Annotated in this window: 50 protein-coding genes and 6 pseudogenes (1 of these 56 running past the window's edge); 31 read left to right on the top strand and 25 right to left on the bottom strand. The window is 56.1% G+C overall.

The window, feature by feature from the left end:
• The 4 genes from AC07SU_RS10250 to AC07SU_RS10235 all read right to left on the bottom strand — a co-directional run.
• On the bottom strand, positions 1-1070 hold the 5' portion of the coding sequence (locus AC07SU_RS10250; protein ID WP_101270049.1) for an MFS transporter. 268 nt of this gene lie to the left of the window's left edge; the window shows 1070 of its 1338 coding nt (coding positions 1-1070); it begins with the start codon at positions 1068-1070; the stop codon falls past the left edge of the window.
• Positions 1071-1350: 280 nt separating this feature from the next.
• Positions 1351-2631: an ABC transporter substrate-binding protein gene (locus AC07SU_RS10245; RefSeq protein WP_041064242.1), complete on the bottom strand. Its 1281-nt coding sequence runs from the start codon at positions 2629-2631 to the stop codon at positions 1351-1353.
• Positions 2632-2689: 58 nt separating this feature from the next.
• Complete coding sequence (locus AC07SU_RS10240; protein ID WP_101270045.1) at positions 2690-3958, bottom strand: DUF1479 domain-containing protein; 1269 nt, start codon at positions 3956-3958, stop codon at positions 2690-2692.
• A gap of 148 nt (positions 3959-4106) precedes the next feature.
• Complete coding sequence (locus AC07SU_RS10235) at positions 4107-4979, bottom strand: helix-turn-helix domain-containing protein (protein ID WP_101270042.1); 873 nt, start codon at positions 4977-4979, stop codon at positions 4107-4109.
• Between the two features lie 1131 nt (positions 4980-6110).
• On the opposite strand from AC07SU_RS10235, the gene AC07SU_RS10230 reads away from it, so the two are divergent.
• The 8 genes and pseudogenes from AC07SU_RS10230 to AC07SU_RS10195 all read left to right on the top strand — a co-directional run bounded on the left by AC07SU_RS10230 (position 6111) and on the right by AC07SU_RS10195 (position 13375).
• Positions 6111-7100 carry an aldo/keto reductase gene (locus tag AC07SU_RS10230; RefSeq protein ID WP_101270036.1) on the top strand — a complete coding sequence of 330 codons (990 nt, stop codon included), beginning with the start codon at positions 6111-6113 and terminating at the stop codon, positions 7098-7100.
• Positions 7097-7687: a flavodoxin gene (locus AC07SU_RS10225; RefSeq protein ID WP_101270033.1), complete on the top strand. Its 591-nt coding sequence runs from the start codon at positions 7097-7099 to the stop codon at positions 7685-7687. Before AC07SU_RS10230 ends, AC07SU_RS10225 begins: the two co-directional genes overlap by 4 nt.
• 24 nt (positions 7688-7711) lie before the next feature.
• Entirely contained in the window at positions 7712-8704 is a 993-nt protein-coding gene (locus tag AC07SU_RS10220; RefSeq protein WP_101270030.1) for an aldo/keto reductase, read from the top strand.
• A 60-nt stretch (positions 8705-8764) separates the two neighbouring features.
• A complete protein-coding gene (locus tag AC07SU_RS10215; RefSeq protein ID WP_101270027.1) occupies positions 8765-9232 on the top strand; it encodes a (R)-mandelonitrile lyase in 468 nt (155 codons plus the stop codon).
• Between the two features lie 231 nt (positions 9233-9463).
• On the top strand, positions 9464-10237 hold the full coding sequence (locus AC07SU_RS10210) for a carboxymuconolactone decarboxylase family protein (protein ID WP_101273790.1): 774 nt from the start codon (positions 9464-9466) through the stop codon (positions 10235-10237).
• Between the two features lie 121 nt (positions 10238-10358).
• Positions 10359-11302, top strand: a pseudogene (locus AC07SU_RS10205) (alpha/beta hydrolase).
• 47 nt (positions 11303-11349) lie between these two features.
• A pseudogene (locus AC07SU_RS10200) lies at positions 11350-12400 on the top strand (alpha/beta hydrolase).
• Positions 12401-12481: 81 nt separating this feature from the next.
• Complete coding sequence (locus AC07SU_RS10195) at positions 12482-13375, top strand: LysR family transcriptional regulator (RefSeq protein ID WP_101270021.1); 894 nt, start codon at positions 12482-12484, stop codon at positions 13373-13375.
• A gap of 224 nt (positions 13376-13599) precedes the next feature.
• On the opposite strand, the gene AC07SU_RS10190 is transcribed toward AC07SU_RS10195, so the two are convergent.
• The 6 genes from AC07SU_RS10190 to AC07SU_RS10165 all read right to left on the bottom strand — a co-directional run bounded on the left by AC07SU_RS10190 (position 13600) and on the right by AC07SU_RS10165 (position 19103).
• On the bottom strand, positions 13600-14832 hold the full coding sequence (locus AC07SU_RS10190; protein ID WP_494996986.1) for an MFS transporter: 1233 nt from the start codon (positions 14830-14832) through the stop codon (positions 13600-13602).
• The gene (locus AC07SU_RS10185; protein WP_494996985.1) at positions 14829-15914 is read right to left on the bottom strand and encodes an alcohol dehydrogenase; all 1086 of its coding nucleotides are present in this window, start codon (positions 15912-15914) and stop codon (positions 14829-14831) included. Before AC07SU_RS10185 ends, AC07SU_RS10190 begins: the two co-directional genes overlap by 4 nt.
• A gap of 83 nt (positions 15915-15997) precedes the next feature.
• Positions 15998-17155: a flavin monoamine oxidase family protein gene (locus tag AC07SU_RS10180; RefSeq protein WP_494996984.1), complete on the bottom strand. Its 1158-nt coding sequence runs from the start codon at positions 17153-17155 to the stop codon at positions 15998-16000.
• A 2-nt stretch (positions 17156-17157) separates the two neighbouring features.
• Positions 17158-17826 (bottom strand): cupin domain-containing protein, encoded by a 669-nt coding sequence (locus AC07SU_RS10175; RefSeq protein ID WP_494996983.1) that lies wholly within the window; start codon positions 17824-17826, stop codon positions 17158-17160.
• A gap of 70 nt (positions 17827-17896) precedes the next feature.
• The gene (locus AC07SU_RS10170; protein ID WP_494997001.1) at positions 17897-18238 is read right to left on the bottom strand and encodes a carboxymuconolactone decarboxylase family protein; all 342 of its coding nucleotides are present in this window, start codon (positions 18236-18238) and stop codon (positions 17897-17899) included.
• Positions 18239-18329: 91 nt separating this feature from the next.
• The gene (locus AC07SU_RS10165; protein WP_494996982.1) at positions 18330-19103 is read right to left on the bottom strand and encodes an SDR family NAD(P)-dependent oxidoreductase; all 774 of its coding nucleotides are present in this window, start codon (positions 19101-19103) and stop codon (positions 18330-18332) included.
• A 197-nt stretch (positions 19104-19300) separates the two neighbouring features.
• Between AC07SU_RS10165 and gcvA the strand changes: the two genes are divergently transcribed.
• The 5 genes from gcvA to AC07SU_RS10140 all read left to right on the top strand — a co-directional run bounded on the left by gcvA (position 19301) and on the right by AC07SU_RS10140 (position 24179).
• Entirely contained in the window at positions 19301-20230 is a 930-nt protein-coding gene (gcvA, locus tag AC07SU_RS10160; RefSeq protein WP_494996981.1) for a transcriptional regulator GcvA, read from the top strand.
• A 178-nt stretch (positions 20231-20408) separates the two neighbouring features.
• Positions 20409-20930: a winged helix-turn-helix transcriptional regulator gene (locus tag AC07SU_RS10155; RefSeq protein WP_494996980.1), complete on the top strand. Its 522-nt coding sequence runs from the start codon at positions 20409-20411 to the stop codon at positions 20928-20930.
• A gap of 22 nt (positions 20931-20952) precedes the next feature.
• The gene (locus tag AC07SU_RS10150) at positions 20953-22062 is read left to right on the top strand and encodes an HlyD family secretion protein (protein WP_494996979.1); all 1110 of its coding nucleotides are present in this window, start codon (positions 20953-20955) and stop codon (positions 22060-22062) included.
• Positions 22059-23624 (top strand): DHA2 family efflux MFS transporter permease subunit, encoded by a 1566-nt coding sequence (locus AC07SU_RS10145; RefSeq protein ID WP_494996978.1) that lies wholly within the window; start codon positions 22059-22061, stop codon positions 23622-23624. The genes AC07SU_RS10150 and AC07SU_RS10145 overlap by 4 nt, the downstream gene beginning before the upstream one ends.
• A gap of 93 nt (positions 23625-23717) precedes the next feature.
• On the top strand, positions 23718-24179 hold the full coding sequence (locus AC07SU_RS10140) for a PaaI family thioesterase (RefSeq protein ID WP_259174492.1): 462 nt from the start codon (positions 23718-23720) through the stop codon (positions 24177-24179).
• An 89-nt stretch (positions 24180-24268) separates the two neighbouring features.
• Here AC07SU_RS10140 and AC07SU_RS10135 read toward each other — a convergent pair whose 3' ends face one another.
• On the bottom strand, positions 24269-25111 hold the full coding sequence (locus AC07SU_RS10135) for an SDR family oxidoreductase (RefSeq protein WP_494996977.1): 843 nt from the start codon (positions 25109-25111) through the stop codon (positions 24269-24271).
• A 124-nt stretch (positions 25112-25235) separates the two neighbouring features.
• On the opposite strand from AC07SU_RS10135, the gene AC07SU_RS10130 reads away from it, so the two are divergent.
• On the top strand, positions 25236-26192 hold the full coding sequence (locus AC07SU_RS10130) for an AraC family transcriptional regulator (protein ID WP_494996976.1): 957 nt from the start codon (positions 25236-25238) through the stop codon (positions 26190-26192).
• 54 nt (positions 26193-26246) lie between these two features.
• On the opposite strand, the gene AC07SU_RS10125 is transcribed toward AC07SU_RS10130, so the two are convergent.
• The 6 genes from AC07SU_RS10125 to AC07SU_RS10100 form a co-directional block, all read right to left on the bottom strand.
• Positions 26247-27902 (bottom strand): cation acetate symporter, encoded by a 1656-nt coding sequence (locus tag AC07SU_RS10125; protein WP_494996975.1) that lies wholly within the window; start codon positions 27900-27902, stop codon positions 26247-26249.
• Positions 27899-28261, bottom strand: coding sequence for a DUF485 domain-containing protein (locus AC07SU_RS10120; RefSeq protein ID WP_178903488.1), 363 nt, complete (start codon positions 28259-28261; stop codon positions 27899-27901). Before AC07SU_RS10120 ends, AC07SU_RS10125 begins: the two co-directional genes overlap by 4 nt.
• Positions 28262-28293: 32 nt before the next feature.
• Positions 28294-29514 carry an FAD binding domain-containing protein gene (locus AC07SU_RS10115; protein ID WP_494996974.1) on the bottom strand — a complete coding sequence of 407 codons (1221 nt, stop codon included), beginning with the start codon at positions 29512-29514 and terminating at the stop codon, positions 28294-28296.
• Positions 29511-29993, bottom strand: a complete 483-nt coding sequence (locus AC07SU_RS10110) for a VOC family protein (RefSeq protein WP_494996973.1) — start codon at positions 29991-29993, stop codon at positions 29511-29513. The genes AC07SU_RS10115 and AC07SU_RS10110 overlap by 4 nt, the downstream gene beginning before the upstream one ends.
• A gap of 283 nt (positions 29994-30276) precedes the next feature.
• On the bottom strand, positions 30277-30990 hold the full coding sequence (locus tag AC07SU_RS10105) for a TetR/AcrR family transcriptional regulator (RefSeq protein ID WP_178903485.1): 714 nt from the start codon (positions 30988-30990) through the stop codon (positions 30277-30279).
• Between the two features lie 104 nt (positions 30991-31094).
• A complete protein-coding gene (locus tag AC07SU_RS10100) occupies positions 31095-32213 on the bottom strand; it encodes an alkene reductase (RefSeq protein WP_494996972.1) in 1119 nt (372 codons plus the stop codon).
• A gap of 229 nt (positions 32214-32442) precedes the next feature.
• Here AC07SU_RS10100 and AC07SU_RS10095 point away from each other — a divergent pair, with 229 nt between their 5' ends.
• From AC07SU_RS10095 to AC07SU_RS10080, 4 genes and pseudogenes are all read left to right on the top strand, one after another.
• The gene (locus AC07SU_RS10095; RefSeq protein WP_178911825.1) at positions 32443-33336 is read left to right on the top strand and encodes a LysR family transcriptional regulator; all 894 of its coding nucleotides are present in this window, start codon (positions 32443-32445) and stop codon (positions 33334-33336) included.
• A 209-nt stretch (positions 33337-33545) separates the two neighbouring features.
• Positions 33546-34742 (top strand): alpha/beta hydrolase family protein, encoded by a 1197-nt coding sequence (locus AC07SU_RS10090; RefSeq protein ID WP_494996971.1) that lies wholly within the window; start codon positions 33546-33548, stop codon positions 34740-34742.
• 32 nt (positions 34743-34774) lie between these two features.
• A complete protein-coding gene (locus AC07SU_RS10085) occupies positions 34775-35980 on the top strand; it encodes an MFS transporter (protein ID WP_178903481.1) in 1206 nt (401 codons plus the stop codon).
• Between the two features lie 160 nt (positions 35981-36140).
• A pseudogene (locus tag AC07SU_RS10080) lies at positions 36141-36233 on the top strand (transposase); the annotation flags it as partial.
• On the opposite strand, the pseudogene AC07SU_RS10075 reads toward AC07SU_RS10080, so the two are convergent.
• Positions 36229-36396 (bottom strand): annotated as a pseudogene (locus tag AC07SU_RS10075) (IS3 family transposase); the annotation flags it as partial. The pseudogenes AC07SU_RS10080 and AC07SU_RS10075 overlap by 5 nt on opposite strands.
• 486 nt (positions 36397-36882) lie before the next feature.
• Here AC07SU_RS10075 and AC07SU_RS10070 point away from each other — a divergent pair.
• The 3 genes from AC07SU_RS10070 to AC07SU_RS10060 all read left to right on the top strand — a co-directional run bounded on the left by AC07SU_RS10070 (position 36883) and on the right by AC07SU_RS10060 (position 40399).
• Positions 36883-38514, top strand: a complete 1632-nt coding sequence (locus AC07SU_RS10070) for an AAA family ATPase (RefSeq protein ID WP_494996970.1) — start codon at positions 36883-36885, stop codon at positions 38512-38514.
• Positions 38507-39340, top strand: a complete 834-nt coding sequence (locus AC07SU_RS10065) for an HNH endonuclease (protein ID WP_494996969.1) — start codon at positions 38507-38509, stop codon at positions 39338-39340. The genes AC07SU_RS10070 and AC07SU_RS10065 overlap by 8 nt, the downstream gene beginning before the upstream one ends.
• Before the next feature lie 747 nt (positions 39341-40087).
• Positions 40088-40399, top strand: coding sequence for a hypothetical protein (locus tag AC07SU_RS10060; protein WP_494996968.1), 312 nt, complete (start codon positions 40088-40090; stop codon positions 40397-40399).
• A 106-nt stretch (positions 40400-40505) separates the two neighbouring features.
• Here AC07SU_RS10060 and AC07SU_RS10055 read toward each other — a convergent pair whose 3' ends face one another.
• Positions 40506-40868 (bottom strand): response regulator, encoded by a 363-nt coding sequence (locus AC07SU_RS10055; RefSeq protein ID WP_494996967.1) that lies wholly within the window; start codon positions 40866-40868, stop codon positions 40506-40508.
• Between the two features lie 23 nt (positions 40869-40891).
• On the bottom strand, positions 40892-42334 hold the full coding sequence (locus tag AC07SU_RS10050) for an ATPase domain-containing protein (protein ID WP_494997000.1): 1443 nt from the start codon (positions 42332-42334) through the stop codon (positions 40892-40894).
• A gap of 350 nt (positions 42335-42684) precedes the next feature.
• Here AC07SU_RS10050 and AC07SU_RS10045 point away from each other — a divergent pair, with 350 nt between their 5' ends.
• The 3 genes from AC07SU_RS10045 to AC07SU_RS10035 all read left to right on the top strand — a co-directional run bounded on the left by AC07SU_RS10045 (position 42685) and on the right by AC07SU_RS10035 (position 43751).
• Positions 42685-42900 carry a hypothetical protein gene (locus tag AC07SU_RS10045; RefSeq protein ID WP_494996966.1) on the top strand — a complete coding sequence of 72 codons (216 nt, stop codon included), beginning with the start codon at positions 42685-42687 and terminating at the stop codon, positions 42898-42900.
• Positions 42901-43101: 201 nt separating this feature from the next.
• Complete coding sequence (locus tag AC07SU_RS10040; RefSeq protein WP_449117174.1) at positions 43102-43392, top strand: type II toxin-antitoxin system ParD family antitoxin; 291 nt, start codon at positions 43102-43104, stop codon at positions 43390-43392.
• A gap of 2 nt (positions 43393-43394) precedes the next feature.
• Positions 43395-43751, top strand: coding sequence for a type II toxin-antitoxin system RelE/ParE family toxin (locus tag AC07SU_RS10035; RefSeq protein WP_339437124.1), 357 nt, complete (start codon positions 43395-43397; stop codon positions 43749-43751).
• A gap of 938 nt (positions 43752-44689) precedes the next feature.
• On the opposite strand, the gene AC07SU_RS10030 is transcribed toward AC07SU_RS10035, so the two are convergent.
• Positions 44690-46183 (bottom strand): DUF1254 domain-containing protein, encoded by a 1494-nt coding sequence (locus tag AC07SU_RS10030; RefSeq protein WP_494996965.1) that lies wholly within the window; start codon positions 46181-46183, stop codon positions 44690-44692.
• Between the two features lie 34 nt (positions 46184-46217).
• On the bottom strand, positions 46218-47672 hold the full coding sequence (locus tag AC07SU_RS10025; protein ID WP_494996964.1) for a DUF1254 domain-containing protein: 1455 nt from the start codon (positions 47670-47672) through the stop codon (positions 46218-46220).
• A gap of 359 nt (positions 47673-48031) precedes the next feature.
• Here AC07SU_RS10025 and AC07SU_RS10020 point away from each other — a divergent pair, with 359 nt between their 5' ends.
• From AC07SU_RS10020 to AC07SU_RS10010, 3 genes are all read left to right on the top strand, one after another.
• Entirely contained in the window at positions 48032-48367 is a 336-nt protein-coding gene (locus AC07SU_RS10020) for a GrlR family regulatory protein (RefSeq protein ID WP_494996963.1), read from the top strand.
• Between the two features lie 265 nt (positions 48368-48632).
• Positions 48633-50648: an AAA family ATPase gene (locus AC07SU_RS10015; protein ID WP_494996962.1), complete on the top strand. Its 2016-nt coding sequence runs from the start codon at positions 48633-48635 to the stop codon at positions 50646-50648.
• A gap of 263 nt (positions 50649-50911) precedes the next feature.
• Complete coding sequence (locus AC07SU_RS10010; RefSeq protein ID WP_494996961.1) at positions 50912-51064, top strand: hypothetical protein; 153 nt, start codon at positions 50912-50914, stop codon at positions 51062-51064.
• Positions 51065-52039: 975 nt separating this feature from the next.
• Here the strand turns inward: AC07SU_RS10010 and AC07SU_RS10005 are convergent.
• Together AC07SU_RS10005 and AC07SU_RS10000 are read right to left on the bottom strand one after the other, a co-directional pair.
• Entirely contained in the window at positions 52040-52531 is a 492-nt protein-coding gene (locus AC07SU_RS10005; protein ID WP_494996960.1) for a hypothetical protein, read from the bottom strand.
• 423 nt (positions 52532-52954) lie between these two features.
• Positions 52955-54171: pseudogene (locus AC07SU_RS10000) on the bottom strand (MFS transporter).
• Positions 54172-54269: 98 nt separating this feature from the next.
• Here AC07SU_RS10000 and AC07SU_RS09995 point away from each other — a divergent pair.
• The 4 genes from AC07SU_RS09995 (at position 54270) to AC07SU_RS09980 (ending at position 56854) form a co-directional block, all read left to right on the top strand.
• A complete protein-coding gene (locus AC07SU_RS09995) occupies positions 54270-55220 on the top strand; it encodes a LysR family transcriptional regulator (protein ID WP_494996959.1) in 951 nt (316 codons plus the stop codon).
• 95 nt (positions 55221-55315) lie between these two features.
• A complete protein-coding gene (locus tag AC07SU_RS09990) occupies positions 55316-55483 on the top strand; it encodes a hypothetical protein (protein ID WP_494996958.1) in 168 nt (55 codons plus the stop codon).
• A gap of 208 nt (positions 55484-55691) precedes the next feature.
• On the top strand, positions 55692-56438 hold the full coding sequence (locus AC07SU_RS09985) for a helix-turn-helix transcriptional regulator (protein ID WP_494996957.1): 747 nt from the start codon (positions 55692-55694) through the stop codon (positions 56436-56438).
• Positions 56439-56470: 32 nt separating this feature from the next.
• A complete protein-coding gene (locus AC07SU_RS09980) occupies positions 56471-56854 on the top strand; it encodes a VOC family protein (protein ID WP_178922591.1) in 384 nt (127 codons plus the stop codon).
• 82 nt (positions 56855-56936) lie between these two features.
• Here the strand turns inward: AC07SU_RS09980 and AC07SU_RS09975 are convergent.
• Positions 56937-57266: pseudogene (locus AC07SU_RS09975) on the bottom strand (aldehyde reductase); the annotation flags it as partial.

Genomic DNA, 57266 nt, shown 5'->3' with positions numbered 1-57266 from the left:
CAGAAACCTGCCGCCACCACGCCGAATGCCAGCAGGCCCGATTCAAGGCTGAAGGCGCCCAGCAGCAGAATGAAAGCGCCACCCAGAGCGTAAGACGTGGCAATCACCGCGTTCGGATTTCGCCGGTCCATCGCCCACCCAACCACGATGGCGCCGACAGTGCCGCCAATCTGGAACAGTCCGGTGATGGTCGCGGCCCGTTCGATGGACAGCCCACCTTCACGCAGCAGGGTCGGCATCCAGCCCATGGTTAGGTAGATCACCAGCAACCCCATGAAGTAAGTTGCCCACAAGGCGAGAGTGCCGAAACGATAGTGATCGGTGAAGAGCAAGCGCAGCGGTGCTTTTTGCTGAGTTTGCGGTTCGGCAATGACGAATTTCGTCGCTGCGCTGAACGTGCCCCCCAGCTTGTTCAGCACCTTGGCAATCTGGCTGGCGGGCGCGTTGCGTGCGGCGAGAAAACGCGCCGACTCAGGCAGCAACAGCCACATCAAGGGCAGCAGCAACATCGGCAGAATCCCGCCGGCGAGCAACACCGACTGCCAGCCGTGATGGGGAATCAACCACGCAGCGAGAAATCCGCCCAACCCCGACCCCATATTGAATCCGGTGAACATGATCGTGATGAACAGTGACCGATTGCGTTCCGGCAAATACTCGGAAAGCAGTGTGGTGGTGTTTGGCAATGCTGCGCCCAGCGCCACACCGGTCAGCAGACGCAAGGCAGCCAGCTCGTAGGGATTACGTGCAAAGGCGCATGCAAGGCTTAGCACGCTGAAGCCAGTCACCGCCGTCAGTAGTACTTTTTTGCGGCCGATTCGGTCGGCGTAAGGGCCAGCGGTCAGCGCACCGATCGCCAGCCCAATCATGCCCGCGCTCATCACCGGGCCAAACGCCGCTTTCGAAAGCCCCCACTCTTGAATCAGCGAGGGGGCAATAAACCCCATCACCGCGACGTCGAAGCCATCGAAAAGCACTATGAAAAAACATAAACCCATAATCAGCCACTGGTACGGCACCAGTTTTCGGTTGTCAATCCACGCTTTGATATCCACCGTTTCACTACTCATGCTCTCACCTTCTTATTTTTGTAGAAGTCCCGACGGACGAGGCCTGTAATTGGACCGTCCACGCTAAACGATGGAGGTGACTGTAAAGCCGCAGGTATACCGCCCGCCTCTGGGAAATTATTAACCGGGTATCGATTTTTCTTATCGGGGAATCAACAGAGATAGACAGAGCGTGGTAGAGCGGGGGTGATGATTGCGGCACGAGCAGCCGCTAGTAGGAGATGCATCGTCAATAGCTGCTCCGTATTCGGTATACGGAGCAGCTCAAAACTAAAGCAATTTATTGTGCGGCCTTGATCGCCGCCAGCAACTGCCTTCCAGCCTTACCAGCATCGGCGGACTTGTCATTCATGAAGTGGGTCACGACATCGAACACAGCGCCCTGCACCGCCTGAGAAGTCGACATGTTGAATGCCATGCTCGGAGCGAGTGAACCAGTCTTCTCGGCAGCAGCGAAATCCTTTGCAGAGGCTTGTGCACAGCTATCGAATCGACTCATGTCCAAACCCTTGATGACGGGTATTGACCCCTTGTTTTGATTGAAAACATATTGAAACGACGGCTCCAGCGCTACTTTGGCCAGGTCGTTGCGGGCTGCAATATTGCCAGGGGTGTCATTCTTCGAGGCAAGTTTGAACATCGCCAGTGAATCAATGGTATAGCTGTAAGCACCCTGCGAGCCGGGAAATGGCACACAAATGTAATCTGTATCGGCAAACTTGCCCGCCGCGCTCCACTCACTTTTCGCCCAGTCCCCCATGATTTGCATGCCTGCTTTGCCATTGATGACCTTGGCTGTTTCCAGATTCCAGTCTTGACCGTTGCCATCGGGATCCAGATAACTCTGTATTCTTCGCAGCGCATTGAATACTTCAATCATTTTCGGCCCGGTGAAAACACTGTCGTCGACATCAATAAAGGCCTTCTTGAAACCATCAACGCCCATCACGCTCAAAACGAGGTTTTCGAAGATTGTCGTGTCCTGCCAGGCCTGACCGCCATGTGCGATAGCTATGAACCCTGCCGCCTTGAGCTTATCCCCAGCAGCATAAAGTTCATCAAGAGTGGTCGGCACATCGGAGATGCCCGCCTGCTTCAGAACGACAGGGTTAAGCCAAAGCCAATTGATGCGATGAATATTCACCGGTACCGCAACGTAATGCCCCTCGTACTTCATTATTTGGGCGACGGACTCGGGAAGCAGGCTGTCCCAGTTATTCGCCTTGGCGACGTCGTCAATGCTGGCAAGAAGATCGAGGCGACCCCATTCCTGAATATCTGGCGCTTTTATCTGCGCGGCGGTGGGAGGATTGCCCGATACAGCACGGGTTTTCAGCACAGTCATGGCCGCACTGCCTCCGCCGCCAGCGACTGCACTGTCCTGCCAAGTGAATCCATCTTTCTCGATGATTTTCTTCAAAACTTCCACCGATTTGGCCTCGCCCCCGGAGGTCCAATAGTGAACGACTTCAACGTTTCCCTTGGTTTCAGCGGCCTGAATCACAAGAGGAAATAAAGCGGCAAGAGAAACCATGGCTGCAAGGCGGTTCATTGAGTTCATGTCAGTACCTTATTGTTTTTTTATCGAGGTAGTGGGCTATTCGCTCAGTCTCACGCAATCATTCGAGCCCCAGACCGGCACGTCCGAGCGCGTTCAGACGCTCCAAGGTGAAACGACCTTCCCAAGTTGTTTCATAGTCTTCCCGAGGAAAATCGTCGGGTGATGCACCCTGCGCGAATGCCCTGAACACATCCTTGGCGTAACGCAGGTTTTTTTGACACATAGGTGCAGCCGGAACGTACATAACATTGCCCCAGCCTTGTTGATTTGCCACGGGTGCGACACTGTGAATTACATCGCAATGCCACCACACCGAATCGCCCGCACGGACATCCGGAATCGGACTCAGCCCTTCGAACAGCAGTGGATGCCACTGTCGGGACACCGGAAGTACCTTGCCCGGCGCAACCCCGCACAGCTCATCCTCAGGTACATCGTCCAGCAGTGGCCGCAGCAGCATGTAAGCCATCGCCTTGGGGATCGGCAAGGTATGCAGTACCCCCTGATCGGCGTTCATATCCGATAACGCGGTCCAGCCTTGAAACGTGCGGAACGCAGAGCACTTGACCGTATCTTTGTAGGCGTACTCATCGACTTCAGTACGGAAGGCTGCGTCCCAAGGGTCGTAGGCGCTGAAATCGTTGCTGTAAATTTTGTCGAATACCTTCAGGTAGGCTGGGTGCAGCCATCGCTCCAAGGCGCCCGAGTCGGTGTGTGGCCCGAGACCTTTTGAATGTGTTCCCGGAGGTCGACGCCGTACTCGATCCGGGTATAGGGCATTGATATCAGGGTTGAACCATTGCCGCCCTTGAGAATGGATCCTCCAAAGACGATTCAGAAAAGATTGTGCGGCCCCCATGCGCTCATCCTGACGCAACTGCATCTGCGACTCCGACCAATAGATCGGAAAAATTTCTGGACGCGATGCCTCCAGGCTTCCGAAAAACTGGTCCGCTGGACCACGATAAATTGCATCGAAGTGATTGCGGTCAAGGTAATCCAAAAGCCTCTCGTCCCACCCCAAAACCTGCTCTCGAGGAAAATGGTTTCTGAGCACGACGCAACCACGCCGCTTGATTAGCGCCAACTGGTCCGCACTCACTTTCCCGACCGCGATATCCTCGAACTCAAGGATCGGCCAAGCCGAACCGGTGAGCGCCTCCTGCGCCTTGATTGAGTCGATTTCAGCAACGATGAATTCGCTAACTTGTTCAAACAAAGATTCAACGTCGCCGATCTGCGCGCGCAAGGCGCGCTTCATTTTGACGATGCTGTCTCGATAATCTTGCGGAAGCGTTTCGCTTTCGAAGGCACGGTATTTACTCATGGGAACTACCTGCTGTTTTTGTTATTCATGCAGATATGGAACCACTTTTAAATAAGCACACGGCAGCCTCATTTGAAGCGTCGACTAGTACGATAATGGCGTTTTGAGCCAATACGATCGGAGTATCCACCCACTAGATTTCTGACCTTCACTGAAAATGATGGCTGTGCGTTTGACGAAACGCGGAAGGTGTCAGCCCTTTCAACGCCTTGAACTGGCGGTTGAATAATGCCAGCGACGAGTAGCCCACCTCCTCCGCTATTATCGATACCGGCGAGTCGCCCTGCATCAGCAACGCACAGGCATGGCCGATGCGCAGTCGAACGATATAGTCCAAGGCGGTACAGCGTGTATGCCGGCGAAACATTCGATGGAAAGCAGACAGACTGACGCAGGCCAGCTCTGCTAACTCGGCAACATTGATTGCCCGGGCGTAGTTACCATGTAGGTAATGCAGAACTCGATGAATACGCGCGTCTTCGACAATCTGATCACCGGCCTGCCCGCCTGGCGTCGGCAGGATCCGAGTAGCATCAGCGTCTCTTGCCAGCCTGTCGAGCACCGTTAGCAATGCGATCAAGCGCTGAGGCGGCGTCTGATTGACCATTGCCTCGATGTAGGAGCGTACTTCACTGGAGGCCCTACCACTGAAACTCACCGCGTGTTGAGCTGCCGCCAGCAATGGGCGAACCGCAGCCATTTCCGGAAACAATGTCACAAGCGAGTCGGCCCAAGCAGCGGAAAACCAGATAACCAAGGCAACATGCGGCTGATCCTCATCAATACGCTCCGCTGAAGACCAGCTATGAGGAATATTCGGCCCTACAAGAATCAGGTCTCCATCGTCATAGCGCGCTACGTCATTACTGATGTAGCGATGGCCGCGACTATTGAGCGTGAGTGTCAACTCATATTCGGGATGATGATGCCACTCGAATGGAATCGCATCCGGCAAACGCCTGTTCAATAGCGTCCAAGAGGTTGCAGCCTCTGTGGGTACTTTCTCGAAGCTGGGTTTCATGACATCGACTCGGCCTAGCAAGGGACTTGTATCGCCATCATCGTAACACCCACTACTTCTGCAGTGAGCTGACGAGATCTCAACGCGTAAAATCGTCGGCCGCCTGATCATGACATTGACCTGCACGAGGGTTCCATTGAAAACCGGAGCGCGCCAGCACGCTTGGATTTTATCGCTGGTCGCTACCGTAATCCTCGCGTGGATGAAAGAATAGCGTTTGCGTCGCTTGAGGTACACGCAACCTGGTTTGGTAAGCAGCCAGGTATTCGTTGCGCACCTCGAGTGAAAAGCTGCCAGGCATCCATGCGACGAAAGGATGCTGCGTAATCGAACAAACGATGAAATTCGGGTCAGCCTCCCCCGCGCTGGCCAATTCATGGTTCTCCAGGCGCATACCAGCGGTTACTCGTGATGATCCGCAACTCAAATTGCATTTGAATGCGAGCACAGACCTCCTAGACGGCGATCAGGATACTTGATATTGCGGTGCGTCATTGCTATGGCCATGCCCTAGGGCTCACTGCCGAATTAATGCTGCCCGGAGAAGTCAGGGTGTATTGCAGCACACTGCGGCTATTTGAAGTTTCGGACTTGGTGAAGGCAACGCTGTTGTATACAACTTCACATGCGAACTGGCCCAAATGGTTTGCCCACGCCGGTTGACCGCAGACAGATTTGAAGATCGGGATGCGCTTTGATCAATCGGAACTCGCCATTGACGCGGCGCGGCGCAGTCAAAGCGTGGTGCTAACAAGTCCCTGGCTTGTCGAAGATGCCTTGGAGCAAAACCAACTTGCGCAGCTATTCGATACTTCCTTATCAGAGGGCGAAGACTATTACCTCGTTCATAGCGGGAATGCTCCGCATGGGTCCGCAGACTGACTGAGGCAATGGCTTCTGAAAGCCTCAAAGCTGTAGCAAGCGCATTACCGGCAACCGATGTGAGATCTCACACCTGAAGCAATTAAAGCGATGCGGAGATGGATGATACTCGCTGCGTACGACATGACAGCGCCATTCTCTTGTTTTGGGATTGATGAGCAAATTTCATGAACCCTTGCCGATTTAAGCGTCTAGTACCTATTCGGTAGCTCGCTTACTGTTCCCCAACGCCTTATTCGGGAGAACGAAATGCACAACCGCACACTCGGCAACAGCTCACTTGAAGTATCGGCACTCGGCTTTGGCTGCATGGGCCTGAGCCATGGCTACGGTCCAGCGACAGAAACGCAGCAGGCGATCTCGCTGATTCGCACGGCAGTTGATCGAGGCGTCACGTTCTTCGATACCGCCGAGTTCTACGGCCCCTATCTCAATGAGCAAGTAGTTGGCGAGGCGCTGTTCCCGGTTCGCGAACAGGTCGTGATCGCCACCAAATTCGGCTTCGCCGTCGGTGCCGACAACACAAAGCAGACTCTGGACAGCCGGCCCGAACGTATTCGGGTCGCCGTCGAAGGTTCGCTGCGCCGACTGAAAACCGATTACATCGATTTGCTTTACCAGCACCGCGTCGATCCGGACGTGCCGATCGAAGACGTCGCCGGGACGGTGAAAGACCTCATCGGCGAAGGCAAGGTCAAGCATTTCGGCCTGTCGGAGGCCGGAGCACAGACCATTCGCCGTGCGCACGCGGTGCAACCGGTCACGGCGCTACAGAGCGAATACTCGCTGTGGTGGCGCGAGCCCGAGCAGGAAATCCTGCCGACGCTGTGGGAACTGGGCATCGGCTTCGTGCCGTTCAGCCCTTTGGGCAAGGGTTTTCTCACCGGCACGGTGTCGGCGGAGGCCACTTACGGCAGCGACGATTTTCGTAGCATCGTGCCGCGCTTCAGCCAGTCGGCGCTGCAAGCCAATCAGGGGCTGGTGATATTGATTCGTCAGATCGCCGCGCAGAAACAAGCCACGCCGGCGCAGATCGCTTTGGCCTGGCTGCTGGCGCAGGCACCGTGGATCGTACCGATTCCGGGCACGACCAAGCTACATCGCCTGGAAGAAAACCTCGGTGGCGCGGACATCACGCTCGATGCAGCGGAGCTGAAGGCGATTGATGCTGCGCTGGCGCAGATCCGCATCGAAGGCGAGCGCTATCCCGAGGCCCTCAAGGCACGCGTCGGCCGATGAGCAAAGATCACGATCCGCTGCGGCGCACGGTCATCGCTGCACTGGCCAGCGCCCCGCTGCTGTCACTCGCCGACACGCAAAGCCCCCATGAAACCCCGCGTTCCGGTTCGCGGATTCTGGTCGCGTACTTCTCGCGCTCGGGCAATACCCGCGTAGTTGCCGGGCTGATCCAGCGTGGACTGGGTGCCGATCTGTTCGAGATTCGCCCGGCCCACGCCTACCCCGAGGACTATCTGGAAACCGTGGAACAGGCGCGTCAGGAGCGTGACAGCGGCTTCGAACCCGAGCTGCAAAACAAGGTTCACGCCCTCAGCGACTACGACACGATCTATCTGGGCTTTCCGATCTGGGGTGAAACCGCGCCGCCGATCGTGCGCGCCTTCCTCAGCGCCCACGACCTGACCGGCAAGACCCTCATCCCCTTCAACACCCACGGCGGTTATGGCTTGGGCAACAGTCGCAGCGTGCTCGTCAAGCACACGCCGAAGACTAAGGTTCTGGAAGGTTTTGTGATGAAGGGTGAGCAAGAGCGCAAGACCATGGAGCGCGTGAATGGCTGGCTGAGCGATCACCCCCTCACGCGTTAATCGAATTCTGTACGGAGTGACATCATGAAAATCCGCACGTTGGGCAATAGCCTGAAAGTGTCCGCACTGGGCCTTGGTTGCATGAGCATGACGTCGGCCTACGGGCCGGCTGCCGACCAAACCAGCATGATCAAGCTGATTCGTTCGGCCCACGAGCAAGGCGTCACCTTGTTCGACACCGCTGAAGCATATGGCCCGTTCGCCAATGAAGAACTGCTGGGCGAGGCCTTGCAGCCGATCCGCGAGCAAGTCGTTATCGCTACCAAATTCGGCTTCGATATCGACTTGGTCACCGGCGCACGCGGCGGCGGAACCAACAGCCGCCCGGCGCATATCCGCGCCGTGGCCGAGGCGTCGTTGAAGCGTCTGCGCACCGATTGCATCGACCTGTTTTATCAGCACCGCGTTGATCCGCAGGTACCCATCGAAGACGTCGCCGGCACGGTCAAGGAGCTGATCGCCGAGGGCAAGGTCAAGCATTTTGGCCTGTCTGAGGCGGGTGTGGAGACCATACGCCGGGCTCACGCGGTGCAACCGGTCACGGCGGTACAGAGCGAATATTCGCTGTTCTGGCGCGGCCCGGAGCTGGAACTGCTGTCGGTGTTGGAAGAACTGGGGATCGGTTTCGTTCCGTTCAGCCCGCTGGGTGCCGGTTTCCTCACCGGTCAGATCGACGAGCACACGCAGTTCGACGCGAGCGATTTCCGCAATTTCGTCCCGCGCTTTTCCCCTGAAGCGCGCAGGGCCAATCTGGCGTTGGTCGATGTGGTGAAAGCCGTCGCGCAACGCAAACACGCCACGCCGGCGCAAGTGGCCCTAGCCTGGTTGCTCGCACAGAAACCGTGGATCGTGCCGATCCCGGGTACGACGAAACCGCATCGTCTGGAAGAAAATCTGGGCGCGGTCGAGCTGCAATTGACCGGAGACGATCTGCGCGTGATCAACGAGCGGATGGCGCAAATTCAGGTGCACGGTGAACGCCTGCCGGAATCGGCACTGAAAATGACCGGACTTTGAGTCTACCCAACGCGGCGCTGCGTGGGGCGCCGCTTTCATTGCCTGACCGGAGTTGATCCGATGAACCGATTGATCGCGCCACTCGTGGCTTTCTCACTCATGACCGCAGAAGCCCAGGCTGCTAATGAAATCCGCATTACCCCGAACGGTACCCAGCCCTCGATCAAGGGCGCGGCGCAAAACTTTACCGGCGCGGTGCGCGTCGATGGATTATTCAAAGGTGACGCTCCCGCGCGCATCGGCGGCGGCACGGTGACCTTCGAACCTGGCGCACGCACGGCGTGGCACACCCATCCACTGGGGCAAACGCTGATCGTCACCGCTGGCGTTGGCTATGTGCAGCAAGAGGGCGGCCCGCGTCAGGAAATCCGTCCGGGCGACACTGTCTGGATTCCGCCGAACACCCGGCACTGGCACGGCGCCACGGCCAACAGTGGCATGACCCACATCGCCATCGCCGAAGCCGAGGACGGCCAGACAGTCACTTGGGCGGAGCAGGTCTCGGAGGCGCAATACGCCGGCCAATGAAGTTACGGAATGTGTCGAAGCTGTTCGCTCGACACTCTTGCGGCGAACCGTCATCTGACCTCCAGGCCCCGTAACAGCGGGTTCGCGCGAGGTTTTCAGCAGTTTTGGCAACGTCGACTCATGAGTTTTACTCAGGAGTCCATGCGCCTTTTCGGGGTTAATCGCCACAAACATCCTCCGTACGATCCAGCCACACCTCGCAGTGACCTGCAATGGACGGAGCCTTTCATGATGACCACTGAAGTACGCAACCGCACCGCCCTCCCCGCATTTATCGCGCTTTGTCTGGGCGTTGCGGCGATCTTCAGCGTTCCCATTCAAGCAGCCGAGGCATCGCAGACCATGACCAACACACTTGCCAGCGCAGCCAGCTTGTCGAGCCAGCAACAAGCCATTCCACTGATCGCGGCGTTCATGGCGACCAGCGACATGCCCAACCTCAACACGGCGCTCAACCAAGGGCTTGATGCCGGCCTGACCATTAGCGAAACCCGCGAAGTTCTCGTGCAGCTTTACGCCTACGTCGGCTTCCCACGCAGCCTCAACGCCTTGAATGAATTGATGACCGTGGTGCAGGCGCGCAAACAACGCGGCATCGAAGATGCGCCGGGGCGTGAGCCGAGCCGGGCGATTCCGGTCGGGGATGAGCTGCTGGCCGCGGGCACGGCGAATCAAACCAAGATTTCCGGCGCCCCGGTCAAAGGCCCGGTGTTCGAGTTCGCTCCGGTGATCAACCGCTTCCTGCAAACCCACCTGTTCGGCGACATCTTCGAGCGCGACAACCTCGACTGGCAAAGCCGTGAACTGGCAACTGTCGGGGCCCTGGCAGCAACGCCGGGGGTCGAGCCGCAGTTGCGCTCGCACATGGCAGCGAGCCTGCGCGTCGGGCTCAGTGCGGCACAGTTGCACCAAGTCACCGAGCTGCTGAAAAAGCATGGCGATGCACAGACCGCCGAGCGGGCCAACGCAGCGCTGGTCCAAGCCCTCACGGCTTCGAGGAAATGACATGAGAACTGCAAAACATTTGCTGAGCGTCACGCTGTTGAGCCTGTTGGCGGCCTGCGCGAACCACCCCGAAGGCCCGCTGCTGATCCAGAAACAAGGCAGCTTCGCCGCAGGCGGAACGATGACCACGGCACCGGGCACCTTCAACCCGCGCCAACCGATGACGCCCAACGGCCAGACCTACCACGGTGACCACGCCTACGCCTTCTATCAAATCCCGGTGGACGCGCGAAAACTGCCCATCGTCATGTGGCACGGCGCGGGTCAGTTTTCCAAACCTGGGAAACCACCGCCGATGGTCGTGAGGGTTTTCAGAACATCTTTCTGCGCCGCCACTACGGCGTCTATGTGATCGATCAGCCCCGGCGTGGTGATGCCGGGCGCAGCATGGTCGAGACCACCATCAAGCCTGTGCCGGACGAACAACTGTGGTTCAACCAGTTCCGCATCGGCCTTTGGCCCCGCTACTTCAACGGCGTGCAAGTGGCACAGGATGCCCAGACCCGCGAGCAGTTTTTCAGGGCAATGACGCCGAACACCGGGCCGTTTGACATGGGCGTGGTCTCCGATGGTGTGTCGGCGCTGTTCGACAAAATCGGCCCCGGCATCCTGTTTACGCATTCTCAGGGTGGCGGGCCGGGCTGGTTGACGGCTATCAAGAACGACAAGGTCAAAGCCATCGTGGCGTTCGAACCGGGCAGCAGTTTCGTGTTTGCTGACGGTGAGGTGCCGGCGCCGATCCCCAGTGCGTTCGACACGGTGCAAGGCGCAGAGGTGCCGATGGAGCAATTCATGGCACTGACGCGTATTCCGATTCTGATCCTGTACGGCGACAACATCCCGGAACAGGCAGTCGATCTGCCCGCTCAGGACAGTTGGCGCGCACGCCTGAAAATGGCCCGGCTCTGGCGTGACGCGGTCAATCGCCATGGCGGTGATGTGCGACTGATACACCTGCCGGAGATTGGCATTCACGGCAACACCCATTTCCCTATGTCGGATCTGAACAACGTGCAGATCGCTGACCTGGTCGCGCAGTTCCTCAAAGAAAAACAGCTGGACTGACCCAAATACTTTTGCAACTGCCGCCTTTTTTTGCTCAGGAGCTTCACGTGAAGAACATTCTCAAAGCCACGTTCATGTCGGCATTGGTCGGCCTCTCGGCAGGCGAAGCCTTGGCCGCCGACTACAAGAAGAACCCGTTCACCCTCGCCTACGACGGCGCGATCACCCGCAACGAACCGGGCAAGGTCAACATTCACCCGGTCAGCTATAAGCTCACCGGTCTGGACATCGCCGCCAACGTCTACACTCCTGCCAACTACGACGCGAAGAAGAACTACCCGACCGTGGTGGTTGCGCATCCGAATGGCGGCGTAAAAGAGCAAGTCGCCGGTCTGTATGCCCAGCGCCTCGCCGAACAGGGCTACATCACCATCACGGCCGATGCGGCCTATCAGGGCGCCAGCGGTGGTCAGCCGCGCAGCATCGATAAACCGGCGTATCGCATCGAAGACATTCACGGCATGGCCGATTTCATCAGCCAGTTCGCTGGTGTGGATGACAACCGCCTGGGCCTGCTCGGCATTTGTGGCGGCGGTGGTTATTCGTTGGCGGCGGCGCAAACCGACAAACGCTTCAAATCCCTGGCGACGGTGAGCATGTTCAACTCGGGTCGAGTACGCCGCAACGGCTACAACGACTCGCAAATGGACAGCATTCAGCAACGTTTGCAACAGGCATCAGTAGCGCGCGCTAGAGGCAGCGGGGGGCGCAGTGCTGTATTCGGGGGATGCCAACCTCACCGACGAGCAGATTGCCGAACTGCCTTTCGAACTGTATCGCCAAGGTTATGAGTACTACTGGAAAACCCACGCGCACCCGAACTCGACCTTCAAATACACCACCAGCAGCCTTATTGACCTTATGCGTTTCGACGCCACCGACCATATCGAGTTGATCAATCAACCCTTGCTGATGATCGCCGGCAGCAAGGCCGACAGCCTGTACATGACCCAGGATGCGTTCCCGAAAGCCATCGGCACCACTGACAAGGAAGTGTTCATCCTCGATGGCGCCACACACATCGAAACCTACTGGGTGCCGCGTTATGTCGATGCGGCGATCGGCAAACTGACGGATTTTTACGCACGCACCTTGTGATCAGCGCGCCAAGGGTCGCGCATCCGTGCGCGACCTGCTTTCATGGAATAATCACGCGCTCCTCATGAGAGGTACTCATCAATGTCCCGCCCCAATCTCAACGACCTGCAAGCCTTCGTGGTCATCACCCGCGAAGGCAGTTTTACCCGTGCTGCCGCGCAACTGGGCGTTTCGCAGTCGGCGCTGAGTCACACCATGCGCGCCCTAGAAACTCGGCTGGGCGTGCGCCTGTTGACGCGAACCACACGCAGCGTTTCGCCGACCGAGGCCGGCCAGCGCTTGTATCAGTCGATGGCGCCGCGCTTCGATGAGATCGAACTGGAACTGGCTGCTGTCAGTGAGTTTCGCGACACGCCGGCCGGCAACGTGCGGATCTCGGCGTCCGAACATGCAGCCAACAATATCCTCTGGCCGAAGCTGCTGAAGGTGTTGCCCGACTACCCGGACATCAAGGTCGAAATCACCGTCGACTACGCCCTCTCCGACATCGTCGCGCAGCGTTATGACGCAGGTGTGCGCCTGGGTGAACAGGTGGCCAAGGACATGATCGCCGTGCCGATCGGTCCATCCTTGCGTATTGCAGTTGTCGGCTCGCCTCAGTATTTCCGGCATCGGCCTTACCCGATGGAACCGGGAGATCTGGCGGCACACAACTGCATCAACCTGCGCCTGCCGACTCACGGCAGCCTGATGCAATGGGATTTCGAAAAGGATGGCCACGAACTCAAAGCTCGCGTCGAAGGCCAATGGACATTCAACAGCAGCGTGCCAATTCTGCGTGCGGCCGTGGCGGGATGTGGCTTGGCTTTCCTGCCAGAGGACATGGTGGCGAAGGAGCTTGGCGACGGTAGCCTTGTGCGGGTGTTGGAAGATTGGTGCCAACCCTTTGCCGGCTACCATCTCTACTACCCCAATCGCCGTGAACATTCGTCAGCGTTTGGCGTTGTAGTTGAGGCGTTACTCTACAAGCACTGAGTCATCGACCTTCAAGGCGCATGAGCTTCATCCGCCCCACAAACCCGTGAATGAGCTAATGCTTTTGATCGGTTGCAGCCGGAAGCGACCGGCTGCAATGGGGCGATTCAACCTGAATGTTTGTATCCGACGACGACAGCTATCCGTTGTTTCCACGCGCGTACCTCTTCTATGTTTGAGGCCGTCAATGCACTCGAGTGGCTAGCGCATCTTGCCCCTTCAGATCAAACCGAAAGACTCATGTACTTGGGGACAGTCAGTGCCAGCGCGACGGCAGCCAAAACAAGCGGTAAAAACGACACCCACAACACCGTGTTCCAGCCATAAGCCGACAGCAACCCGCCCGACGAAAAAGACCCTATCGCCATCACGCCGAACACGATGAAATCATTGAGCGATTGAACGCGTGCCTTCTCTTCGGGCCGATGGCATTCCAGCACCAATGCGGACGCGCCAAGGAAACCGAAATTCCAACCCAGCCCCAGCAGGATCAGCGACCCGTCAAAATGCATCACCTCGATCCCGCCAAGTCCGACTGCGGCAGACAGCCCGGTTAACGCCAGGCCGGCCACTGCAACGCCAACGGCGCCGAACCGTGTGATGAGGTGGCCGGTGAAGAAGCTGGGCGCGTACATTGCGATGACGTGCCATTGCAGCCCCAGGTTGGCCGAGGCCTGCGAATGCCCGAAGAGGTGCATGGCCAGCGGCGCTGCCGTCATCAGGAAATTCATCAGCATGTAGGACACTGCACCGCAGGTCGCCGCAGCGATGAAGCGCGGCTGCCGCGCAATCAGCCCGAGTGGGCGCCCTCCTCCAAGCTCTTCAGCCGTCGGCATCGGCAGCTTCACACCCAGCAGGATGAGTGCTGAGATCGCCGCGACGGCGGCTTGCACCATAAAGGTGGGGGCGAACGGGTACAGCGGCCAAATGTCCATCGTCCAGGTCACCAACTGGGGCCCCACCACCCCCGCGAGCACGCCCCCCGCCATGACAAGCGACAGAGCCCGTGCACGTCGTAATGGCTCGACACCGTCGGCGGCCGCGAAGCGGAACGACAACACAACTGCCGCGTAGCTCCCGCCCAAGAACGTCGCCAGGCAAAACAACCAGAATGAACCGACAATGACGGCGAGCATCGCCAATAACCCCGTGAGTACACCCGCGCCCGCGCCTGCCAGAAACGCAGCGCGCCGCCCATACCGGCGTGCCAGAGCGCCCATCGGGAAAATACACGCCGCCATGCCTACCACGAAGATGGAAATGGGCAACGTTGCCAGCGCAGGTGCAGGAGCGAGCGTGCTGCCCACAATCGCTCCCGTGGCGTAAATCACCACGGCATTCGCCCCCGCCAGCGCCTGAGCGATGGACAGTCGACCTATGTTCGAGCGTTGCACGCGCTCCGGCAGCAAAGAGGGTGGGCCGGCGGGTGGCGCTGTGTTGAGGTTGTGGTTCTTCATGGGTGTCGAGTGCCCATCTCACGGTCATCATCGCGCGTCGATGGACGCGCAATGGCGTGATCACCTGCGAGGGTCAATACCATGCGGAATTTGACGTCGCCGGATTTCATCCGTTGGTAGGCTTCATTGGCTTGTTCGAACGGTATCACTTCGATCCTTGAGCGCACACCGACCAGCACGCTGAAATCGAGGGTCTTTTCGTTTTCATAGGGTGAGCCGGTGATCGAGCCCAGCAGGCTGCGCTCACCCACGACCAGGTGGCCGGCAGACACCGGCAACGGGTCCTTGCCCGCGCCCAGCAGCACAAGACGGCCTTGTGGCGCGAGCCCTGCGATGAGCGTCGACACGGCGGCAGGGGCATTGATCGTGCTCACGATGGCCTGCACGCCCCCCATTTGCTTGAGTGTCGCCGCCGCGTCTTCCGTATGAGTGTCGATGTAGACATGGGCACCCAAGTTGAGTGCGTCCTCGGCGATATCACTGCCGCGCCCGATGGCAACCACGCGAAAGCCCATGCGGCGCGCGTACTGCAAGGCCATGTGCCCCAGACCGCCAATACCGAAGATGGCAACCGTATCGCCCGCCTGGGCGCCGCATTTCTTCAGTGCATTGAACGTGGCGAGACCGGCGCAGAGCAACGGCGCGGCTTCCTCGGCAAGGAGTTCGTCAGGAATCGACACTAGCCCTGAGGCTCGTGCCAGCATCATTTCGGCATAACCACCATCGCAGGTAGCGCCGACGAAGGGCTGGTGTTGGCACAACTGAAAGTGCCCCTGGCGGCATTGCACACATTCGCCGCAAGGCCCGCCCAGGCGACCCACGCCGACACGCTGACCGACCTTCCAAAGAGACGGAACATGCTTGCCTAGCGCCGCGATACGGCCGACCACCTCATGGCCTGGCACGCGCGGCGGCTGCAGAGCAGGGTCTGCCCCTTCGATGTCACCCACATCGGCGCCACAAATACCGCAGGCCTCCACCGCAATCAGTACCTGCCCAATACCAGGCACTGCTGTTGGACGGTTAACCAGCTCCAGAAAACCCGGTCGGGTGACTTGCATGGCACGGTATGTAGCGTTCATAGCCCTCACTCCTAAAAAGATGAAAAACGGCAACGCGTCGGTCCGAAGCAACGGCGAATGCGGCCTTGCCTTGCGATCTCAGGTCAACGCTTCGAAGAATTCAACGCAGGCGCAGCAGCACGTTCAACCAACGCCTTCACGCCCAGGCCAGCGGCCTCGACGGCCCCGGCCAAATAGCCCGAAAACTGCGGCGACCACTCGCTGGCGATACCTGTCAGGCCCCCCTGCCAAGGTCCCGAATTTGCCTTAGCTGAGGGCGCCCGGGCATGCTGGGCCGGCGCATTGACATCGACAGCAGTGGCCGTGAACGGGTCTTGCGCCCAGTCCTTGATGGCCTCGGCTTTAGGTGTAGCCGCCAGAGGGCCAAACATCCGGACGAGTTGCGCACGGCAATGTCTGCGCAATACCTCTTCGGAGACCGTGCTACGCGCGTGCGCCGGCACACCCAGGAAGCCAAACAGCGCCGCGCTGCCACCCGGCATGGAGGCGTCATGGATTTCCCCCATCGGCCCACGGGCACTGCGGCCTTCCCCGGACAAGCCCTGCTCGCGCCAGAACGGCGTGTCATAAATGGCGACATACTTGGCTTGGGGCGCCATCCACGTCGCCGTCTCACGCCATTCCCGGACCAGCGCTGCCGGCAAGGCCGGTTCAAAGACGATGGTGCTTTCCACCAAACGAGGCGGCAGCGCCAGCAAGACATGCTCGGCCTGCCAGGCACTGACATCGCCAGTGGCGTCTACGCTTTCGAGCTCGATGTGGCCGTCGTGCTTGCGAAGTCGGCGCACCGCGTGGCCCATGATGATATTTGCTGGGCTCAGTTTGTCGCGCAGTGCTTCGATCAAGCTCCCCATTCCACCGACCAGACGCATGGACGCGGGCGAGTTCACGTAGCCACGCATGCGCACAGGGGGCTCCTGGGGTGAACGCTCCACCACCATGTTGCCCTCCTCGAATTGCTCGAACCGCTCCAGGCCCAAGGCATCCACCAGCCGGTCAAGCTCCCGTTGGTAACCAGGCCAGAACCAGGTGGGGCCCAAGTCGAAGCGGTCGATTGCGTGGGTATTGGCGGCAGTGTGGGTGACGGCCTGGCCGGTGGCGTCGATAGACCCGATACGACCGCCGAGGACCTCCCTCCCCTCCAGCAACACATAATTCGTGATGCCCTGGCGCTCCAGCAGGTTCGCGGCGTACAGACCGCTCAAACCGCCGCCAATGACAGCGATGCGTACCGTGTACATGGTCATTCCCCTGTTGCTACATCGGGCAGGTGGCCCGTTTTGAGGTACACGGTGGCGCCTTTGTCGCCAGCGTGGAGACTCGCAGACTGGCCAGCGGGCAGGCGCAGCCAACTGCCGCGCTCGTAGATCTGCCCCTCCAGCGTCACGTGGCCTGTCAGCACCAGCAGTTCAGCGCCATCAGGCGGCGTCTTGAAAACCGCGTCATGCGGTGCCAGACGTTGCAGAGAGACCTGCTCCGTTTCATCACAGAACAATGCGCAAACCTCGCGCTGGCCCTCCCGACTCCACGCGGCAGGGTCACGGGTATCAATGCGCACAGGGCGCTGCTCGCTTCCCCGCATTTGTTGAAGCTTGACGAAAATGACGGCACCCTCGGCACTGGAGGGTTGGTGGCTGGAGCCGGGGGGATTGCGCAAATACCAGCCTTCCGGGTAGTCCCCACTCCCGTCGGAGAAGGTCCCCGACAACACGAGAATCTCCTCTCCCCCGGGATGGGGATGGCGAGGAAAACTGGAGTCAGAGGCATACCGCACAAGGCTGGTGGCGCGGGCTTTTTCCGCGCCCACGCGATCCAGCATCACGCGCTCGACGCCATCCTGGGGTGAAGCTACCCATTGGCACTGCTGGGACGCAACGATGGCGCAGCGCGTGAAATCGGCATTGATCAGCATGAGGGTTATCCAAATGAGACAAAGACACCGGCCACCCCGTCCGTGGGGGGGCGGTCCTTATCGATAGGGTTTACTGAGTGGGCAACTGTTGATAGGCCTCGACGACGCGTGCCGAGTACGTGAGTGCAGCACCCGCGTTAAGGGCAATCGCCACACCGAGGGCCTCGGTGATTTCTTCAAGCGTGGCACCGTGCTCGACCGCCTTCTTAGTGTGAACGGAAATACACCCGTCGCAGCGCGTGGTCACAGCCACCGCCAATGCGATCAGTTCGTGGATCTTCGGCTCCAGATGCCCCGTTTTGACAGCCGAGTTGTCGATCATCACCAGGCCACGCATTACGTCGGGGCTTTGTTTGGCGTAGTCACCCACACGCTCCATCAGGGAGTCACGGTAGCCATTCCAGTCTTGCATCATGGTCTTTCTCCAAAACAGATTGAAGCCAGGTGTGGGGTCACGCCTGGCAAGGAACTCAGTACGTCAGCAACGCTTGTAGCCGCGCAGGTCAGTTACGGCCGGCCATCACACCGCCATCGACGTCCCAGACCGCGCCAGTGACCCAACCCGCCTTGTCCGAGAGGAGGAAGGCAACCACTTCGGCCACGTCCTGAGGCGTGCCCACACGGCCAATCGGGTGGAAGCTATTAAAGCCTTGCAGCGCACTGTGCACTTCGGCTTTAGGAATGAAGCCTTCGTAGATAGGGGTCTGTACTACGGCAGGCGACACCGCGTTAACACGGATGTTCTTGCTGCCTAGTTCCATCGCCAAGTGTTGGGTCAGTGAGTGCAGGCCCGCCTTGGCCATCGAGTACGCCGACGACGGTGTGGCTGCGATCGCCTGTTTGCCCCACATAGAACCAATGTTCACGATCGCGCCCGGGCGGTTTTTGGCGACCAGGTTGGCGGCAACCTTTTGCGTGATGAAGAAGGTCGCTTTGTTGATCGACATGTACTGGGCGTAGTCAGCTTGCGAATGCTCCAGGAATGGCTTGGGGAAGAACACGCCTGCGGCGTTGACCAGCAGGTCGATATCCGAATGCTGCTCGTCCAGGGTTTTGATTAGCGAAGCGACGGCGGCGTCGTTGGACAGGTCGGCGGTCAGTGCCCACACCTGGCCCAGTTCAGCTAATTCCCTGCGGGCTTCTTCAGTTTTTTCCGGGCGGTTGCCCACGATGACCACGCTGCCGCCCTCGGCCAGTACGGTGCGCGCCGTCTGCAGGCCCATGCCGCTGGTGCCACCGACAACCAGCAGTTTCTTGCCCTTGAATTGATTGCTCATCTTGAAATTCTCTCTGTGCGCCCGCCGCCTGGCAGGACTTAAGTGGAAGAAAAACTATTGGTTTCAATGGTATTCACGAGCCTATGCCCTCACCCATCAAACAGATGATTAGCTGGCATGGAGTTGATTTTTCTCTTCTTCACGGCTGCAGACAAACGAGATAAAGTGTCAATCCCTGAAAGAAAAACTTTATCACCGTGAAATCACCGGTCCATCTGAACGCCCTGCGCGCCTTCGAGGCCAGCGCCCGCCATCAGAGCTTTTCTGCGGCGGCGGTCGAACTCAACGTCACACCCGCGGCGGTCGGTCAGTTGGTACGCACGCTGGAGGAATGGCTCGGTAGCCCACTGTTTGTGCGCGTCAACAGTGGCCGGGCAAGGCTTGTGCCTACGGAAGTGGCCGAGCGCGCGCTGCCCGACATCCGCGCAGGTTTCGACAGGCTGACGCTGGGGATGGAGCGACTGCGGGAAAGTTCGATCACCGGCGTATTGACCGTGGCCGTGAGCCCGGCGTTTGCCGCCAAATGGCTGCTGCCTCGCATCGAGCGCTTCCAGGCGGTTTGCCCCGAAACAGACGTGCGCCTGGATACCAACCTCAAACCGGTGGATTTCGTCGCGCAGCGGATCGATATCGGTGTGCGTTATGGCACGGGGCGGTGGCCAGGGTTGAGCGCCGAAAAACTGATGGATGAAGAGGTCTATCCGGTGTGCTCACCACAATTGCTGCGCGAGCACTCGCGTTTGCAAAAGCCCAATGACTTGGCGCAGGAGATGTTGATTCACGACCTCTCAATGGATAGCCATACCGGTTTTCCAAGCTGGGAAACCTGGATGCAGAAAGCCGGGGCGAAAGACACCCGCTCCATGCGGGGCATGCAAATCAACAATTCCGCCGCCGTGTTGCAGGCTGCGGTTGAGGGGCACGGCGTCGCACTTGCACGCAGCGTCATGGCCCACGACGACCTGGCAAGCGGACGGTTGGTGCGGTTGTTTCCAGACATCAGTGTTGCATCGGAGCTGGCCTACTACGTCGTTTATCGACCTGAGTGTGCGAGCTTGCCCAAGTTGGCGACATTTCGGGACTGGTTGTTGGCAGAGGCACAACAGACGGTAAATCACGAGCTTTGAAGATGATTTCCGGGGTCCGCGTGCCTTCCATACGGCACGACTTCGTTTCCTTTCGTTTTAGGGCCAAGCGCCCCTACCCAGCCCAACGTAACAAATAATTTCTAAAGTAGCTTTCATCATGAAAGTCACCATGCAATATTACGCATGTAATATTGCTCGACTGACGCAGGTGACCATGATGAAAAAAGCCAGCTTCCAGCCCATGTCCTGTCCGGTCGCCCGTGCTCTGGAGCACATTGGTGATGGCTGGAGCCTGTTGATCCTGAGGGATGCGTTCTACGGATTGCGCCGCTTCGATGAATTTCTTGCCAGCCTCGGCATCGCTTCAAACACCCTGACCCGCCGCTTGAACACGTTAGTGGCCAACGGGTTGCTGGAGCGGCACTCGTACCAGAACAACCCGCCGCGCCATGAGTACCACCTCACCGAATCCGGCAGGGACCTGCGGCAAGTCATCCTCACGCTGATGGCCTGGGGTACGCGGCATGCAGAGGGCTCGAACAAGGTGTTTCTCGCCGACGAAGCCACTGGGCGCCCCGTGGCACTGGGGTTAATGGACACCAACACTGGCAAACCCATCACCCGCGATGACCACCGAGTGCATGTTGCCGCCGATGCCGAGACGTTGACGCTATGGCGCGCGCGAACCGGCCGCGCCTATGCCGACAAAGATCAACTGGTCAGCCCCTTCCCCCACTAATTTTGAATGAGGTCATTTCGCCATGGACGCTCCAGTCAGCGCTGTGCCCGAACCCGCAAAACCATCCCGGCGCAAACAGGCAGTGCGGCTGGGTTTGCTGACCCTCGCTGTGGCAGGCGGCGTGTGGTACGCGAGCCACTGGTGGCTGGTCAGTCGATTTGTTGAAGACACCGACGATGCCTATGTGGGCGCGGATGTGACCGTGATCAGCGCCAAGGTGCCCGGCTATATCAGCGAAGTGACGGTGCTGGACAATCAGTTCGTGCATGCTGGCGACGTATTGGCGCGCATCGACGTGAGTGACTACCGCACCGCCCTGGCCAAGGCCGATGGCGCCGTGGCCGCGCAACAAGCCAGCCTGGCCAACCTGGATGCCACCGAACAACTGCAACTGGCGGTGATCAACCAGGCCAAGGCACAGATCGACGCCACCGACGCCGAGTCGCAACGGGCGGGCGATGATCAAACGCGGTACCAGAACCTGGTGCGCAGCCAGGCTGTGTCGGTCGAAAGCGCGCAAAAGGTCAACGCGGTGTGGAAAACCGCCCGTGCCGACCACTCCCGGGCGCAAGCCGGGTTGATGGCCGCACGCCGGCAAATCGACGTGATTGAAACCCAGCGCGGCCAGGCGCGCTCCGCGCTGCAACAGGCGCAAGCCGAACGCGACCAGGCCCAACTGAATATCGGCTACACCGAACTGCGAGCACCGGTGGACGGGTATGTGGGCAACCGCCGCGCCCGGGTCGGAGCCTACGCCGCGGCCGGCAGCCAACTGATCTCGGTGGTACCGGCAAAAGGGCTTTGGGTAGACGCCAACTTCAAGGAAGACCAGTTGGGGCGCCTGCAGATCGGGCAAAGCGTGAGTATCCGCGCCGACATCCTCCCCGGCCGTGAATTCCACGGGCACATCGAGAGCCTGGCCCCCGCCACCGGTGCACAGTTCAGCGTGTTGCCGCCGGAGAATGCCACCGGCAACTTCACCAAGATCGTGCAACGTGTGCCGGTACGTGTGCGCCTCGACAGCAGCGACGCCGACTTCGGCGCCCTGCGCCCGGGCTTGTCGGTGATGGCCAAGGTCAACACCCAGGAGGTGTTCGACGACCAGGCCAGCGCACTCAAGGCCCAGCTATGAGCAGCCCGTTGCCCACCCTCAGCACCGCGCAAAAGGTCGCGGCCTTCGCCACCATGTGTGTGGGCATGCTCATCGCCCTGATCGATATCCAGATCGTGTCCGCCTCGCTCAAGGACATCGGCGGCGGGTTGTCTGCCGGTGCGGACGATACGGCATGGGTGCAGACCGCCTACCTGATCGCCGAAATCATCGTGATCCCGATGTCGGGCTGGCTCTCACGGGTGATGAGCACACGCTGGCTGTTCGCGGCCTCGGCGGCGGGTTTTACCTTGACCAGCCTGCTCTGCGCGCTGGCCTGGAACATCCAGAGCATGATCGCGTTTCGCGCCTTGCAGGGGTTTCTGGGGGGCTCGATGATCCCGTTGGTGTTCACCACCGCGTTCATGTATTTCAACGGCAAGCAACGGGTGATCGCCGCGTCTACCATCGGCGCCATCGCGTCCCTCGCGCCCACGTTGGGCCCGGCTGTCGGCGGCTGGATCACCGACATTTCCTCCTGGCACTGGCTGTTCTACATCAACCTGCTGCCCGGCCTGTTTGTGACCTTTGCCGTGCCGATGCTGGTTAAGGTCGACCGCCCCAACCCGTCGTTGCTCAAGGGTGCCGACTACATCGGCATGGGCTTGATGGCGGTGTTTCTCGGCTGCCTGGAATACACCCTCGAAGAAGGCCCGCGCTGGAACTGGTTCAGTGACAGCACCATCGCCACCACTACCTGGATCACCGCCATCAGCGGCGGCCTGTTTATCTGGCGCTGCCTAGAAATCAAGGAGCCGATTGTCGACCTGCGCGCTCTGCGGGACCGAAACTTCGCCCTGGGCTGCCTGTTTTCGTTCATAACCGGCATCGGTATTTTCGCCACCATCTACCTCACGCCGCTGTTTCTTGGCCGAGTGCGTGGGTATGGCTCGCTGGATATCGGCCTTGCAGTGTTTTCCACGGGGGTGTTCCAGTTGCTGGCCATCCCGGTGTACGCAGTGCTGGCCAGCCGTTTCGACTTACGCTGGATCCTGATGTTCGGCTTATCGCTGTTCGCCCTGTCGATGTGGGACTTCTCCCCCATCACCCACGACTGGGGCGCCAAGGAGCTGCTGTTGCCGCAAGCCATACGCGGGTTCGCCCAACAAATAACCGTGCCACCCGTGGTGACCCTGACCCTCGGTGCACTGGCCCCCGACCGGCTGAAACTCGCCTCCGGACTATTCAACCTGATGCGTAACCTCGGCGGCGCCATCGGCATCGCCGCTTGCGCTACGGTGCTCAACGACCGCACCAACCTGCATTTCCTTCGCCTCGCCGAGCACCTGAACATCCAGAACGAATCCATGAATGTCTGGCTTGATCAGCTTTCGGGTAACGCTCAGTTGCTTGGGCAAAACAGCCTGGATGCGAGCCAGTTCGCACTGCATCAACTGTGGGCGCTGACATGGCGTGAGGCGCAGACGCTGACCTATGCCGACGCGTTCCTGATGATCATGGCGTGCTTTGTTGTCGCGGTGTTGCTGGTGCCGTTGATGCACAAGGTGCAGCCACCGAAGCAGCCGTCCGCGAATGCCCATTGAGTTTAAACGACAGGAGCCGCCACGCATCAGGCGCTCAGTAACGTTGCATCGTCCGGCCAGCGAGAACGCTGCGGCCCAACTGGAGAAATATCAGTGAATCTAGTCAATGAAGTTGCACCCGGCCTATCCGGACTTGAAACCCTCCAGGCTTTGATTTCAGCCGGGGGACGACCGCCGATTGGCGATTCGCTCGACTTCACGTTTGTCGAGGCAGGTGACGGGTGGGCGGTCTTTACAGGCACGCCCGGCCTGCATGCTTACAACCCGATCGGCACGGTCCACGGCGGGTATGCTGCAACGCTGCTCGACTCGGCATGCGGGTGCGCCGTTCACTCAACGCTTTCAGCCACCCAGGCCTACACAACCCTTGAACTGAAAGTTTCATACTTGCGCCCCATTACCACTGAGACAGGCCCACTGCGCGCAGAGGGCCGTGTCATCTCGGTCGGCCGGCGGGCGGCGTTTGCCGAGGCTACCTTGAAGGGCCCCGACGAGCGCATCTACGCAAGCGCTACCTCCACGTTGCTGGTGATGGATCGCCCACAAAAAGCATGATGATCGGGCACTGGTCGCGGTGGCGAATGCTGAAATTCATGATCGCAACCCTGATCGACATCCGGCTCCGCAAAGACGCTCCCGAAAAATCATGCGCTGGCCAGGACGTCCGTCGAAGCAGCGAGATCCTTCTGAGTCGCGACCGCCGCTAACCGATCAGTCAACGCCTTGAAGAGGATGCCCCAAGAGTCGGAGCCTAGAACAATCCGTTTCGGTGCAGGTTCGTGATCGACACTGTCGAGGATTATTTCCGCCATCTTCGTCGGGTCTCCGACAGGCTGGCGCGAGGTATCTTTGATCATCACATGCACCATCCCAGCCGGAGTGTCCTTGTAAGCAGCTAGAGGCTTACCGAGCTGTGCACCACCGAAACGGAAATTGGTGCGTGCGCTGCCGGGCTCAATAATCGTGACGCCGATCTTGAAAGGTGCAAGCTCAATGGACAAAGAATCCAGAAAACCCTCCAGACCCCATTTGCTCGCGTGATAAAGCGAGCCACCGGGCAGCACTGCCTGCCCGCCGAACGTCGAAAGGCCGATGATTCGGCCACCCCATTGCGCACGCAAGTGAGGCAAGGCCGCGCGAATCAACATGATTGGACCAATCAGGTTTGTCGACAGTTGATGGTTGACCTGTTCGTCACTCAGCTCTTCCGCTGCGCCAAATAAGCCATAGCCTGCATTGCTGACAATGACATCGATCTTGCCAAGCGCACCGAAAGCGTTGCTCACCACTTGTTGGATGCCGACGGTGTCCGTCATATCCAAGTGGGCGAGCCACAGTTGATCGCCATACTTGTCCTTGAGATCGCTCAGTGCTTCCATCTTGCGCGTGGTACCTGCCACCCGATCACCGCGGGCGAGCAATTGCTCTGTCATGACGCGGCCGAAACCGCTGTTGACGCCAGTAATAAACCAAGTGCGCTGTGTCATGGGTGCCCTTTTAGACGAGTAGTCGTTCAATGAGTAGGCCCACCGCAATCATCGCGAAGGGCGTGCTGTCCGGTGGCTCTCCCCCGGTACACCTGCAAGATAACGCTCTAACTCCAGATTATTAATGCTTGATCCTCTGCATTACTTGCGTCATCGTCTGAGCATGCACAGCGATCCCCTTTCAGAGTTCCTACATTTCGTGAACGCACGATCCGTCATGTCCGGCGGACTGGTGGCAGGCGGTGCCTGGGCGATAGCCATCCCAGCGCCGGACACGATCAAGTTCTGGGGGGTGGCTCGCGGCAGCTGCTGGCTCTCGTTCGATGACGAAGCGACGCCCATCCTGCTGGAGGAAGGTGATGTGTTTCTCTCTTCGAGGCCTCGCTCGCTCACCCTCGCCAGCGACCTTGGCGCACCGCGAGTGGACCTCGGCGATGTGATCAAGAATCGCGTAGGCGCAACGGTCCAGCTTGGCAGTGGTGATGACTGCTATGTGATCGTTGCAGGTGTGGAACTTAGCTCTGACTACGATCGGCTGTTTCTGGACGCCATCCCGGCAACCATTCACGTGCGGGGCACGTCGCGTCAAGCGCTAAAACTTTCCTGGTTGATGGATGACCTTATTCAGGAGCGCGAAGACAATTCACCGGGCTCTGGCGTTGCCTCTGCACAGCTTGCCCACCTGATGTTCATCCAGACTCTGCGCGCTCATTTTGTTACTGAAGCCCCCCTGAACCCGGGGTGGTTGAGGGCCGTGACCGACAAGCGCATTGCGCCGGCGCTTCGATTGATGCACGGCGATCCCGGCTATCCCTGGCAACTCGAAGCATTGGCGAAGGCAGCCGCCATGTCGCGAGCGACGTTCGCATTACACTTCAGAACGGTCGCCGGTGTCGCCCCAATGACCTACCTGACCCATTGGCGCATGCGACTCGCAGAGCGTGCACTGCGCGAGACGCGTGCCTCCATCGGGGACATTGGACGGTCTTTCGGATATACATCCGAGAGCGCCTTCAGCAGCGCCTTCAAGCGCGTTACCGGCCGGTACCCTCTGCATTTTCGACGATTGATGGCGCAATAACCGGCTTGACCTTGAGTCCTGGAGCAAGGCGTACGAGCAGGATTCTCATAATGCTCACTCAACCTTCAACTGCGCGCTCCACGTTGCAGGTGTCCCCAGTTCAGAATCTACCAATTGGTTTGCGTATCGGTCGCGCTCCCCCGCTGCGCCCGCAGAGCGGTCTGTGATGGAAAACAGGAAGATACCGATGAATGCTATCGACATGGAAAATAGAGCCGGGTACTCGTATGGGAACCAGGCTTGCGGATGGTGCAGTATCTTGACCCAAACGGTAGGGCTGAGAATGCACAAGGTGATTGCAGATACCAGTCCCAAGGAACCGCCCACCACTGCGCCGCGTGTTGTCAGGCCTTTCCAGTAAATGGACAGCAGCAGCACTGGAAAATTGGAGCTGGCAGCGATGGAGAACGTTAAGCTCACGATAAAAGCGATGTTCTGTTTTTCAAACGCGATGGCCAGAAGAATCGACAAAACGCCCAGCACAATAGTGGTCACACGTGACACCAGCATCTCTTCACGATCATTCGCCGCGCCGCGACGCAAGGCATGTGCATAGAGATCATGTGAAACAGCAGATGAGCCGGCAAGGGTCAGCCCCGCCACGACCGCTAATATCGTCGAAAACGATACCGCGCACATGAAGCCAAGAAACACCTCGCCGCCGACATGGTGTGCCAGATGAATCGCAACCATATTCACGCCGCCCAATATTCCGCCTGACTGATCGTGATAGTCGGGGTTGCCTGCAACCAATGCGATGGTGCCAAAACCAATGATCACAATTAGCGCATAGCCGATGCCGACTAAACCCGTCGCATAAAGAATGCTTTGGCGTGCTGCCTTCACGTTGCCTACGGTAAAGAAACGCATAAGGATATGCGGAAGGCCTGCCGTACCAAACACAAGTGCCAAGCCCAGTGAGATCGCGGACACAGGATCACTTATCAACCCACCGGGGCTCATGATTGCCACATGAGAGGGATGGACACGGATTGCTTGAGTAAACAGCTGATTCAAACTAAAGCCGAATTCGGCCAAGACCATGACCGCCATGAAAACGCAGCCGGTCAGCAGCAATACTGCTTTGATAATCTGAATCCAGGTAGTGGCCAACATCCCGCCAAAAAAAACGTAGATCACCATGAGCGTGCCTACAAGCAGCACGGCTGCCGTGTAATCAAAGCCGAACAACAGCTCCACCAGCTTCCCGGCGCCTACCAACTGAGACACCAGGTACAGAAGAACAATGACGATCGAGCTGGATGCCGAAAAAGCGCGTATAGGCCGTTGCTTCAACCGATAACTCAGCACATCCGCGAGCGTATAACGGCCCAAATTGCGCAAGGGCTCTGCAATCAAAAACAGGATGATTGGCCAGCTTGCAAGAAACCCAATTGAATAAACCAACCCATCAAAGCCGTTGGTAAACACCAGTGCTGATATACCAAGCAGCGAGGCGGCGGACATATAGTCCCCGGCGATGGCCCAACCATTCTGGAACCCGGTGATTTTTCCACCGGCAGCATAGTGATCTGCGACGCTGTTGTTTTTGCGTGCAGCCCATCGCGTAATAAATAGCGTGAATATAACGAACGCTAAAAACATACCAATGGCTAAATAACTATGTTGTTGTGCGGCGATGGAGGGCTCGGCTGCCTGTGCCACCACTGAAGTAACAACGGCTGTGGCTCCAATGAGTAGACGCTTCATGTGTGAAAGATCCTGATGATTTTTTTTATTTTCGGGTCATAACAGGTCGTAGTGCGCCATACATAGATGGCCACCAGCAGCGTGGTGAAGGCAAACATTCCAAAGCCGACAGGGATGCCCCAGGTAATGGGCTGCCCTTCAATAATCGGAGTGCCCAAACGTTCGGGCATAAAGGCCAGGGAAAGGATGAATCCAAAATAGACCGTCAACATGAGAAGGCTCATGCTCCACGAAAATCTGCGACGCTGTTTGACCAGCCCACGAAAGTCGGGGCTGTCGAGTATCGGACTCCTGATGGCGTTTTCCAACTGATTGGCAGACACGGCCGGGTCACCGTCTTGCGGATATAGAGCTTGCATAGGAATCTCCTGCAGAAGGGCTTACGACCGAATTAAAAGCTCACAGGCACGGCAGTTTCACGCATGACGGCTTCCGGAGTCCTATGCAACTCAGCCATTTCGCGCTCTTCTTCATTTTTCAGTTGCGCTTGCATATAGGCCCCCAAGTGCCGCGCATGCTGAACAATCGACGTCCCGAATTGGCAGCGCTGTTCGCTGAAGTCTGCCAATGCGAGCTCAACAGATGCATGACGCTCCAGTGCTTCCACAATGGCCAAAGCATCGCCGGCAGCCTTGGTAACACCCATGCCGCAGTGAGGACGCACTACAAACGCGGCGTCACCGATTAAAGCAATACGGCCGAAGTTCATCTTCGGAACTTCAAGATCGTAAATCGGCTGAAACAGCGGTTGAGACGCCTTTCTTACGACTTCGGCAAACTGGGGAGCCAGCAAGGTATCGGCTGCCTTGTACATAGCATCAAGCACGTCACCGCGTATCAGCCCGGGAGGAATTCCGCCTTCAAATTGTTTACCGCTTTCATCCCTCAATAAGTCGCGCAAGGCATCGTCGTCGCACGCGCGATACCACACAAAGTTGTAGCGACGCTGGCCTGCAGCCGTACTATTGGAATGCCCGGCTACGGGGTAGCCCAGAATTTGCTCTTGAGGCGGCAAACAAAATGCAAACTTGTCGAAAAGCGCCGTGTGAGTGGCGTCGCAGAGCGCACTTTCATCAACCAGTCCGCGCCAGGCAACATACCCGGCATATTGCAGGTGCACGTCTGGTAAAAAATGCTGGCGAATGGTCGAGCGAAATCCATCCGCGGCGATAATGAGATCGGCCTGGTGGGTTGTCCCGTCGGCCAACGTGACACTGGCGTGCGTCGGAGTACTTTCGACCGAGATGACATTGCCACCGCAGCGGTACTGAGGATCTGGAAAAGCCGCGCGAAGCACCTGGTACATCTTCCCCCACGCGGTCAAAGTCTGCGGGTGTGCCGTCTCAAGTACGACGCTACCGCCCTGCGCCAGGGTAACGCGTGAATGCACATCGATACCGATGGAAGTGTCGAGAGGAATACCCGCCACTGCCATCGCCTCGTACAACTCAGGGTGCGTCACGATGCCGGCGCCACGTCCGGCAAGCTCATCCGGCACGCGCTCGAAGACCTCTACATCCCAACCTTTGCGCAATAGCATATTCGCTGCAAACAGCCCTCCCAGAGAACCACCCACAACAATAGCCCGGCGCTTGTTCGAAGAATGAGTCATGACCGCTCTCCTCCCATGGCCGCCACATGGTCTGCATAAGAACCGACCGCTTGAATTTCCGATGCCGGAAAATTGAGCTCGATGGTCACGCCTGAAGGGTCTTCGATAAACACCTGATGAAGGCCAAGACTGGGAACGGTGCGGTCACGCCAAGCAACCCCTTCGGCTTTGAAAACGCTCCAGAAATCGACCAGGCCGGTGACCAGAAACGCAATATGGTCGACGGTACCGGTGCCGGTCTGCAGGATTTCTTTATCACCCAGGTATTGCTTGAGGCCTTCGGGGTTATTCGGATCAATCCCGATAATGTGAACCGTGCCGTAATCCTTCTCGTCGCCGCCCATGTACAGCCAGACGCCGGGAAAATCGAACGGCGGCCGGTAGCCGGGAGTAAACCCAAGCACTTTTTCATAAAATCGGCTCGATTTTTCCAGATCGAACGAGCGTATTGAATAGTGAGCGAGCTTCAAGACTTGCATGATGCCTCCAACGTTTTGTGTTTATTTATCACCTGATAAACAATAGAGCTTCACGAATTTGAAGTAAATAGGTTGGGGGGCATATTTTTGTGCGCGCAATGCTGCGTGCCGCCGATTCGGAAGGCTTATCAGGCGGGTATCAGGGAGTTTTCTTAGCGCGAAAGCGGGGGGCGCGCCATCCATCACCCTTTGCGCAAATCGCCAAGGAAAGTAATGACAGCCAGTAATGCAGACGTCTAAAAGCAGTGTTCAACGCCGCACAGGGGCGGCATCGCTGTTCAACTCAAGAGTGGATGTCGAGCGCGTCGCTATCCAGTTGTTGCAGGGTGTGAGGGCTGCCGTTGAGGAACGCGTCGACCATTTGCTTGATCAGCACGTCTATGTCCTCAGTCACGGGAAGATCGTAGATCCACTTTCGAACGCCCACGTAAAAAATACTGGCGTGCAAACTCCAGATCAGTTCGAGTTCGCTTTCACTGATCGTCGCACTCGCTGACGGCGCCAGACCATGCGCGTGGCGAATTTCCGCGATAACGGGAATGAAGACCCGCTCGCGCAATTTGGCCAGATAGCGATCATTGATACCTTCGCGAGTCAAACCGGCAAACACGAAGATACGAATCCATTCTCGTCGCAGGATCACCTGGGCATAAGCGGTATAGAAACGCACCAAGCGAGACTGAAGACCTTCCGAGCGGTCTTTTATGATGGACTCCCAAGCGTCATCCCACTGATAGACCTCATCGTATACGCGGTCAATCAGTGCTTCTTTGCTGGGGAAGTATCGGTAGAGCAGCGGTTGGGTGACGTCAAGTTGGCGCGCCAGTTCGCGCGTACTGCCCGAAAATCCGCACGTCGCAAAATGCTCTATCGCCTTCTGCACGATTTGCTGTTCTCTGACTTCGGGCGACAAACGCCGTGCGGTCGATTTGACCACAGCGGCTGTCTGCGCCACCTTGCCGGAGGCCTTGTTGTTGACCTTTTTTGAGTCTTGCATAACGCCTCGCTCGAGCTGATTGAGGCATCATACAAAACAAAAGAATGCACTGGCTATGAATGGCCAGGCTCTCTACCGATGGGGTTCAACGTTCACGCGCCAGTTCAGGCATGATCTGCCAGAGCGGGGTAATCGGTGTAACCCGTCGCATCGCCACCAAAGAACGTGGCGCCATCAGCCGGATTCAACTGCTGGTTTGCCTTGAAACGCGCTGGGAGATCGGGGTTGGCGAGGAAGTTACGCCCGAATGCAATGATGTCCCCTCGCCCACTTTCGAGTGCAGCCTCGGCAGTCTTTTGATCGTACCCACCGGCGAGCATCAGCACACCGCTGTAACTCTCACGAAGCTGCTTGATGATCGTGTCCCAGCGCGGATCGAAGTTTTCATCTCGCTCGATGCCCACAATGACCGGTTCGACCAGGTGCAGATAGGCCAGATTCATCGTGTTGAGCTGCGTCACCACATAACCGAATGTCGCTTCTGGTGTCGCATCTCCCATGCCCATGAAACGCCCCATGGGCGTCAGGCGTACCGCGACACGGTGAGCCCCCACTTCCTCAATCACTGCCTGAGTGACTTCGAGCAAAAGTCGAGCACGATTCTCAATACTCCCTCCGTAAATATCATCACGCTTATTGCTGTTGGAATCGATGAACTGGTCTAGCAGATACCCATTGCCAGAATGGATTTCTACGCCATCCATACCCGCCAGTACAGCATTACGCGCGGCAACACGGTAGTCCTGAATAATTGACTGGATACCCTCGATTGTCAGGGCCTGTGGTACTGGAACGTCACCCCAGACGCCATTGCCTTCTTCATCAATAATGAATGTCTTGCCGCCCTCTACACTCAAAGCACTCGGCCCGACCGGCAATCCACCGTTGGGTTGAAAACTGGGATGGGAGATACGACCCACGTGCCAAAGCTGCAAGAATATCGTACCGCCTTCGGCATGAACGGCATCGCTGACGGCCTTCCATCCAGCAACTTGCTCGGGCGTGTAGATACCTGGAGTCCAGGCGTAACCTTGACCCTGCTGTGAAATTTGAGAAGCCTCTGTGATGATTAGCGCGGCGCTTGCACGTTGACGGTAATACTCGACATTCAACTGCGTCGGCACGTTACCTGGTTGACCGGCACGCGAGCGCGTCAGAGGAGCCATCGCGATACGATGCTTGAGAGTGTGAGTGCCAATTGTAATGGGGTCGAAAAGTTTCATAGGCGTTCCTGTAGATAAGCGGGCTACGCCGCGCATGAATAGGTTTCAGGCGTGCAAGGTAGCGGCGCTGTCTCAACAGGAGAATCGGTGCGATCTGCAACACAATCTTGCGCAATGCGCAAAGCACCCTGCGGATCTCGACATGCGCGGTCAGAGAAGAATTTCTGATCGATTAAATGCCTCCTATCAACTGCACCAACAGACGCGCTGATACCGTTTAAGGAGTGTTATGGACAAGCTGCTGGCCCTGAAGATGTTCGTGCAGACCGTCGACTCCAAGGGCTTTTCATCTGCGGCCAGACAATTGGGCCTGGCAACCTCTTCGGTAACGCGAATGATCGATGGGCTGGAAGCCGAACTAGGCGCTGTATTGCTCAATCGCTCAACCCGTCAAGTCACCTTGTCTGACGCGGGCTCCGCATATTATTTGAAGGCTCGGGAAATTCTGAGTGCCATGGCTGACGCTGATGCGTCGGTCACGGATCGGGGTGATGCACCTACCGGGCAATTACGTATTTCAGTGCCTGTCGCGTTTGGACGACGATTGATCAGCCCTCATATCGGTGCATTTCTACAGCGCTATCCAGACCTTGAATTAGATATGACCTTGTCGGATGACATCGTCGATTTGCTCGGTGAGCGTATCGATCTTTCTATCAGACTGGGAACAGCAGCAACCATGGACGGAGTGGTCAGCCGCGCCATAGGTACGTTTCGCCGAAAAGTAGTCGCCAGCCCCGAATACCTGGACGTACGCGGCTTTCCAAAGCAGCCAACCGACCTGTTGCAACATGACTGTATGCGCTTCAGCTATGGCCCTCAGCAGCAGGTCTGGACCTTTCAGGAAGACAGTGGGGAGGTCCGCGTATCGGTTGATGGCCGGTTCAAAAGTAACAATGCCGAAGTCTTGCGCGAAGTCGCACTGGCAGGCGGTGGCGTGGCACTGTTGCCTGACTGGCTCGTCAGCGAAGATATCGAAAGCGGAAGGCTGACGTCCTTGTTTGAATCTTTTGTGGTCAACCCCAATAGCGCGAGCTCGGCCATCTCAGCGCTCTATCTGCCCAATTATCGAGGCTCTAGAAGAGTCAATGCGTTCATCGAATTTCTAAGCGAATTGCTTTGATCAGATGACGTGGCAAAGCGCGCCATTCCACTCGGGATGCCTTTAGTAAAGCCAAAATGATCGAAACCCTGTAATCGAGCCGGCACTCCCGAATGTACGTCTATGATTCAATCAAATACTCATCCGCTTTATTTATCGATCGAACATTAACGTTGCATTTGCTCCATCACTGAGAATACGATTCCATTTTCTGCGCCGGGGTGTCTGCAATGAAATTCCTTTTCAAAAATGAGTCTTTTTCTTTCGAAACCCTCAGAACCGCCGGTTTTGCTGGCTACAGCGGTGCTGATTTGGGCGAAGTACTTATGACAGCTAAAGCCATTCCAGAAGGAAACGAAGAAGCATGGCTACGGGAGTGGGAAGCCACCGCGGACCGTGTTGCGAGATTGGCAGAGCATTCTCTGGCGCGTGGCCACCGAGTCAGCGCCCGTGAAGCTTTTTTCAGAGCGGCTAATTACTACAGGACGGCCGAGTTTTTCAAACGCGCCAACCCTGAAACGGATAAAGACGTTGCGCGAATCAGTAACGCCTCGCGTGAGGCATTCATTTCGGCAGCACAGCTTCTGGATACCCCCTTCGAAATAGTATCCATCCCTTATGAGGGAACGACCCTTCCGGGGTACCTTTTCCTGGCTGATCATTCGGGCAGTCCCAAACCCACAATCATCTATAACAACGGCTTTGACTCCACTCAGGAAGAGTCCTATTACGCAATCGCCGCAGCGGCGCTGTTACGTGGGTATAACGTGTTGGCGTTTGACGGCCCAGGCCAGGGATCGGTTATTCGCGATCAGCGAATTCCCTTTCGGCACGACTGGGAGGCGGTGATTACGACTGTCATCGATTTTGCATTGACGCGTGCGGAAGTGCTCGCCGACAAGATCGCATTGTTCGGATACAGCCTTGGCGGCTACCTGGTCGCGCGTGCTGCAGCGTATGAGCATCGCGTCGCTGCAATCATCCTGGATGACGGGCTTTATGATTTTAATTTTGCGTTTAGAAACGCACTCCCTTCTTTCCTGACCACATGGATCTCGAACAAGCAGGACAGCCTCGCGGAACCGTTGCTGAACCTGGCCAGACGCCTGAACACGGGCAAGCGATGGGCACTTGATAACGGCAAATGGACGTTTGGCGTTACCTCCGGCGCCGAGTTTATCCGCATGACCAGACAGTACACGCTGAAAGACTGCGCTCACTTGATCAAGGCTGCCACCTTGGTATTGGACGCCGAAAACGATCAGTTTTTAAAAGGGCAACCCGAGCAGGTGTATGCGGTATTAACCTGCCCAAAACATCTGGCTCTACTGCTGACCTCCGAAGGTGCCGGGGAGCATTGCCATATGGGGGCGATGAGTCGCGTTCATCAGACTATTTTTGATTGGCTCGACGAAACATTTGCATGAGGGTTGAACGCGCAAAGAGTGATGAATGATTGATGAGTAAAGCACCCACCACAGCACTGAACCCTGTCATCTGGCTGCTTGCATTGGGCACCTTCGCCATAGGAACAGACGTCTTTGTAGTCTCCGGCGTATTGTCACTCATGGCACAAGACCTGAGCACCAGCCTCGAGTCAGCGGGCCTTACAGTCACCGCATACGCCCTCACTTACGCCTTGGCCGCGCCATTGATAGTGCCAATGACTGCAACACTGAACCAACGGCGTGTGTGTATCTCAGCACTGGCCATGTTCGCTGTCGGCAATTTCCTTTGTGCCCTGGCTCAATCCTATGAACTGCTGATGGTCGCCCGTGCCATTGCAGGCATCGCAGCAGCGCTGTACACCTCAACCGCCTATGCCCTGGCCACCGCTCTTGCGCCAGCCAATCGCAAGGGTGCGGCCCTGTCCGCCGTTGCATTGGGATTGACTGCGGCCGCGGTTTTTGGCGTTCCAATCGGCGCGGCCATTGGCCACGCGATTGGCTGGAGAGCTACATTCTGGCTCGTGGCGACCCTCTCGGGGGGGGCTGTATTTGCACTTTCATGTCGTACGTTTGCAAACCAATCACACCTGAATACGAGTCGGCTGACTTACGCAGCACGATTTGCGCCCCTTATACGGCCAACGGTTCTGCTGGCCTTGCTGCCCAGCTTGCTTTGGAACACCGCAAACCTGACTAGCTACACGTATTTGGGCGCCATGCTTGCAGAGCGTCATGATCCTCAGACAGTGATTTTTTTGTTCTTCGTATACGGTGTCGGAGGGCTGATCGGTAGCCAGTTGGGCGGTCGTCTTCTCGACCGTTTTGGCGTAACAACACCTCTCGCATTTTGCTTGGCTATCGCAGCCATCAATCAAGCCATGATGCAGATAAGTGCGACTTCTACGTTAACTACCGCATGTGCATTAGCCATATGGTCGATCACCGGTTGGGCGACCTTCGCTCCTCAACAGGCACGCTTGATCAACCTGGCGCCGCAAAATAGCGCCCTTCTAATTGCACTGAATCATTCCGTCATTTACATCGGCTTTGCGACTGGAGCAGCCATCGGCGGTGCCGCTATCGCGCGTGGAATTGATGTTTCACAACTGCACTGGATCACTAGCGTACTTCTGCTGGCTGCGTTGCTGATATTTTTGCTCGGAATAAAGCGGGAAATAGCTGAACCAAGGTTGTTGAGTGGAAGGAGCAGAAGCTGATTAAAATTAAGAAAATCGGGAGAGAGAGGATGGCTCTGCAAAACAGTTATCTAGCTTCTCTTAGCTACGGGCCTAGAAAATCAGGTGTGGGCTCATTGTAGTGGTCTAATGAAACCGGACACCCATTTAGGCGAGAATGCTCGCCATAGAGAGGTGTCCGATGACCAAGCAACGTCGTTCCTTTACGCCCGAGTTCAAGCGCGAAGCTGCAAGTCTGGTGCTCGACCAGGGCTACAGCCATATCGAAGCTGCCCCTCCGCCTGCATCAAGCGCCCGACTCGATTTCGCCCGCATGCCTTTCCCAGTTCACGTAGGTCATCGTGAATTTTGCGGTAGCCGTATACACCTCCGCTTTCTAGCCAAGCGTGTTTGATCAAGCCAAGCAGACGTTGATCTTCTTTTGCTCGGGTAGTTTGGCCGACGCTCTGGAAAGTCAAGTAATGCGATGCCCTACCTCACGCCTTCGGCTAATCACCTGGCTAGCTGAATGCATCAAAAGTGCTCCGGAGATCGCACAGGCCGAGCGGAATCTACCCAGCCTGCCCGAAACGTTGATATCGGCATACGCAACGTGGATTCACCAAAGTGGCGAGAGCTAGTCAGGCACAACGATCGCCTGGTGCCGAGCCACAGGCCGCTTTGTCTCGCTATCTAACCCGCAAGAGCCTCCCGGATTAGATTAACCAATTAGCCGCATCCGGCATCGACTTTGGAATGGTTCAACTCCATTACATCCACCTCCTCACGCTGAGCCGGTGATCGATCAGTAACGATTGGCCTGAGCTATCTGTGCAGTAGAGGCATCAATTGTCGTGATATCATTTCGCCACAGCATAACTAAGCCCTGCTAATAGATAGCGGCGTCTCCAAAACACTCTATTGCCCGAATGATACCCAATTCAATGAAGACAAAAAAGGCATCTCCGACGGAACCCGTCACAGTTTGTTTCTACCATGACCCTTATCCCAACTTTAACAAAAACTCACACGATATCGTCATCACACCTAAGCTGAGCAATCGAAAAGACACAAAGTTTGGAATGGGGTGCGCAATCTACTTCAGGACATATGACGGCGCATACGAGAGTTTCAATGGGCACTGCGCCATCCAAGGAAACAACAACCTGAATGAGTTTTTCAACAGCGTATTACAAAGTCATGAGCCTATTGATGCCCGCTCGCTCAAAGTACCGTTCAGAACTTTACTTTCCGACAGCAAATCTTACAATCTTCTGCACAACATCTTCGGAGCCAAGCGGGCACGAGAGCTATTAACAGCCGCTCAAGACATCGCTGTGGCGACTGGGTTCCATGTATCCTGGCGCGGTTTCACCTCTTCTTCCGAATTTTCTTTGGGCTTTATCAGATCAAGCGAAGCTTATTTCGCCTTCCGTCGGGCAAAGAGAATTATCCAAGGATTGAGCATCAAAGTAGCGGATGCCCGCCAGACCTTCAGCGCCGCTTTAATAGGAAAAGGGCCGAACGTTACGTTCAACTTTCTATTCGACAAGTCAAACTTCTTCAGAGGACGAATTTCAGTCATAATCGGCCAAAACGGATCAGGTAAAACTGCATCGCTTGCAAAGCTGGCGCGCGGCTTGGCGGATACAAAAAATAAGAGCGTAGAGATCACCAATCGCCCAGATCTTAATCAGGTTCTGGCCTTCATTCACACCTCATCACGCCGCCAGTTTACACCTGCTTCAGAAGCAGGCATGGGTAGAGCCCGGATATTCACGTTTAACCCCGCTACGCCCAAAAAATATGACTCAGTGCCTATGACACAACTGCTGGTCGATGTCGCCCGCAGTCTTGGCCCCATGTATAAATCATTGGACATTTTTCGAGAAGTCCTCGCCGCTGAATTCCCAAATCTTCAGCTATACATTCCGATCGACCACCCGAACAATAACGAGCCCAACTCTAACAAACGAGACGGTCACGCCAATTTTGAAGATTGGATGAGGGGTGGAGAATTCAGCCAGCTGAAACAGATCGCACAGATTGATCACTCCCGTCCAATTAAGTTTGTCGACGAGCGAGGCAGCGAACGACCCCTGAGTTTGGGACAGCAGTCATTCATTAATTTTTGCCTGATAGCGCTTGCAAACGCTGGCCCTTCTTCCGCGTTTATCATTGATGAGCCTGAAAACTTCTTGCATCCGAACCTTATTTCAAGGTTCATGCGAACGCTCAATAAAATCCTAGAAGCAACACAGTCCATAGCAATTATAGCGACCCATTCACCATTCGTAGTTCGCGAAGTCCAAAGCGCTCAGGTGCATGTCATGTGGGAGTCAGAGGGGTTAATAAAGGTGAGCCACCCTCGCCTCCAAACCCTGGGGGCAAACGTTGCGTCCATTTCTAATGAAGTGTTTGGCGACGATCTTCCCATGCACCTTTATGAGGAGCTCGTCGTTCATGCCAAAAATCAGAGCAGCACATTTACCGAGGCCTTGCAAAAGTATTCGGGTGAGCTAAGTACTGAAGCGTTGATGCTGCTTCATAAAAAAATGGATAGCGAAAATGCGTAAGATCCCGCTACCCGTCGTAGATGACATTGAAAACTTGCAGCTTCTTGAAGCTTCAAAATCCGATAATGCGCAAGCCATCGTGGCGCACATGCCAGCTATGAGAGAGCGGTTTGCGGAATACGATCGAGGCTGTGGTAATCCGTGGCTGGTTGATGTTGATCAGCAATTTGAGGATAAGAAAGCCCATTTGCAACATCTCTACACAAGCCCACCCTTGGCGTTGGGTTTTATAGAGCAATTAAGATATTCGCTGGCGGGCGCCTGTCCGGTGTGCGGAGGGCGAGGTGTTGGCACCCTCGATCATTACCTGCCAAAAAGCTTTTATGCGGAGTTTTCTTTCTACTCAAAGAATCTGGTGCCTGCTTGCTTCAACTGCAACACGAAGAGAGGCAACCTCACCAAAGGTGCGCTTGACGGCGAACGCCCTATTCACCCTTATTTCGATGCCTTTGCAGAGCGCAGAATCATGCTCATCGTGATCTCACCTCCTTGGAAGGCACCAGAGGTCAATGCTATCCCTTATGATGTCACGGGCGCTGAGCTGGTAACTGCAAAGTGGCACATCGACAACATTATCGTGCCAGCAGGTTTTCACAGAGAAATCCGCGACCTATGGGGTTCAATACTTCTCGACCCTTACGCTTATTTTGATGACCCGACCGACATCAATGCTGTGATCAGGGTCCTGCAGCGCTGGCAGAGGGTTGAGGAGGCATCCGACCGCTCCCTCAACGGATGGCGATCCTGTTTCATACTCGGTCTGAGCATGAATTTGGAAGCCCTGCAATACATAGCAGCACTTCCTCCCGCAATTCCCCGTCCTTGACGTCCGTGACACAGCGGGAGCATCTCCCGCTGCGATGATTTGCGAACGTCCAACACCAGCTTATCTGCCCCAGGGTTTTCAGCAAGCCTATTTTCTGCCCTTGCGAGCTCCCGGATAGGGTCACGAAAAAGCCCTAAAAATGACAGGCTGACCGGCTTCATTTAAGTCGTCGCTGCGACGGGTTCAACAGACGCCACTTGAAAAACAAACCTAACGGAAACCAAAGAAATCAGCCACTTTCCGTGATTCACATCACAATTCTGTATGATTTCCGAATGTCAACCCTATAAAACAAAAAATAAAACGGAGTTGTTATATTTGAGGGACAAAGAAAAAGCGGGATCTCCTTACCATCCATTTTCTCAGATTTTTTCTCCTATCTGTGCCACACGCTTTTCGTAAGCATCCGGCAAACTCACCTTCCGAACTCCAGCATTAAGGGCTTAGCCTCTGGACTGGGACCGTCACAGGCCGGGCGACGGGGCTAAGGATGGCGGGGAAAACTAGGTCCGTGAACATTCATCGATGAACAGTCGCGCTAATTTCGAGATCACTGATTCAGTAAAATCGGGCCCGTGAACTGCTTATGAACATCTGACATCGCCCATAAGTTAAAAAGGCCCCCGCACCTTCACCAGGTGCGGGGGGCTTTTTTATCCTGGTGGCGTCCAGCCCCCTAGACTGGCATACCGACACTCCCTATTCTGGTTTCAAAGTCCCTTACATACGTTCGCAAAAGGTCGTTCCATGCCTCCCAATACCGCAAACCCCGGCGGTCCTCAGTATGGCTCAGGTCGTCGCGACGATTCCTCCAGCGGTATTACGCTGCCTACAGATTTCTTGAGAGCTGCGTGGAACAGCGAACTGGCCCGTATTGGCCAAGACCTCACCCTTCCGAAGATTCCCCACCGCGCTGAGCGGGCGCGAGGGTTTGCGTGGGGCCTGCGAGCTGCCGACCTGATCAACGAAGACATGCATAAAGCGATGGAAGAAGCGATCGCCGCTGCCGAAAAGGCTGCCTACGTGCATCTAGAACAAGGTCAGCAGGAGAGCAAGTGACCGCAAGTTTGCGCACTCGGCTGATCGCTATCGTTGCTTCAAAAAGAAAGAGCAGTGACGAGACATGATGCAGAGGTTACAAACGCCGCAGCCACGGACACGCCCGCTATTCGGAGGCTAGAAGTTTTCTAACCTCGGTGATGATCACATCGATATCGAATGGTTTTGGCAATACAACATCAAATAAATCTGATCGTTGCATACCGATATGTGCCTGGGCTCCGCTCATCAAAATAATCGGCAAATGATTGGTGGAAGGAAGTGCGCGGACGGCTGTGGCGAATTCTAAGCCGTCCATGACTGGCATCATAAAGTCGGTGATAATCAAGGCTGGTCTTTCTCTTTCCAGCACATCCAGTCCTTTTCGACCATTGCTGGCCGTTACCACCATGAATCCTTCATCCTCCAGCGCGAAGCTGAGAATGTCAGCGATCAAATACTCGTCGTCGACGACCAGGATGGTGGTCATTTTAGTTTAACCCACTCAAAAGCTTAAGAATTTGAACCAGGAGATGACTCAGTGGGGACTGATGGTTCATGTCTTGAAGCCTTTTTCAGTAAAAGATCTTGGGCATGGATGACGACCTCAAAGCGCGAGGGGTCGTAAGCGCTATCACGTACTTTAAGAATCGAAAGCGTCCTGCTTAGTTCAGAGTGATTCTCTGAGAACCGCATTAGCATGAGGTTGTCGACGATGCTTGATAGGTCGGAGTTTGGCGCGCTGACCTCGGAGCCAAATAGATCGCGCATTTCCCAAGATGCAAATACCGTGACCCCCCGGGATCGCAGTTCGTTCATCAGCGCACTGAAAAAGTCGGTAATCCTCGCTGGATTCGTCGAAATCCGTGTCATACCGCTAAGGCTATCGAGAAACAGGCGTTTGATACCCTTTTCTTCAACGATACTCAGTAATCGTGCGCCCAGACCATCCAATAGACCTTCAGTAGTGGGTTGCCAGGCGATGCTTAGGGCACCGCTGTCCTCCATACCTTTGATGTCGATTCCTAGAGATTGGCCCTTGAGTCGCAGCCGTTGTGGGCTTTCGTAGAAGCCAAAATGCAACCCTGGAGCTTCCTTCGTCGACTCGGCCAAAAATTTCAGACCCAGAGTCGTTTTACCAATTCCGGATGGGCCTATCACCAAAGACACGCTGGAACTATAAAGGCCTCCACCCAATATCGCGTCCAGCGAGCCAACACCACTGCCGATACGCGTCATGTCAGCGCTGTCTGGAGCGGACGGATGGCTGTAAAGGCTTTCCAAACGAGGGTAAACCACCAATCCGTTGTCGGTAATCTCACACTCATGTAGGCCTGTCAGTGCGCCACTGCCCCGAGTTTTGCGCAATTGAATACGACGGACCGAGCGGGAGCCAAACAGCTCTTCGCCCATTTCAATTACGCCGTCAACCATGGTGTGTTCAGGGCTACCGTCGTCCAGGCGTGAGCTGGTGAGAAATAGCACGGTGCAACCCGCAAAAGCGGCGTGCCCTTGTAATTCTGAAATGAATTTCTTGGTATCGATGTGCGAATCGGCCTTTGAGCGCGCATTGAGCAAGCCGTCCACCACCATCACTGTGGCTTTTTGGCGGCTTATCTCACGACGAAGCAGCTTCACCACCTCATCCAGGCCTTCGTTTTCTAAAGTATCAAATGCGCTGACAAACTGAATTTCTGCGCCGACTTTTGAGGAATCGAAAAAGCTCAGCGTTGAAAGAAACTGAAAAAGACGGTCATGTGACTCGGCCAGCAGCGTGGCGACCAGCACACGACCTCCATTATTCGCATGATGGAATCCCAGCTGGTTCGCTAGAATCGTTTTACCGGACCCCGGGCGTCCCTGGATGATGTATGAAGCACCTGCGACCAGCCCTCCCTTAAGGAGAGCGTCCAGCCCTTCTATTCCACTTTGGAGGCGTTTGAGCTTTTCCACGATGCGACCCTGATCTGAAAAACAGGCTATTTAAGCCGAGTGAGGCGGGATGCTAACGCCATTTTCGCTATGGGGCCATTCTCGGCTGAATCATAGTTGGCCAAGAGAGGTATTTGCACTATCACCGTCTTCTGAGCCGGACTGTGTTTCTCAGATACTGAGTGACCGTTTTTGGCCGAAAGCAAGCGATCGTGAGCGTCTGCTATTGGCCGTCTGCTGCCTGTCACCAAGGCAGCTTTTGACGAATGCCGACCCCACCCCAAAACCGTTGCATTCACTTAATTTGCGGGTGGCTCAAGACATCCACTTCCCCCCGCAGCTACGCTTTCGACTCACTCATTGGAGTCGGAACAATGCCCACTGAATACTCACTAGGTGATGTCCTTGAGCGCCTTTACCAGAACCAGCTTGCCTTAGAGGCGGCCGTAATGGAGCTGACCTTAAGGGCTGAATGCCAGGGTGCGACAGACACCGGCGAAAATATCCGCGGTGCGCTACAAACGATCGGCGAGAACGCCGGACACATGAAGCAAGGTCTGGCCAAACTAAAGTCCCAAGATCCACACTAATCAAGCTGCCGACGACATCCCTGGAGCGGCCTTTTTTTCGACTTTAAGTGCGTGCCGTCGGGTCAGCACGCGGTTAGTCGCAAAAATGACCCGTATGAAATAGGTCCGTCCGATTAAAATCCCAAACCATGTGTTCGCAAGCAAAATGGCATAATATGCCAATGACCGAAAGAAAATGTTTAACGAAAGCTGGAGCTCAATATGGCAACGAGAAACGTTGTGCTCACCCCTCATCAGGAACAGGTTATACATGACCTGGTGCAGTCCGGCCGTTATCAGAATGCCAGCGAAGTGATGCGAGAGGGTTTGCGTTTACTGGAGCAGCGCGTCGCCGAAGACACCGCCAAAATTGAGGCACTGCGTCAGGCGACCTCGATCGGCATCATGGATCTTGAGCACGGGCGCTTTACTCAGGTGAACGAAGGGAATCTGGAGCACTACCTCGAGGGCTTAAGCCTGGAGGCGACCCTCCCCGCGAGAGAGAAACATTAAGCATGCCGCAGTATCGGATTTCCAACGCGGCGCGCGCCGACATTGTCGACATACTCAGGCTCTCCCAGACGCAATTCGGCGATCAAGCACGCCAACGCTACCAGACGCTGATCCTAACGGCGCTGCAAGCGCTTGCCAGCAAGCCTTATTGCATTGGCAGCCACGACCGCGATGAGCTTGCACCGGGCCTTCGCAGCTACCATCTCACCTATTCACGCCAGCAGGCCAAGCATCCCAGCGGGGCGGTCAAAAGCCCACGCCACATCGTCTTCTATCGCATGGTTAACGACGATCTGATCGAGGTTGTCCGACTCCTTCACGACGCCATGGAAGTGCAGTTGCACTTGCCGAACGACTGATCAGCGACCGGGCCCAATAGTTTAACCGGCCATGAACAGCAAAGGTAGGCGCTCCCTCTACATCGCAACCTGAGCCCCTCCCCCGCTACCAGCCGATTCGGCGGCCAATTGAAGCACGATGCTCTGGCCCCGACCGGACTATCGAGATCCACGACAAGAAACACGATGTTCAATTTTGCCCACCGCTTTCAATGCTGAACAACCGCTTCATAGGCGTTTTCCGTGCCTAGGCGCCTCGCATTACGCTGCAACTGCCAATGGACACGCGGATCAATGCCCCTAGCATCCAGAGGCCTGGCAACATCACGCAGAGCACGAGCGTCTCTGGAGTCAATTTCAGGATAGGTGCATAGAGAAAGACCCGACAACACCACTTAAGGATATCGACTCATTACCCATATCCTCTTCCGGACGAGCAAGGGTTCGCCAGATACGGGTTGCTAATCCAGTATACGGAGGCGCACTGAATACCAGCCACAGCCACCCAAGCCTGCGTCAGAAATCGCCATTCGCGATCGCTCGAACACTACGCGCAATTGGGGGCATAACTGGGGGCATAATTAGTTTTTTTCAGGCTGTAACTTCCGTCCTAGAGCCTAGTCAAAATGTTTTTTGGCGCCCCTGAGAGTCTTTAGATGTCTTAGAATAGACCGTTTATCTGATTACTTCTGCATTTCCACAAGCCATGGAGCTCCATTCTCTTCCAGTGGATTGCTACAGTGGGGGCACATCTGAGGGCACGCTTTGGATGGTTTGAAAAGGATGCCCCCAACCTGAGACTTAACAGCACACGGATCACGATTTCTCCCTAGTAAATACAGCTGATAACACTCAACTCTACGCTGACAATTACAGGCCACTGATTGATTTAATTTCTACTCAGACCGCCGAGTTGCTCGCGGTACCCTCGTTGCTAGCAGGGCAAGGCGAACATGTATCTATTGTTTGATCAAGTCGCCTGGCTTCCAGCTCTGATCAAAGAAGGCCTGCTTTGGCCCATAGAGCCGCACGATCACCAGAAAGCCTTTCTCCGGTACGGTCTTGATCCAGTTCTTGCCTTCACCTGGCGATTTCGGCCCGAAGTAGATGTCAGTGGAGCCGTCGCTGTTCTGCGCCGGTTTATCCATCTGATTGAGGGACGGGAACGGCTGGCCATTGTCCAGACCTGACGCAGTCAGGTTGTCGTAAGCGGTGACCGACCAGAACAACGCCGCCGGGACATTGGCCGGAAGATTGAGCTTGTAGGTCTGGGCGCCATCCAGAAATTTGCCCTCGGCGTCGCGGGTAGTAGCAGGATACTTGGCGCCGGCACCGATCATGTTCATAACCATGCCAGGGCTGTCCGAATAGGCTGAGGTGAAGAACGCCACTCGCTGCTCAAGATTGGTGAAGCTACCGCTGGATTGGAACTCGGTGTTCTCCCCGGCGAAAGTGTTCACGTACTGGCGATCCTTGTAGTACAGACCGCCCGGCTCTTTGTACAACAAGTGGCTGGTCACCACCTTGCTCATCTTGAACGCGGTTCGCGCGGCGTCATCCAGCAGCTTGCGTCGTTCGGCATCCGGGGCGAAGGGTTTGCCCTTCTCGATGCCCAGGGTGTGCAGGAACCCGCGCATGTCCATGTCCGCCGGGTCGACGGCTTCGGCGTCGATGAAGCGCGAGAGCATGTCGAAGTAACGACCGTCCTCGGGGAACAACATGTTGATCGGTGCGCCGGTGGCGTCGGGGAATTGCATAGGCAGGGCCGAATCCTTCTTGCCCAGCGGATAGATCTTCGTGCGCTCGACCTCGGCCACCGGCACACTGAGGTCTTTCGGGTCCTTGAAGAAGGTGCGCCAGAACAGGAACACGTTGTTGGTGCGCGAACGGTAGACGAATCCCTCGGTCGGCTCCGGCCCCTTGTAATCAGGCGGGAGCAGCACATAGGTACCGCCCTTGCCCTTGTCGGGGCCGGCAAGGCCGACGTCACCGCGCCAGGTTTTGCCATCGATAGTTGGTCCGACAATCGGACGCTGGAAGAAATCATCGAACATCCCCTGAACACCGGGCGGTGCTTCGACCACCAGCGGGCCGTACTTTGCCAGATCCAGATAGCTCATGGCGTAGACCAAATCGGAGTTCGGTGTCGTCACCAGCGTCTTGGCATTGATTCGCTTTTTCCAGATCGGCAAGATGTTGTAGCCCGCGCCAAACTGCTTCTCCGACGCTTCCTTCATCGACCAAATGTTGATCGCCGGCAAGGCCCACAGATACGACTGCACAGCACGCTGAAACACCAGTTCATCGATCAGGCTGCGTGCAGTCGCTTCGGTCGGGAAGCCCTTTTCAAACGGTTGATTGGCGAGCTCTTCATAGCGCGACGCAGCGTCGGCCAGGCCGCTTAGAGAAAGGCTTACGGCCAAGGCCGTGAGTGTGGTGCGCAAACGGTTCATGGGCTGTCCTTATGAACGCAGTTGGGAAATCGGTTCAGTTGACCTTGACCACCGCCGGCGGAGTCCACTGGCCATTCATCGCGGCCGCTTCCGGCCAGTAGGCGCGAACGTAGAGCGAGAAATCAGCGCCCTTCGGCGCCGGGAGCCAGTTGCTTTCCTTGTCCGCACCCGGTGAATCGCTCTGCACGTAGAGCGTCAGCGAGCCATCGGTATTGGTCTTGAGCGACTTGTTCTTGGTACCGAGGGAATAGCGCCCCAACGAGTTTTCGGCAAAGAAGTGCTGCTGGTTGTACAGCGTCAGCGACCAAAAACCCTTAACCGGCGGCAGCGCGCCTTTGGAGAAGGTCACGCTGTAGCGCTGGGTACCATTGAGCCGCATACCGGACTCGTCCAGATCTTGATAGAAGTACTTGGTCTCGATCTGCTTGTTGACGAAGATGTTCGAGCGGGCAACCGCCGTGCGCAGGAAGTAATCGGTGCCAAACGCCGCGCCGTTGCTGATGGTGCTCCAGTGGTGCGGCAACTGCTGGCCGTAATTGCGGAACTGCAGCAGCGGCTTGACCACTTCGCTGTCGGCCTTTTGCGCTTCGTCGATCATGGCTTTTTTCAGCTCGGGATCGCGCTGAGCGATTTGTGCCAGTACCGACAACTGCGCATAGCGCGCCTCTTCTCCCGGCAGCGGTTTGGCGTCCTTGAGAATCGCTGGCAGCTCATCGAAGAACTTTTCCGGGAGCACCCAACGCGTTTCCTCGTCACCCGACGCCTCAGCGGGGAATTTCGGCGACTGGCTCCAATCACGCTGCTTGAGTTTGCCGTCGTATTTGGACAGCGGGTACATGTCGATCCCCGACAGATAGCGCTGGATAGCTTTGCGATCTTCGGCTGTATCGTCCTGGAACACCCGCGGAATCACGAAACCGGTATTGGTCTTTGCACGAAACACCTGGGTGATGCCTTCCGGTACTTTGCCGTTCCAGTCCGGCCCCACCAACAGATAGAAACCAGGCTTGGTGCCGTACATCTTCCCCAGTTCGGCAAAGCTGTCGGAGCGAAGGTCTACTAGTTGGTACACCCAGAAGCGGTCGCCGAAGTCCGGTACCTGAATCACCACCGGTTCGATATCCAGCGCAATGCTGCCCGCACCGTAAACCACATCCTGGTTCGGACAGGCCACCAGCCGCTCCCCAGGGGAAATGTAATCGGTAAGCATCGACAGATGATTGATCGGCGCTACGGGTACGATGCCACCCATCAGGCCTGGCTCTGGGAGATCTTTGAACTTCTGCCGACGATTGAAGATGTTGGCCATCGGCCAACCCCAAAAATACGCCTCTCGCGCCATCATCCGAACGTAAGTCTCCGTCACCTTCACATCGGCTTCCGGGCCTGAAACTTGCGCCACCGGAGAGGTCTCTGCCTGCACGGCCATTGCGCCGAGCAATGCTACAGACGCGAGCAGGCCGCTAACGAATAAAGGCGTATTGTTCATACCGAAGCTTCCTTGCATGGGCGTTTTTCGGGGAGAGAATCTTGTGAGGCAGACTGATCGTTAGAAAAACTAGCAGAGGAAACTGGATCATCCAGAAAAAGGCATGAAAAATTACAATTATATTTCCCTTCCTGATAACTGTTTCTTAGTAGGAATTAAGTTTTGAAGGCTATTTTTTTGCGTCCTGAATGGCAGCAACTGGCCGATCGTGGCCCTTCGCGACAGGCCGCGATCGGCCAGAAGCAGTTAGTTGAATGTGCTCAGCAAAGGAATGACGATTTACGTTGTTACAAAATGCCCTCCTGTCATTTTTCACGGTACGACTACGCTCAGTGATCCTAAACCGCTGAGATTTCGTTATGACAAATGGCATTTTTCACGTTGATTTTCGTGCAAGCACCGGAGACTACGGTGAGGGGTTAGTAGTTGTAAAAGATGGAACAGTAAACGGAGGTGACCCTCACTATCTTTATCAAGGGCAAGTGCCTACCGAATCGGGCTCGTTTGAAACTCAATTCGTTGTCAGAAAATGGCGCGATGGCAATACAAATGTGGTGGGAGTTGATAACTACACCCTAAAGGCGAAGGGACACGTCAACTATGAAAATGGAACCCTTGAACTGCAGGGTAGCGTGGTCGGTGCCCCTCACCTGACCATTCAACTGAAAGGGCAAAAAATTCAGGGCACTGTTTAAGTTGGTTGGACAGACCAATTGAGACTGTCGCTATTTATAGCGACAGTTTCTCCAGCGCTCTGATCGGCCGAGGCAGGACTGTATCGTTCGACAGCGCTAGGCCAAACGCCGTCGCCTAAAGCAGGAAAAATGAATTTTCTTCTTTTTCGGTGCAGCCTGTCCGCAGCGTTGGATCTGAATCTGCTTGTGAGCAGCCCTGATTTTCCATAGTGTGATGGCTATTGAATATCGCTGACTTTTTTTTTGGGGGGGGGGGTGGAGTAAAATGAGTATCAAGAAAGAAATCGCAATGGAAAACCAGCTTACATTTGAAAGTGTTTTTAAGTCCATTACGAACTTCGAATTGAGCAAACTTCCAGGCCTTGTCGTTCTAACTGGAGTAAATGGTTCAGGAAAGACGCATCTGCTTTCCGCAATCAAAGGAGGCAACGTTAAGTCTAGCCTAGTAAGTGACTACACTAATGATGTTAAACTTTTCGACTCAACCAATATCGTGCCTGCGGACACTGGCGTTTTTGATCCACATCAGCTTCAAGCTCAGAGATCAAACCATTTTCAAGCGATGAGACATCATCGGGACGGAGTGTTTCCAGGCTTGCGAAACATCGCTTTAAATTTAGGTGTTCCGGCAAGTTACTGCTCCTCATTAGAAAAACTTAAAGCCGTTAATAAGAACGTATTCGAAGACACTCTTAAAGATAAGGTGTTGGCAGAGGAGCGGTGGGAGGCGTTTCAAGCTAGTGTCAAACAGCATTCCGAAAGCGTCCTGGCTAACTTTTTAGCTCAAAATGGTGACGAGGAGTGGCGAAAAAAAATGCGAAAGGTAGGCATTGACAATCCTGGAGCCTATCTTTATTCCTCGCCAGATGAGTTCTATCGACATCCAACTTTGCTATGGAGTGATGTTGATCCTTTCCAACAAGCCTTTGGCCAAGTCTTTGTGACCTACAGGAAGTTACTGCATGACAATCAAATTTACAGAGCGTTCCCTCCTGAGTCTGGAGCCACGGAAAAATATCTAACACCCGAGGAGTTTGAGGAAGAGTACAGCACACCCCCATGGGAATTTGTCAACCGAATCCTAGAAGAATCGAACTTAGATTTCAGAGTCGATTCACCACATCTCTATGAGATGTCTGCCTACGAACCAAAACTAACAAAACTATCTTCTAATGTCGAAATGCGATTTCAAGATCTTTCTTCAGGGGAGAAAGTTCTAATGTCATTCGCTCTATGCTTATACAATACAAAAGAAAAGCGTCAGGAAAAAAACTTTCCAAAACTGCTCCTACTAGACGAAATTGATGCCCCGCTCCACCCTTCGATGGCGGCCTCTCTACTCGCCACAATCAAGAACGTCTTAGTAGATGAGCGTAGAGTTGCTGTAATTATGACGACGCACAGCCCATCTACTGTCGCCTTGGCGCCAGAGGATTCCATTTACGTTATGGATCCCAAAGGGCCGCGAATAGTAAAGACGTCTAAAGGTGCGGCACTATCGATATTGACAGCAGGTGTTCCGACACTTTCAGTTTCTTTTGACGGCAGGCGCCAAGTATTTGTTGAGAGTTTTCGGGATGCAAAAATTTATGACTCTCTCTATCAAAGATATAAAGAAAAACTTAATACAGAGCGCTCACTAGCCTTTGTGGAGGTTGGCCGAATCAATGTGAGTGGAATTGAGCAAAACGCTGGATGCACGCAGGTTTTAAGGTTGGTGCATGACCTGGCACAAGGCGGAAATAATAGCGTATTGGGATTGATTGACTGGGATGGAGAACGAAAAATCACGGGCAGAGTTCATGTTCTGTCGCCGGGAATAAGAGATGGCTTAGAGTCTCTTCTATATGATCCGCTTATACTGTTGGCCCTTCTTGTTGGGGAGAACTCCGCGTACATGGTTGAAAAAGGACTATTCCCGGATGACGAGTCGTATACTTCCCTCGCAAACTGGAGCGAAGATCGTTGGCAACTCCATGTGGACGCCCTGCAGCACCATGTTTTTGGTGAGCCACCGAAAGATATAAAGTTTATTGAGATTGAGTACTTGTCTGGAGTTTGTCTAAAGTTGAGACAAGATTACTTGCATTTTGATGACCACCGGCTTGAGAGCAAGCTTGTAGAGTGTTTTGGGTTTATTAAGCCTAGACAGAAGGGTGGAGGATTGATGCAATACGTTGTTGAAAAAATTTTGAGGGACCATCCTGGTTTTCTCCCCAAAGATTTGCTTCTGACTTTTGAAGCACTTCTAATTGACGACCCCCACCAAAATAGCTTATAGAAGAATTGCATTTTAATTGCTTATTAACAGATCGCTTTGGGCGAACCTTGAAGGAAAACTGGACGGTTTTATTGTCTTGCCGCGAAGTCTGCTATTGGCATGATCTCATCAATCGGCGTTATCGACCCCTATCGGTGGCGTCATTGAACCGGTTGGGTGCCGTGCCCTGTGTCTGGTAAACACAAAATAGCGGCACAGTCTGAACCAGTCTTCTCCCAACCAGCCGCAATTTGGGACTGAGAAGACAGTTCTGGAGGGATATGATGAATATCACTACTCAGAGCGGTTCAGCGGCTTTGGCCGGACGCCTTACCGCGTTCGGCGGCGTGGTCGGCACACTCTGTGTGTCCGGTTGCGCACCGGTAACCGCCGTTTTGCTGGTGCTCGTCGCCGCTATCGTTTTGTCGAAGGTCTGAGCCGTCAAGGCTGGAGCTAACCCCGCTGGCGGGCGGGGTGCTCATTTACCTCAACGCCGTTCGGAGTATTGGCTACGCCTTGACCCCGACTCGTCCATTAAGCGATTTGCCTTAGACCGCTTATACTTTGCCGCTCCAACTTCGGCCAAGTCGAAGCCACCTAGTTTGCAGTACTACCTAGGAGTTCATGCCCAGAGTTCAAACTCTGGAAAGACCTAAGCCTGGCGGCAAACAGTTCAGTTTTATCTGTGGGATAGATGAACGGTAGCCGCACTAATCCGTCCGCTCTGCATACCGCAATCCGATTGTTACCTCCTGCGATCACCAAGCAGCCCATATTGATATCCAAAAGGGGCGGCGTCATAACGCCTCCATTACTCCAATGTAGAATCACACCTGCAACTTTATGGGCAGCGATGGTCCAGAGCTCTGAATGATCCCGTTTGCTGTGTCCATGAAACGAACTGTCCAGTTCGATTAAATCCGCTTCACCAAACCGGTAATCAGAAGGTAAATAATCGTCGGGAGAAGCCCCATCCTCGGCACGATAAATGTTCGCCGAGCTGAAGTCCCATACAATTTGAAAGCTCGCTGGCCATTCTGCACGCGGCTTCCCGCTGATGGCTCGAACCTCGCGCTGCGAAACCTCACTGCCCCCCATTAACCTCACCCCTCAAAAAAATCGCGAATTTCAAATCTACCACTTGCCTCGCCTCACATGCGCGAAGAGATACCACTTCCCTCGTAGCAAAATGAGAGCAAATCTGACGCCGAAGACACCACACACACCTGGGGGCCCAAATTCTCAATGCACGAGATCGTCGAGACTTGGGGCGAATGCGCCCTTTCGGCCAAAAAACGGACGTCTTGAGTGGAGAAATGAAATCCGTCCCCTTCACCCGCTATGCCTTTCTCGTATCTTCCAGTGCGAGTCACAGGTCTACGAAGCTGAACAGCGGCCAATAGCAAGAGGACTTAGATCGCTGGAGGACGGTTGTAGCGTCCATATTCCAGGCGCTGGATTTTTATGGAGATCATCACGAAAAGGAGGAGAATACCGACGCCGCCGGAAACCGCCACAACCACGGAAAAAGCCCCCCAAATATGAGCAATACTGCCGGTGCTCTTGAGCGCAGTGAAGACGAGACACACAAGCGAAATAACGAATCCTAGAATCGCAATGGCCAACGAGCACTCCCGCTCAAATTTGTCCTGAACCGGATCCCCGCCGACTAGTGTTCTCGGAATCTCCCGAATGCAAGCCGCCCAGATAGAAACACAGAAAAAAGAGAACGCCGGAAACTGCAGGGAAATCTCAGGTTCGGGATTCGAAAAATAGATGATGAAAAGCCATATAAGCACAGGCATCAACGTCAGAAGCACCTCGTACGTCGCCCAAACCGATGACCGAGCGATAATGATTCCCTTCGGCAGCGCCGCCTTCTCTCTCCCATTTCCTTCACTCAACGTTTGTCTCCTGCCAACAAATGAATGATAAAAGTCGTCCGCGTACCGGCAGCGACCGCAATGACGGCCACAGGCTTGACGGGCTGCGAATAATATCAAATCGACATCAGTCATAATAGAGAGTGGAACAACCGATCGGTTCGCCGGTAGGCTGAACTGAAGACGCAATTTAAATACCCCGATCCGCGGGATAACGGAGACGGATTTCATTTCCCTACTCAAAACGTCCGCTCTTGCCGATTGCAGTCCCTTACTTTAAGCAGGCTTGTGGGCAGGTAGATAAAAGGACGAGTACAACTCGGTCTGAATCGCCTGTGATTTTCTAGACGAATCAGAATAATCTCTTCTGGCCGAAAGCCGCCCAGCCCACCCTTGCGCGGAGCCTTCAGCCAACAACAGCTTTCCGCAGAGCAAAAAAACCGATCAACCAACAACTTCCCTTACCGTAAATCCACACCAAACAACCATCCCCCCCAAAACCAACACCCCCAACACCACCCACGGAATCCCCCCCGCCCCCCACGTCGCCAACATCACCCCACCCACCACCCCACTCCCCGCAAACGCCAGGTTAAAAACCGTCACCAACATCGACTGCGCAATATCCCCCCCTCCCCGGCAACATCCGCCAGGGCGGTTTGCAATAAAGTCGGCGCGCCACCAAAGCTCATGCCCCACAGCACCATGCCCATATAAATCGCACTCACAGACAGCCCCCCTACCCCAAAGGCAAACGCCACCAAGGTGAAGGCCGTCAGGCTCAGCACCATCAGGCGCCGAACCCTGCCATCAATCAGCACGCCCGTGATCCATAGCCCAACCAACGCCGCCACGCCGAACGCGAAGAGCCCCTGCTCCACCTGATCGGCCATCCCGACGGAGGCTAGGAACGCGGCGATGTAGGTGTAGAGCGTGTAGTGCGCCAGTATCCAGAGCATGACCACCGCCAGCACCGGCCGCACACCTGGGGTCAGTAGGACGGTGCGCAGTGGCAGGCGTCGCTCGGGGCGCTGGCCTGGGTAGTCGGGTACGTTGAGGCAGGTCCAGGCCATCAGTAGCAGGCTCAGCCCGGAGAGCGTGCCGAACGCCCAACGCCAGCCCAGGAGCTGGCCGAGCCAGGCGCCCAGCGGTACGCCGAGGGCCAGGGCCAGTGGGATGCCGAGCATGGCCAGTGCCATGGCGCGGCCGTGCAATGCCGGGGGGACCAGGCGTCTGGCGTAGCCGGCCAGGAGGCTCCAGGCCAGGCCAGTGGCGATGCCGACGAAGAAGCGCGCAGCCAGCGTCAAGGAGAACCAGGGCGACAGGGCCGTCACCGCGTTGCACACAACAAACACCGCGACGGCCAGCAGCAGGACCAAACGCCGGCTCCAGCCCTGCAGTGCGAGGGTCAACGGAATGGCCGCCAACCCGGAGCCGAGTGCGCACAGGGTCACCAACTGGCCCGCCCAGGCTTGCGACACGCCGAATGCCTCGGCGATTTGCGGCAGCAGCCCTGCGGGGACGGTTTCGTTGGCGGTGGCGATGAAGCTGCCCAGTGTCAGGGCCAACAGGGCCGCCAGTGGCAGGCGTGCAGTGGTGCGATGTTCGTGCTCGCCGGGTGGATTTAAAACGCTATTTTCAAGTTGCGATTCGCCGTTCATGACCTGTGCTCAACGGGATAGGAGGCGCCAGTGTGGGGAATTGCAATGGTTTTGATAATTGGCCTACCCTTTGATGAATTATCAAAACTGAATTGAATATGGCCACTGACCGATTGGGTGATATGCGTTTGTTTGTCGAGGCGGCGGCACTCGGCAGTTTGTCGGCTGCAGGGCGCAAACTGGCGCTGTCGCCTGCTGCGGCCAGCGCGCGGCTTATCAAGCTGGAGGCGGCGTTGCGCACCAAGTTGTTTGATCGCACCACGCGCCAGCTACGCCTCACAGAGGAAGGCCGGTTTTACTTGCAGCAGTGCTGGGTCGCGTTGCGGGCGATCGATGAGGCCGAAGCCGGGCTTCAAGCCAGTCAAACAGAGGTGCGCGGCAAGGTGCGGATATCCGCGTCGGCTGATTTTGGCCGTAACCTTTTGAACGACTGGCTGGAGGCATTCAGCACGCTGCATCCGCAGCTGTGCGTGGCGCTGACCCTGTCGGATTCGGTGTCGAACCTGGTGCAGGACGATGTCGACCTGGCCATCCGGTTTGGCCAGCCCCAGGACAGCTCGATGATCGCCAAGCAACTCGCGCCCAATTGGCGGGTACTGTGCGCCTCACCCGATTACCTGGCGCGATACGGCGAACCTCAAACACCCGCCGACCTGGATCAGCACAAGTTCATCGTGCTGGTAACGTCCGCAGGCCCCTTGAACACCTTTCACTTCACGGTGGACGGCCAGGAATGGAACCACACCGTACCCATGAGCCAGGCCTGGGAAACCAACGATGGCGCGCTCGCACGCGCCTGGGCGTTGGCCGGGCACGGCATCGCCCGCAAGACCATTTGGGACGCGGCAGCCGATATCCGTGCTGGAAAGCTGAAGGTTCTGTTGCCAGCGTTTTGTGTGCGTGAGGCTGGTGTTTATGCGGTGCTGCACGGCAATCGCTACCGGGCTCCTCGGGTGCGGGTGTTGCTGGATTTTCTGACTGAGCAGTTTGGTCGCGCCACCGAAGAGCTGTTGCTCGATCTTGAAGTGCCGCGTGTGGGGAGGTTGTGAGCCTGTTCTGGCAGCATGGATGTTTTCTGCCTACGCTGTGCCTGCCCGTTTCGAGCCATTCGCCGATTCAGTCCTGTACCAGAAGGATCTAAACCATGGGACACCTTGTCGTGGCTCACGCGATGAACGTGATGCCGGCGCTGGAGCCACTTTCCACGTTACCGAAGAGCATTGGCTGGTCATTGCACAAGGATGAAAACACCACGTCGTTCTACCTAGACACGTTCAAAGCGATGCCGAGACGCCTGGAATACGCCGCTTGACGAGTTTTCTGACCTGGAGGTCGCTACTTTTCTGAACCAGAAGATCGCAGCGCCCCAAATGCTGGTCGAGGCTAAGCGGCGTTTGAAGTCCGCTGTCTGCCTCTCACAAAGGGCAGAAAACGGCCAGCAGCAGACGGTCAAACCAGCGAGTAGCCTCTCAACCTGACAACGCCACCTATTCCGGTGGCACCTGAAAATAGCGCGCGGTTTGAATATTCAATATTCTTCCGGCATGTCCAGATCTGAACGCCTCCTCAATCTCCTGCAAATCCTGCGACGCTACCGGCATGCCGTCAGCGGGCAAACGCTAGCTGACGAACTCGGCATCGGGGTTCGCACACTCTATCGCGACATTGCCAGCCTGAAGGCTCAGGGCGCGGCAATCGAAGGGGGTGTCGGCGTCGGCTACATCATGAAACCCGGCTTCATGCTGCCTCCACTGATGTTCGGCTCCGTCGAATTGGAAGCGCTGGTTCTTGGGATGCGGCTGGTAATGGAGCGCCGAGACAGCGAGCTGACGCAAGGTGCGCAGGCGATGCTGACAAAAATATCGGCGGTTTTGCCACCGCCCCTGCGGCGCGAATTGGAGGTCTCCACGCTGTTTGCTGGTATGGGACAAACATCGACGGATGCCACAGCTCACTCGGGCCTTCTAAGGGAGAGCGTCCGGCTTGAACGCAAGCTGGAACTGAGCTACCAGACTGCGGCTGGAGCAGTCTCCCAACGCACAGTCTGGCCGTTTGCACTCGCATACTTCGAGCGGGTGCAGGTGGTAATGTGCTGGTGCGAACTGAGAGGGGCTTTCCGCAATTTTCGTACTGATCGCATCAATCAAGTGGTGCTCTCAACGGATCGCTACCCTCAAAGTAAACAGGCGTTGCTGGAAGAATGGCGTCGCTCGATGCCGGCAAGGGGCATAACGATACTGTCAGAAACTGACACGGGTTGGCTTTAAGGTGAGATTTCTCCCTCTCGCCAGGTCTGCTCATGAACTTTGCCTCCGTACGTATCGTCACCCAAAACTTCAAACGCGTCGTCGACTTCTACAAAACACTCTGCGCCATTGAGCCTAAGCATCTCGCTGAGGGATTCGCCGAAATTCATTTCAATGGCATCGTTTTGGCAATCAGCGAAGAACGCTTGATCCGGCTTTTTAACAATGGGCTTGCCTCGGCGGCGGCAAATCGCTCCGCTATCCTGGAGTTCGAAGTCGACGACGTGGAGGCGGCCTTGATGCTCGCAGAAAAGGCAAACGCAGAAGTCGTAATGCCGATCACACTGATGCCTTGGGGTAATACCTCGGCGCTGTTGCGCGACCCAGATGGCACATTGGTGAACATCTTTTCCCGAGGTGCGCGCGACTTATCGTGACTGCAAGTTAGGAGCCAGGCGGCGAAATTTGTCGTGTACGAAGCGCGCGGTTGCCAGCCATCAAACGCCCGCACGCCTCACCTCAGCGATGTTCAATCAAGCCGAGTTCGATAAAACTCCTGGCCGTTGCAACAATGGCTTCTTCCGGGCTACGAGGTGCCCAGCCCAACAGTGTCATGGCCTTGGCCGCCGTGACGTTCATATCGACGCCCAACAGCTTGACCATGCCCAGCATCATCGGATTCGTTTTGGCAGCGGCACGAATGTTGTCATCGCTCAGTTCCTGAGTGGAAACATTCCTGGCAGCCTCACCCAGATGATCGCGCAGCGTGCGCGCCACCTGCACCATCGGCAAGCTGTCGCCCGAACTGGCCAGGAAACGTTCGCCGTTAGCGGCCGGATGCGTCATGGC

The sequence above is a fragment of the Pseudomonas sp. GW821-FHT05H12 genome (assembly GCF_059419385.1).
This window is presented reverse-complemented; position numbering and strand designations above follow the sequence as displayed.

Excerpts from the sequence above, each read along its gene's own strand:
- AC07SU_RS10245 (WP_041064242.1), bottom strand. The coding sequence starts at position 2,631 with ATGAACTCAATGAACCGCCTTGCAGCCATGGTTTCTCTTGCCGCTTTA.
- AC07SU_RS10240 (WP_101270045.1), bottom strand. The coding sequence starts at position 3,958 with ATGAGTAAATACCGTGCCTTCGAAAGCGAAACGCTTCCGCAAGATTAT.
- AC07SU_RS10235 (WP_101270042.1), bottom strand. The coding sequence starts at position 4,979 with ATGAAACCCAGCTTCGAGAAAGTACCCACAGAGGCTGCAACCTCTTGG.
- AC07SU_RS10230 (WP_101270036.1), top strand. The coding sequence starts at position 6,111 with ATGCACAACCGCACACTCGGCAACAGCTCACTTGAAGTATCGGCACTC.
- AC07SU_RS10225 (WP_101270033.1), top strand. The coding sequence starts at position 7,097 with ATGAGCAAAGATCACGATCCGCTGCGGCGCACGGTCATCGCTGCACTG.
- AC07SU_RS10220 (WP_101270030.1), top strand. The coding sequence starts at position 7,712 with ATGAAAATCCGCACGTTGGGCAATAGCCTGAAAGTGTCCGCACTGGGC.
- AC07SU_RS10215 (WP_101270027.1), top strand. The coding sequence starts at position 8,765 with ATGAACCGATTGATCGCGCCACTCGTGGCTTTCTCACTCATGACCGCA.
- AC07SU_RS10210 (WP_101273790.1), top strand. The coding sequence starts at position 9,464 with ATGACCACTGAAGTACGCAACCGCACCGCCCTCCCCGCATTTATCGCG.
- AC07SU_RS10195 (WP_101270021.1), top strand. The coding sequence starts at position 12,482 with ATGTCCCGCCCCAATCTCAACGACCTGCAAGCCTTCGTGGTCATCACC.
- AC07SU_RS10190 (WP_494996986.1), bottom strand. The coding sequence starts at position 14,832 with ATGAAGAACCACAACCTCAACACAGCGCCACCCGCCGGCCCACCCTCT.
- AC07SU_RS10185 (WP_494996985.1), bottom strand. The coding sequence starts at position 15,914 with ATGAACGCTACATACCGTGCCATGCAAGTCACCCGACCGGGTTTTCTG.
- AC07SU_RS10180 (WP_494996984.1), bottom strand. The coding sequence starts at position 17,155 with ATGTACACGGTACGCATCGCTGTCATTGGCGGCGGTTTGAGCGGTCTG.
- AC07SU_RS10175 (WP_494996983.1), bottom strand. The coding sequence starts at position 17,826 with ATGCTGATCAATGCCGATTTCACGCGCTGCGCCATCGTTGCGTCCCAG.
- AC07SU_RS10170 (WP_494997001.1), bottom strand. The coding sequence starts at position 18,238 with ATGCAAGACTGGAATGGCTACCGTGACTCCCTGATGGAGCGTGTGGGT.
- AC07SU_RS10165 (WP_494996982.1), bottom strand. The coding sequence starts at position 19,103 with ATGAGCAATCAATTCAAGGGCAAGAAACTGCTGGTTGTCGGTGGCACC.
- AC07SU_RS10155 (WP_494996980.1), top strand. The coding sequence starts at position 20,409 with ATGAAAAAAGCCAGCTTCCAGCCCATGTCCTGTCCGGTCGCCCGTGCT.
- AC07SU_RS10150 (WP_494996979.1), top strand. The coding sequence starts at position 20,953 with ATGGACGCTCCAGTCAGCGCTGTGCCCGAACCCGCAAAACCATCCCGG.
- AC07SU_RS10145 (WP_494996978.1), top strand. The coding sequence starts at position 22,059 with ATGAGCAGCCCGTTGCCCACCCTCAGCACCGCGCAAAAGGTCGCGGCC.
- AC07SU_RS10135 (WP_494996977.1), bottom strand. The coding sequence starts at position 25,111 with ATGACACAGCGCACTTGGTTTATTACTGGCGTCAACAGCGGTTTCGGC.
- AC07SU_RS10130 (WP_494996976.1), top strand. The coding sequence starts at position 25,236 with ATGCTTGATCCTCTGCATTACTTGCGTCATCGTCTGAGCATGCACAGC.
- AC07SU_RS10125 (WP_494996975.1), bottom strand. The coding sequence starts at position 27,902 with ATGAAGCGTCTACTCATTGGAGCCACAGCCGTTGTTACTTCAGTGGTG.
- AC07SU_RS10120 (WP_178903488.1), bottom strand. The coding sequence starts at position 28,261 with ATGCAAGCTCTATATCCGCAAGACGGTGACCCGGCCGTGTCTGCCAAT.
- AC07SU_RS10115 (WP_494996974.1), bottom strand. The coding sequence starts at position 29,514 with ATGACTCATTCTTCGAACAAGCGCCGGGCTATTGTTGTGGGTGGTTCT.
- AC07SU_RS10110 (WP_494996973.1), bottom strand. The coding sequence starts at position 29,993 with ATGCAAGTCTTGAAGCTCGCTCACTATTCAATACGCTCGTTCGATCTG.
- AC07SU_RS10105 (WP_178903485.1), bottom strand. The coding sequence starts at position 30,990 with ATGCAAGACTCAAAAAAGGTCAACAACAAGGCCTCCGGCAAGGTGGCG.
- AC07SU_RS10100 (WP_494996972.1), bottom strand. The coding sequence starts at position 32,213 with ATGAAACTTTTCGACCCCATTACAATTGGCACTCACACTCTCAAGCAT.
- AC07SU_RS10095 (WP_178911825.1), top strand. The coding sequence starts at position 32,443 with ATGGACAAGCTGCTGGCCCTGAAGATGTTCGTGCAGACCGTCGACTCC.
- AC07SU_RS10090 (WP_494996971.1), top strand. The coding sequence starts at position 33,546 with ATGAAATTCCTTTTCAAAAATGAGTCTTTTTCTTTCGAAACCCTCAGA.
- AC07SU_RS10085 (WP_178903481.1), top strand. The coding sequence starts at position 34,775 with ATGAGTAAAGCACCCACCACAGCACTGAACCCTGTCATCTGGCTGCTT.
- AC07SU_RS10070 (WP_494996970.1), top strand. The coding sequence starts at position 36,883 with ATGAAGACAAAAAAGGCATCTCCGACGGAACCCGTCACAGTTTGTTTC.
- AC07SU_RS10065 (WP_494996969.1), top strand. The coding sequence starts at position 38,507 with ATGCGTAAGATCCCGCTACCCGTCGTAGATGACATTGAAAACTTGCAG.
- AC07SU_RS10060 (WP_494996968.1), top strand. The coding sequence starts at position 40,088 with ATGCCTCCCAATACCGCAAACCCCGGCGGTCCTCAGTATGGCTCAGGT.
- AC07SU_RS10055 (WP_494996967.1), bottom strand. The coding sequence starts at position 40,868 with ATGACCACCATCCTGGTCGTCGACGACGAGTATTTGATCGCTGACATT.
- AC07SU_RS10045 (WP_494996966.1), top strand. The coding sequence starts at position 42,685 with ATGCCCACTGAATACTCACTAGGTGATGTCCTTGAGCGCCTTTACCAG.
- AC07SU_RS10040 (WP_449117174.1), top strand. The coding sequence starts at position 43,102 with ATGGCAACGAGAAACGTTGTGCTCACCCCTCATCAGGAACAGGTTATA.
- AC07SU_RS10035 (WP_339437124.1), top strand. The coding sequence starts at position 43,395 with ATGCCGCAGTATCGGATTTCCAACGCGGCGCGCGCCGACATTGTCGAC.
- AC07SU_RS10030 (WP_494996965.1), bottom strand. The coding sequence starts at position 46,183 with ATGAACCGTTTGCGCACCACACTCACGGCCTTGGCCGTAAGCCTTTCT.
- AC07SU_RS10025 (WP_494996964.1), bottom strand. The coding sequence starts at position 47,672 with ATGAACAATACGCCTTTATTCGTTAGCGGCCTGCTCGCGTCTGTAGCA.
- AC07SU_RS10020 (WP_494996963.1), top strand. The coding sequence starts at position 48,032 with ATGACAAATGGCATTTTTCACGTTGATTTTCGTGCAAGCACCGGAGAC.
- AC07SU_RS10015 (WP_494996962.1), top strand. The coding sequence starts at position 48,633 with ATGAGTATCAAGAAAGAAATCGCAATGGAAAACCAGCTTACATTTGAA.
- AC07SU_RS10010 (WP_494996961.1), top strand. The coding sequence starts at position 50,912 with ATGAATATCACTACTCAGAGCGGTTCAGCGGCTTTGGCCGGACGCCTT.
- AC07SU_RS09995 (WP_494996959.1), top strand. The coding sequence starts at position 54,270 with ATGGCCACTGACCGATTGGGTGATATGCGTTTGTTTGTCGAGGCGGCG.
- AC07SU_RS09990 (WP_494996958.1), top strand. The coding sequence starts at position 55,316 with ATGGGACACCTTGTCGTGGCTCACGCGATGAACGTGATGCCGGCGCTG.
- AC07SU_RS09980 (WP_178922591.1), top strand. The coding sequence starts at position 56,471 with ATGAACTTTGCCTCCGTACGTATCGTCACCCAAAACTTCAAACGCGTC.